Source organism: Indolivaga alginatilytica, from assembly GCF_003201355.1.
GTDB lineage: Bacteria > Bacteroidota > Bacteroidia > Bacteroidales > Dysgonomonadaceae > Dysgonomonas_A > Dysgonomonas_A alginatilytica.
In genome coordinates, this window is record NZ_QICL01000035.1 from 1 (window position 1) to 42,771 (window position 42,771).

Genomic DNA, 42,771 nt, shown 5'->3' on the forward strand with positions numbered 1-42,771 from the left:
CGAAGCAACAAGGTAGCTGTATGTTTAGGATTTCAGGATTTCAGCCAGTTGAACCGTGACTATGGCGATAAGGAAAGCAAGGTCGTAATGAATACAGTCGGCAATATCTTTTCGGGACAGGTGGTAGGAGAGACAGCCAAGACCTTATCCGACCGCTTCGGCAAAGTTTTGCAGAAACGCCAGTCGATGACCATTAATAAGCAGGATAAATCCACTTCGATCAGTACCCAATTAGATAGCCTGATTCCTGCCAGTAAGATCAGTAATCTCACTCAGGGCTTGTTTGTGGGTGCAGTGTCCGATAACTTCGATGAACGGATTGAGCAGAAGATATTCCATGCCGAGATTGTAGTGGACAATGAAAAAGTAGCTGCCGAGGTGAAAGCGTATCAACCGATTCCCATTCTTACCGACTTTATAGATGAAAATGCGATGAACGATCAGATTGAAGAGAACTACAGGCAGATAAAACTCGATACACAACAAATTGTGATAGATGAGATGATACGGATTAAAGGAGATCCGTTATTGAAACATCTGATTAAGGACTGTTAAAGAATAGAAAATAATAGTTTTCTTAGAGTCTGTTTAAATTTATCTCATTCAAATTTTTAGGATTATTTTCAGGCTAATTTATTCATTTGAGAAGCGATAATAGCGAGCTATTAGAGCTGAGCAAAGGGGTAAATTAGACAAAAAGAGACTAAAAATGAATGAAGAAACACAAATAATAGCTCTTAAGAAAATATTCGTGAAAAATTTAAACAGACTCTTAAAATGTCAGATATATTCTGAAGTGTTATTTATCCGGATACTCTCTCCCTACTGACTTTGTAAGTTAGGAGAGAAACGAATTTATTTAAAGAAAGGAATAGCCCCCAAGGCAATCGATATCAGTCCTAATCCGGCTCCAATATAAAAAGCCAGCCATGCTATATTAAAAGAGATTTTTGCATTGTCAAATCCAAACTCATTATGAGCTTTCTCTTCAATATATTTAATGTTTGCCAGTGCATTTTCTATATTAAAAGCAATTTTGGATAATTGGGATTCTTCTTCCGAATCATTTCCTAAACCGGATTTACATAAGGTATTGTACTTTGACTTATTTAAGGAATTATAATAAAGTTCTTCGCCTCTAACTTTACAGCAGAAATCACTAAAAGCTTCATGCGAATCTGTAGCTAGTTTATATCTTTTATTTGATTCTTTTTTTCTGGAAAGTAATCCTGCATAAGCATTCTGTATTTGACTTAAATAAGCTACGAATTTCTTTTCGTAATTTCTTAAATAATGAATTAAGGCTTCATTATTTAAAGCTTTAATGTCTGGTCTTATCTTATTTGTATATGCAGCAAGGTGCGTATCTTCATCTTCTCCATGATGTTCATGGGTATGATAGAATTCCTTGACTATATGATAAATTGCAAAAGGAAAATCGTCCCCAATAAGAGCTCGGTTTTCCTTTTTATCTTCAATATCATATTCATAAAGAAAAAGACCATTATTGCTATAATCTATTCTTTTAAGCAGAATCGAATGGGAATCTGGAGAGTCTGATTTGATAATTATATTTTCGTCTTGATCTAAATCAACAGATATGTTGTGTGGTATATTGTCAATATCTGAAATATTAACATTCTTTATTATTGTAACATCGGGCTTACGCAAAGGTTTTTTATGGAATACTGTTGGTATCCATAAAACGCAGTAGTATTTCATAAATGAATCAGAATCTTAAAACATAATGACAGAAGTAGCCTTTTATTTTTTGGACAAGAGTAGGCTCTCCATAAATTGATTTAAAAAATGAATTCGCAGATGGTACTGCTTTCCATGTTGCTTGTGTATCGGCGGTTATACCTCTTTTGATAAAACCAACCAATTCAAATTCACGAACAACATCAGATCCTAATTCATTGATAAGAGTATCTATTGAGCCACTTTTCCGATTGCAGATATACCCCAATGCTTCCTGTTGATTCTTTTTGTTTTTTTCTGACATGACTTTAGTATTGTTTCCCTCAAATAAAGCGTAGACTTAATAATTAGGAATATTACTATTATTAAAACCGATTGAACTTCATGTACTCAATTTGTCGTACTAATTGATTCTATATCACAAATATAAGAAATAATCTGACAACTTGTATTTTTATAGTTAAATTTAGTTAATATAAACGATAGATTATCCAATGTATTGAAATGCAATAGATAGATAAAGGTAGAATTATTTATTGGTATTAAAATACCTTTTTTTAGTTTAGAATGAATTTAAATTAGTTTGATCATGAATTTATATTTCATACTTCTTTGCACAGTGTAAGGTCTATCTTTGTTGTACATCTGAATAACAACAAAGGGAGTACAACTCCTATACACTCCCTTTGTCGTTTTATATTGACTATAATCTATTATATTACATTCAGCCAAGCATCCTTACCCGTGTTACCGATACCACAACCGCCCAGTCAAGCACTTCCTCATAAGGCATATCATACGGCATAAACCCTTCCTTCTCATTATAGGAAACACAGGTAATATACCCCTCTTGCGACGACGGAATTACTTTTTGGATAATACAGCCTTGCAAGGTTATCAGCACATATATTTCTCCCCAACGCAGGTGTGAGCGGCTTTGCCTAAGTTTACAGGCGATAATATCCCCGTTATAAATACTTAAGTCGGGATGATCAGGGTCGATCATGTTACGTCCGGCTTGTCGGAACGAAAAATCATAATCACGTATAAAAGGCAAAGCTATCTTATCCTTTTTAAAAGCATTGAGAGCCAGAGCAAAACCATTCTTAGTCAGCGGCACAGCCTGCAAAGTATCAAAAAACGGAAGAACTTCCAATGGCTTTATTTGGTAAGAGGGGTTATCTTCAGCGACTACAGATAGCGGGTTACTGATGGGTTTATCATATAATTTATACATCGAACCCTTTCCCGTAACAAACCATTCTGCGTTGATAATCTTTACCGAACTGATAATCTTATCCGCCACCTCAAAAGAAGGGCTGCTCTGCCGTTTGCCCACAATATGGGCAATTACCGAAGGAGACACACCTACGGCAGTCGAGAAAGCCCTGTCATTGCCTTCAAACAATTCCTCTATTATTCTTTTTATACGCTGATTTATAGACATTCTAAAAAAACTTAGGAGTACACGAAAAATAATTGCATATTTATTTGCATTCATTTACAACTGTAACTACATTTGCAAATGTAAATAATTATATAATCTTGTAAAGGTAACTGTTTTTTTTTGAGTCTGTTTAAAATTTACTCATTCAAATTATCAGGGCTAATTTCAGGCTATTTTTTCATTTATGAAACAATAATAGCGGGCTGTTAGAGTCGGGCAAAGGGAAAAATTAGACAAAAAAGATGGAAGAAACGCAGAAAAGAGCTCTGAAGAAAGTATTCGCGAAAATTTTTAACAGACTCAGAGTTGCGGAAAACATTAAAAATATTAAAAAAATGATATATATTTGTCAACATTTTATTAGGAAGAACATTATGTTCACAAAAGTCTCGCAACGAAAACTGTCAATTTTCAAAACCATCGGGACAACAGATTTAAAATTCATTCTATACATAAAAGTATGGCGTGGAGTTACCTGTTTTGATGGTTAGGTATGACAGTGCCTCGTTACGGAACAGTGTGGCTTCCACGCTTTTTTGATTCCGGGGTAACAAATCGTTATGACTGTAGGTTATTATTGCTTCAGTGTAAAATACATACAAATAACCAACAGGAAAGAAACCCTATATTCTAATTGTACAAAAGAGTAATTATTGCCTGCTATTATGGAACATGTTAAACAAATAATCTTATGAAACAGTCTATCAGAGATGAAATAGTACTAATCGAAGCATTACATCGGGGAAGCCAGAGATCCTTCGAACAGCTTTACGCTAACTATACTGATTTTGTTTATAAAAGTATTGACCGGATTATTCGTTCCAAAGATGATGCATACGAACTGACAAACGATATCTTTATGAAAGTCTGGCATAACCGGGATAAGATCGACAGTAGTCAGCCCATGAAAAATTATCTCCTTTTGCTGGCACAACGTGAAGCGTATAATTTTCTGAATAGTAAATCCGCAGGAAAAACCAATGCCAATATTCGTATGGATGATTATCTGACCGAGCTTTCGGAATTTATCGACTTGACGGATAGCGAAAATACCCTGTATGCAAAAGAACTGGCTATGACCATCCGCTTAGTCGTAGACCGTATGCCTGCACAACGAAGAATTATTTTCGAACAAAGCCGGTATGAAGGGCTGTCAAATATGCAAATAGCTCTCAATATGGACTTAAGCATTAAGACAATTGAAACGCATATCAGTGCCGCTCTAAGGGATCTCAAAAGAGTTGTCCTTGCATTTTGCATTCTATACAGCTCGGCTCATTTCTTAAAAGCAGCCAGTGATATAAGGGACTTTAATAATCAACCGTCAATAAATATTATTCAGGCTTTTGAAGGGAAAGAAGAGGAAAAACCATCCTGATTATGTTAAATAAATGTTAAATAAAGATTTTAACTAAGGGTTAAGCCAAAAAATCTTGTGAGTATATGTAGAGGGTAATTCTTCGAACAACGAAAAATAAAAAGAGTTTACAAAAAAGGATTCAATACGACAAATAAATGCAACTAAGAAAAAAGCAAGTACTGACAACTACTTTTTCGGAAATCAGATCGTTTTCCGTAACAAGCTTTATTGCATTTAATAAATTCATTGCTGGTTACTCAACACGCACACTAACACTATAAATAAAGTACCGGGTAAAATGAAAAAAGAACAAACAGACATACTAAGGAACAGCCCGGGTTATAAAATAATCTATAACCTGCTTAAAGAATATATGGATTATCCGCATTCCGTTGAATTGGAAGCTCAGATTCAAAACTGGCTCATTAATGACGAGCACCACGAAGTAAAAAATTTGGCGTTGAATGACCTTCTTCTGGAAATAGAATTTACGAAAAAAAACGTGAGTGAATTAAACGGTAAGCAGAAAGAAAATCTGGAATTACTTAAACGAAACCTAAACTTTGAATCGAATAAGGAAGATTATCTGGAATTACTCATTCAGGAACAAGGCACTAAGAGAACAAAGCGAATCCGTTTACGCAATTATTTGTTCAGGGCGGCTGCTGTTTTATTACCGATCATTGCATTTGCAGGTTGGTACTTAAGCATACAAAATAATCTCGATTCCGTAACCCTTGCTCAGACCGAACAAATCGAGCAGGTAGGATCTCTTGAGATCTCCACTCCTAAGGGGCAGTTCAAGGAGCAGGAACTGTCCGATGGTAGCCATGTCGTACTCAATGCCGGTAGTAAGCTCACTTACAGCAATAACAAACAGGCTGGATCCCGCAAAGTAACACTGGTAGGAGAAGCCTATTTTTCGGTATCAAAAGTAGAAGAAAAGACTTTTGTCGTGCAGACAGAATATCTCAATGTAAAAGTATTGGGAACCAAATTCGACGTAAAAGCATATCCCGAAGAGAATAAAACAGTAGTAACGCTCAACGAAGGTAAAATAGAAGTAGAAACAATAAACAAGGAGATTTTCAATATCGAGCCCGGACAACAACTCGTGTACGACAAAAATACCGGAGAGGTAAAGATAAAATCCGTAGCCGCCGCCGAATCCTCTGCCTGGAAAGACGGACACCTGTATTTCGAAGATGCGACTATCAACGAGATTATCCGCGAACTGGAACGTACAGACGGAGTCAGCTTTGTCTTTGAGACTCCACTGCCCGACAAAGAACACTATTCGCTGAAATTTACAGGTAATGAAAGCCTGAACCAAAAGATGAGTGTCCTCAAAGACTTAATAGGTGGATTCTCGTATACAATAGAAAATAATAAAGTAATAATAGTACAGGATAAATAATCGAATTAAAAAAGAGACATAAAAAAAACCGGAGGACTAGACTTGAGACCCTTTCCACCCGGTTTTATATAGTCAATAATTAAAACATGGATTGTATTCATTAAAGATGATCCAATGTTTTAAAAACAAAATATTAACAATGCAAAGTTATAAAAAAAATCAAAATCCCCAAATTTTATGGAGCTGTAAAAGCGGCAGGATATTCCTGTGCTTGCTACTGCTTTCCTTATCGATAGTCACGGTATCTGCACAGAAACAGACTATTACATTTGAGGATACCAAGCTAACCATCGGTAAAGTCTTTCAAACAATTGAGCAACAGACAGACTTCAATATCGCCTACAACCGCAGTAAACTCAATGTTTCGAAAGAGATACAACTGAGCAAAAAAACAGCACCGCTCAACGAAATACTGCTTGAGTCGCTTGCAGGTACAGACCACACCTACAAGATAAACGGCAAACATATTGTCATCACCGCAAAAAGCGGAAAAGACAAACTCCTAACCCAGACCCTCAGAGGAACAGTGTTGGACGACGAAACAGGCAAGCCCGTTGCCTTGGCCGACGTAGCCGTAGCCGGAAAAACCGACCTGAAGACAAAAACCGATGAGCAAGGGCATTTTTCCATCGAAAATATTCCACTCGGTTCACAAACTGTCGCTATTACGGTCGATGGTTACAAATCCCGTGAACGGGGAGCAGAGCTTACCGCAAGCAAACCTGCCGATATGCAGATTATGCTCAAAGCAACAGAAGCAGCCGAACCCGCAACCCGCATCGAAGAAGCGATGCCGGTTACAACCGACAACGATGCCCAACAGGAAATCCCTGCGGACACCATCCGTCAGGAGATAATCCCTGTCATCCGAACAATAGAACCCGAAATGCTTCCGCTAAAAAAGCATCCCGTTTTTGCACAAAAAACCAATCTCCTATACTGGGCTACAACCACAATCAATTTTGGAGCAGAAGTGTACCTTGCCAAAAAATGGACAGCCGAAGCCTCAATAGGATACAACCCGTGGGAACTGTCGGGCAGAAGCTCCTTGCGTCACTGGCTCGTACAACCTGAGCTTCGTTACTGGACGTGCCAATCTTTCGAAGGACACTTCTTCGGCTTGCATGGGCTATACGGCAAATTCAATGTAGGAGATATACCGCTCATAAACGCACTCAAAGACTATACCTACAGAGGCAATATGTACGGAGCAGGATTATCCTACGGCTATCATTTCCCACTCAAAGGCAAATGGGGACTGGAACTCACATTAGGACTCGGATACGTGCACCTCGACTATGACAAATACTCCTGTAAGGACTGTCTCGAATTAGAAGGTAGCTACAAGCGAAACTATTGGGGGCCCACCAAAGCAGGTATATCACTCATCTACCTACTCGAATAAAAAGAACGACAACCCGTAACCCGTACCCGTAACTTGTAACTTGTAACTTGTAACTAATTTTAACATCCCTCTCGTGGGGTAAGGGGCATCCTAAATTAAAAAAGATATGATTTTGAATAAATTGAACATACATACAGTCGTTTTACTGGTGCTTTTCGCACTGCTTTCGGGCAATGTGCAGGCACAGCAAAAGGCACACATCAGCCTGAACAATCAGACTATTGCCAGACAAGGCGACAGCCTGCGGATTGCCCTGACTATACAGGCGAAAAACGTACAACTCAATAGCGACCAGTCGTTGCGTCTCGAACTCACACTCGAAGATGCCGACAAATGCCTTGTACTGCCCTGTATGATCTATACCGGCAACAGACGCTACAAATACGATCGCCGCAACGAACTGCTGGCAGGTAAACCCATGTTTGCGAAAGGATCGGTATACAAAACCATCCGACCGATTGATAAGAACACCGCCTATGTTGTCGATTATACCCTGACCATCCCTTACCAAACGTGGATGGATCACGCCTCTATCAATGCCGTACAACTCTTTCACGACTGTTGCAACGAATCGGCTATCGCCTCGCAGGTATTAGTGACAGATGTAAACATATCGCCACGCAAACCGATAGAACCGCCAAAAACCGTGTGGACACCCGACCCCAAGGTATATACCCAAATGGTCAGTTTCCTGACACCACCTGTCGAAGAAGTAAAGAACCGTGTAGCCACCGTATCGGCAAGGCTCAACTATCCCGTGAACGTTTACAAGGTATTGCCCGATTTCAAGAATAACCCTGTCGAACTGCAAAAAGTCGATTCGCTTATGCAGACGATCATCGGAACCGACATTATCACACTCGGAGCCATGCGTATCACCGGCTATGCCTCACCCGAAGGAACTTACAAATCGAACGAGCTATTGGCACAAAGACGCTCCAAAGGATTCGCCGATTATATAAAAACAAAATACCGACTGGGCAAGTTGCCTGTCCATACCGACTGGATAGCCGAAGACTGGGACGGACTCGTAGACCTCGTAAACGACCGTGAAATGTCGTACAAACAAGAAGTCCTCGATCTCATAGCCGGAACCGATATATTCGATGCACGAGAAAGGAAACTGATGATGATCGGTGGAGGAAACCCGTACAAAGAAATGAAAGCCGAACTGTTTCCACTACTACGCCGTATCGAACTGCGTGTCGATTACATTGTAGAGAAGCTATCCGACAGCCGTGCCAAAGAACTCTTGTACACACGCCCCGAATTACTTTCGTTGGACGAAATGTACCATGTGGCACTCTATTACGCTATTGGCAGCGAGCAGTACCGCGAAGTCTATGAAATTGCAGCGAAGCAATATCCCAACGACCTCATCGCCAACAACAATGCCGCAGCAGCACTCTTGCTGCAAGGCAACACAAAAGAAGCCGCTGCTTATCTCGACAAAATAAAGAATAACCCTCTGGGATTGATAAACAAAGGAGTAAGTGCCTATATACAGGGCGACTTCGAACAGGCGAAACACCTCTTCGAACAGGCGAAACTAAACGGATACAAAGAAGGAGACGTAAACCTATTTCTGATACAGCCCCACCTAGCCTCCCCCAAGGGGAGGAACTAGCAAGCCACGGTAACAGTCAACAGTTTTTCTACTCGTAACTTGTAACTGCCCACTAGGGCGAAGTAACTTGTAACTAAACAGCGTGTCTGCCCAAAATAAAAAAAGAACGATAAACAGGATAATGATTAAATATATACTAAATAGAAAGCCCCTCCCAACCTCCCCTAAAGGGAGGAGATTGGCAAGCCCTGATAAGCAATCATCGTGGCTTTGCTCAAAGTCCCCCTTGGGGGGATTGAGGGGGCTGGGAGGCTGGGTAGGGCTGCTTTTGCTTCTCCTCTTTACCTCCTGCGACATAGACGGCGACATAGAAGTTTGCGAATACAACACCCGCATTATCTATCGTTACAACAGGGAAAATACAAGCACCGACAATATACTGCCGATGTATGTACAAACCCTCGATGAATACATCTTCGATGAGCAGGGAGTACTGGTAATGATAAACCGCCTGCCCGGCACATCGTGTTTTGGCGAATACGTATCCGAAACCAACCTGCCCGAGGGCAAGTACTCGGTTATCACATGGGGTAACAAGGCGGAACCGAGCAAGGTAAACAAAGAGCAGATAGGCGTAACCACCAAACAGGAAATGATGCTTTACCTCGACAATGCCCATACAGCCCTTAAAAGTGCAGCAGCCGTACAAAGCAACGCCGAACGCCTCTATTACGGATACCGTACATTCACCATCGAAAAATACGGAGTAAGCAAGATAAATGTAGATATGACCCACGCACACTGCGTACTGAATATAACCGTAAAGTGGAAAAATGCAGCCGAAGCACCCGAAAATACAGGCGATTTTCACCTTATGCTCAGGGATATTGCACCGCAGGAAGCATTTGTACCCGAATATACATTCCGTGGCAATACGCTGATGAACTACACACCCGATGTAGACACCTATCAAAAAAGCCCTGCCACCGTGCGGCACAACATACCGTTTGTAGATGCTCCCTGTAGCTATATGCTCGACCACCGCACCGTTGCGACGATGAGTTACGAACAGGTGCTCAACGGCGAGTTTATCACCTACCGTCACCGTGACCTTTCGCAACCCTTGCTCAGCCTCTATGCAGGAAGCAACCGGCTGATGAAAGAGATAGACCTCCAACGCTTCTTTCAGGATATGGGCATACAACTCGATACTAACCTTCGCCAAGAATTCGCAATAGAAATAGTGATTGACGGCGATAAGGTTATGGTAGGATTGGTAAATATTGACGACTGGGAAGAGGGAGGCATCTTGTAGAGGCAGTCAACAGATAACAGATAACAACAGGTAGCAGTAGGGGCAGCGGCTCTGCCCTGCCCAAAACAAAAATGATTTTATTAACTAAATAACTAAACGTGAATCGAATTAAAAAACAAACAACTAAACAAGTATTAAGCAACAATTTTAAAACAAAAAAAATGAAGAAGTATTTTAATTTTACACTACTGACATTCGCAATTCTACTATTCACAGGATGTAGCAGCGAAGAAGAGATCGCCGACAATGGCGGTGTCCCAAGCCTCAAAGGTACACTTACCTTTGTGCTGCCTATGGCTAAAGGAGCAACAACCTATGCTATAGCAACCACCAATGAGAACAAACTGGATATTCCCGGTATGAAAATTTACATGTTCAGCGATGCTGCCGATCCTGTATTGGAGAAAGTATATAGCGGTGCTGATATAGTAAGCGGATCGAATGGAACAAACGCAACTGCATCTATTACAGTTCCCGAAGGAGTAAGCGGTAACAAAACATTTTATTTCGCAGGCAACACCGCCACCGTACAAGGTACGGCAACCAACCAACTTGGTACAACTGCTGAGGGTATGTTATTATCGGTATTCTCTAAATTGATAACTGACAACCAACTTGCACCGGCTCATCTGTCGTCTGCCAACGGACTGTTACTTACAGGTAAAAGTGCAACTATCAACGTAGCAAGTACAGCAAGTGCTAATGTAAGCCTAAAACGCCGTGTAGCACGTTTCGATGTGGATAATACAACTTCTGCCTCGAACGTAACAATCAAAGAAATATTGATCTACAATGCTAACCTTGCAGGCTATGTCTTTGAAAACCCCACTCCTGACATTGCTGCAAATTTAACAAAAGGCGATTTAACTAAAATCACATATACAGGACAAACAAATGCCAATACAGGAATAACCGAGAGCGTATTCTACCTGTATCCTACCGTAGTAGGTTCAACTACAACAATCATACAGTTGGTAACTGATGTAAAAGGAACAGAAAAGATTTTTACAGTAAAAGCGGCAGATATTTTGCCAAACAAACGCTATTTTATTAAAGCAAAAGAGAATAACGGTATTGAGTTCGTATTGGAAGTGGCTGACTGGGAAAGTGCTGGTGATTTAGAAACAGAAGTACAAGGTGCTGTAGGTTTCTCTAACGTTGCGTCATCTGATCTTACGGGATGGAATGCAAATACTTATATGTTTGACGCTACCAACAATGGAACAACAATTACATTAGACGTAGCAACGCCAAGTTCAAAAGGGGCGGAATTTGAAATAGTAAATACGCTGGGAAGCTTTCCGGGCATAACAACAGAAACGACATCGACTCCTGCATTAACATATGCAGCTTCTTACAAACAGGGAGTGAAAATTACTATACCTAAATATGAAGGAACAGATGATTTGACTGTTGAAATTCGTATCAAGGACAAGGCAAATCCTAAATTGTATGCTACAGTAGTGGTGTATTCAGATAAAACGGGGACGTATTATCCGGGAACAACTCTTAAACCAGTTGTAGTGGCTGGTGTAACTTGGGCTCCGGTAAATGTGGGGGCAACAACTGATGATGCTACAGTATTGAATTTGGCTTCAACTGGTTATTATTATCAGTGGGGAAGAAATTCTTTTAAAGGAGCATCTTCAAATTTAACAAATACAATAGCTGGACCTTTAGGTTATGATGAAGCAAATAATTCAACTCAATTTATTTCACGAGCAGATAATATCAATGGTGACTGGTTAAAGAAAGATGATTCAAAATATACTGATAGAGCTAGCTTATGGACTACTGGAGCAACATCTCCATGTCCTGCTGGATGGTCAGTACCAACAGTTTCACAATTAGATTTATTGAATAAATCTGCACTTGTTTCTATTACAGGAAATACAGAAAAGAAACGCAATGAAATAAAAGATAAAACTACTAATGCCATAATTTATCTTCCTTTTGGTGGAGCAATTATGCCTAATGGAGGAGCTACATGGCTAGGTACAGGTGCTATGCTTTGGTCATCAACACCTGCGATAACTGCTTCAAAAACTAATGGTCAGATGTTACTTTCTGGTGGAGCAACACCTAAGATAATAGAAACTCCAGTTTCATACGGAGCTCCTATCCGTTGTGTAAAAAACTAATTTATACTTGTAATACACTATCATATCAAACAGGTGGGTGCTTTCCACTCACCTGTTTTTTTCAACAAATACAATAGGGTATTATTCGCCCTGCCGCAAGGCAAAAGTGATAAAAGGGTAGCCCCCGGGCGACTTTTTGAGCAAGCCACGATAGGCTATTAAAATAGGAAATAAAATGTACTGCAAGGTACTCAATATATAGCAGCCCCCTGAATCCCCCAAGGGGGACTTAAGAGCAAAGACAACAAATTAATTGAAGGAAAAAATGACAACAAAAAATAGAACCACATTAAGAGATACCCTCTTTCGTGGCATTGCCAAGTTCCTCCCTTTTGGGGAGGCTAGGTGGGGCTGGGTGTTATTACTGTTGCTCCTCGTCTCATGCAGCCACGATGACGATAATGCCGTTATTCCCCCTGCCGGGACAGCAAAAACCACGCAGTTGCAACTCTCTTTCGGTGGAGCATCTACATACACCACGCCTGCCACCGAGAACGAAAAGAAACTGGGATCTATCGCCATCTTTGTACAAGTAGGTACTAGTGAGACGTTCAGTTCGCACTTCACAACCAAAGATCAATTGATTAATAACATCTTCACAATCGATATACAAGCGGATAACCTGTCGGCAGCCGCTCAAATTATTGTAATAGCCAACTACAAAGAAAACGGCATATCAGACAGTCAGCTTTCGCTAACGCATACCCTTGACGACCTCCAAAGTTTCCAAACCCCTGCCATTGCCAACAATGGATCGATGCCGGGTTATCCACTAAACGAACGCCCCCTACTGATGTATTACACCCAGAGTTTCGAGAATCTGCAAACCTACATCGAAACCAATGGCAAAATAACCGTCAACCTCAAACGCATGGCTGCACGGGTGGATGTGATAGACAATACAGAAACAAATACCGGACTATTCGGGTTGTATTCGGCACAGGTAATCAATCCCAAATCGGCGACCTATCTTTTGCCCAACAATACAACAACGAATATAGCAGCAATAATGCCCCTCGTAGATTTTCTGCCCGTAACCACAGTTACCCCAACCGCAACCGACAAGAGAATAACGCTCTACACCTACGAATGTGGCGAAAGCCATTTGCCCACGGTACAGGTGGTTTACCAACTGATAAGCACAGGCGAAAAATTCATGAGAGATTTTCCAATCACAACTAAAGAGAGTGTCCCGGTCGCTTCCATCAAGCGTAACAGCTATTACGAAGTGTATTCCACACCACCCTCTGTTCTTATTCTTGATCCTGGAGATTGGGATGAGGAAGACGAAGAGTGGGTAGCAATTCCATAACATCCCTGAGCAGCGGCTCAGAACAACAAAGAAGAACAGATAGCAGATAATTGTTGACTGATAACTGATAACTGATAACTGTTGACTGTTGACTGATAACTGTTGACTGCTAACTGAAATAATATACAATGAGGCACTGTCAGCCTACCCTTTTTCATAAAAGGAGGCTTTGTCCTTCGGCTTCCTCTTTTACATTTTTTGTGGGAGCCGATTAGGAGAAGAATAGCAGCCCCCTGAATCCCCCAGTAGCCCCCTGAATCCCCCAAGGGGGACTTTGAGCAAAGCCACGATAATGAGTGTATAATAGAAAAGAAATATGACAACAAACGATAGTAATAAAAGAAAACAACAGCTACCTATATCGCCCAGTAGCCCCCTCAATCCCCCCAAGGGGGACTTAAGAGCAAAGCCACGAAAACAGGGCATCGCCAATCCCTCCCCCTCGGGGAGGCTAGGAGGGGCTCATTCTTCCCCTTCGGGGAGGTCAGGTGGGGCTGAGAGGCTAGGAGGGGCTGCTTACACCGATATAATAACAACCTATCTCAATAATAACAATATCCCTTTCTGCCGTCAGGGAGTGAATAAACCCCTCTGTATCCTGTTCGAAATAGGCACTGCCACTATCTATTGCCTTTTCGACATCACAGAAAAAATGATTATGAACTGGTCGCTACTCTCGTGGGCAGTACCCGAGTCACGAAAAGCCGCAATCACGAACCTGCTTACAGGCATAAATTCGGGTCTGAAAGACGGGATGTTCTGCGTGGATGAGCAGACAGGATGCGTTGCCTTTAGCCGCACCTATATGCCACCGCAGGACAAAGCCCCTGACCGTCAGTCGATCGAAAACTTTTGTCGCGACGTACTCGAGGCGATGCCCCTCTATCACGATAAGATATGGAATATCGCTTTCGGCAGTAAGAATATGCGCTACAAGGCAAACGTAGCAAGGTAAAGGTACGGATTAATTAAACTTATATAAAGAATGTGCCAGGTCAGTAGACTCGGCAGATGTGTAGTTTTGTAAAGTTTGTGTTAAAGGAGATTGGTGAGCAGTGATGCACGCCAGTCTTTACCCCACCTCCCCAATCGGGGAGGATATAGGGGTCACTAATACAGCCCCCTGAATCCCCCGAAGGAGGACTTAAGAGCAAAGACAACAAATTAATTGAAAGAAGTAAAGACAACAAAAGATAAAATAGTGACAACAATAAATAGATACACATTCATAAAGATCCTCTCTCGTGGCATCGCCAAGTTCCTCCCCTTTGGGGAGGCTAGGAGGGGCTACTCTCAAGGCTTTGCCAGGTTCCTCCCCTTTGGGGAGGTCGGGAGAGGTGCAGCTAAAGTAATAAAAAGGTCTGCGACCTTATATACGCAATTTCAGGTGACAGAATTGTGTAATTCTATATAATTTGTAATAAAAACAGGCGGTATCAAGGTAGTGATTATATGGATGCCTCCGATAGTCTCCCCAACCCTTTCTGTAGTCGTGAAAGGGAAGGGGAAAACTTAAGGTTGCAGACCTTTTTATTGCTTTGGCTGGGCATAATAACTAGAGATAGTTATTGCTGATAAAACATCGCATTAAATAGTTAGCATTAATTGAAGGAAAGTAAAGACAACAAAAGATAAAACAAATGACAACAATAAATAGATCTACATTCATAAAGATCCTCTCTCGTGGCATCGCCAAGTTCCTCCCTTTTGGGGAGGCTAGGTGGGGCTCCCTTTTGCTATTACTCTTACTCTTCTCCTGTACCAACGAAGTAGAGTTAGATCTGCCTGTTTCCCCCCGTAATGTCCTACTTGTCTATATGGGAGGCGATAATAATCTCTCGGACGAAACCGATCAGAAGATCGAAGCCATACGCTCAGGCTGGAAAGCATCGGACGGCGATAAGCTACTGATTTATCAGGATGCCGCAGGAACTGCACCGACCCTAACCGAAATTGTCAACCGCAACGGACAAAATACATTGAATATACTCAAAACCTACCCCGAAGAAAACTCCGCCGATCCCGAAGTTTTCGCCCGTGTGATTAGCGAAGTACACGGTTTATACCCCCTTTCGGGAGGCAGGAAGGCTAGTCTTTTAGTATTCTCCCATGCTTCCGGCTGGCTTCCCAAAGGAGCCTTACTAAGTCCCCGATCGACCACCCGATCCATTATCATAGACGGTAGCGATGAAATGAATCTCACCGATTTTGCCACTGCCATACCCGATAACACTTTCGACTACATCGTTTTCGAAGCCTGTTTTATGGCAGGGATCGAAGTCGCTTATGAACTCAAAGACAAAACCAATTATATACTGGCATCGAGTGCGGAGATTGTTTCGCCGGGGTTTACTGAAAGTTATCCGCAGACTATTAATAACCTGTTTGAAAATACGCCCAATCTGACACAATTTGCTCAATCCTCTTTCGATTACTTTAGTAATAATACAGGCTATGAACAATCGGCAACCTTTTCGATTATTAAGACCTCGGAGTTGGATAATCTGGCAGACTTTGTAAAAAATAACTGCGATTTTAATAAAGAAATTAGCCTAAACGACATACAACATTTCGACCGTTACAGTTACCGCTTGTTCTTCGATTTTGAGGATTATTATTCCAGCCTCTTGGAAAACGACACGCAGAAAACCGAACTATCGGCATTGATAGAAAAGGCGGTAATCTGGAAAGCGGCAACACCCTCTTTTATGATCGGATACAACGGCTTTATCATCAATAAACATTCGGGATTGACAAGCTATATCCCGCAGGAAAGGTTTGCGTATCTGAACAATGAATATCAAAAACTCAAATGGAGCGACTCTATAATCAACTAACATGGCATAACATGAAGAATCTATTCCGATTATTATTTGGTAAGCGAAAGCCCATTGTTTTAGAGTTAGAGCGTTATTTCCCCGAATCACATAAACGTTCGGGACAGCCGACCCACTTCGGCTCGAAGATACTATCGGGAGCCAAGTCGAAGATACATGCCCTGCGTCTGAATCACGACCAATGGAATCAGCTAAATGGCAATTCGGGTAAAGCACCCCTGCGTATTGTATATCGCAGCCTGCGTGATATGAAGATATCGACTACCCTGATTCACGAATGCAAAAAGATGGGGTTGCAACAGGCAGTAATACCGCATTGCGAAGAACATCTCATACTGGTAGACGGTAAAGAAATCCCTATCGAGGATTTTGTACGTCACGAAGGACTTTGTGAAGACGACTTCCGGGAGTGGTACAAAAACGATGGCGGCAAACAGGCGGTAGTGATTCACTTCACCGATTTCAGGTATTAGACTCAACATACTTCATTGATTAATTTCCTAACAGTTACTAAGAAAACAGATAAAAAACACGGCGATAAAAAAATGCCAATACGATGAAACGAATAACCGTATCTATACTCAAAAACACACTGCTATGGCTGGCGTTGCTGCCACCGGGAATTGTCAGTGCCCAGCAGAGCCTGCACCAAGAGGACTGCGGACAGATACATTTCCGTGTAAATCAGGCAACTATCGATAGCAGCTATTTGAGTAACAATGCTCAGATCGTACAGATGCGGCAACTATTCACTAAATTGCTGTCGGAACAAAATGTTACCGTCGACAGCATCTGCATTGCCTCTACGACCTCCCCCGAGGGCAGCCCCTCATTCAATACCTTACTGGCAAAAAGACGCATCGCTTTCTTAAAGCGGTTTATCATGGAGGAGTTCCCTGTTATAGACCCCTCACTGATACGCACCGCTACGGCTGTGGAACAATGGACGAGCCTTCGTGAGCTGGCAGCAGCCGATCCCGGTCTTCCCTTTCGTGAAGAGGTACTCGCCATTGTAAGTTCTACAGACAGCGATACCGAAAAAAGCCGCCGCCTCAAAGCACTCGACAACGGGCGTGTCTACATTTATATTGCCCGCTATATGCTTCCGCCTCTCAGAAGTATGAACCGCTGTAAGGTTTACTACCGCATCAATACCATACCCTCGGACACAGTTGCAGACAACGGTCTTGCACATACGCCACCTATCGAAAATATCGCCCCGAAAGATACACTCCCCGACAGGCATCCGGTCGAAGAATTTATGCCGTCGCCGCTTACCCTAAACACCGATCGTATGTTTCTGGTGAAATCAAACCTCGCCTACCTCTCAGCCGCTGTAGCCAATATAGGCATCGAATACCCGCTGGCAAAACACTGGTCGCTGGACTTACCCGTAATCTATAGCCCTTATACCATCTCCCGCAATTACAAGCTCAGGTTGCTTGCCTTTCAACCGGAAATCCGCTACTGGAAAGACCGGGCATTAAAAGGGCATTATCTGGGAATGCATCTGCATACCGCCTGGTTCAATGTGGCTACCGACAGTAAAAACCGCTATCAGGACAGGGACGGAAATACTCCTTTATGGGGGGCGGGACTTGCCTACGGATACAGCCTGCCGCTAAAAGGCAACTGGGGGATAGACTTTGGCATCGGTGCCGGCTATACCCGTATTGTTTATGATACATTCGTCAATGAACCGAACGGACAAAAATATGCCACCGATACCCGCAATTACTGGGGCATCACCCGTGTAGGCATCACCCTGACTTACCGCATAAACCTTAAAACCGGCGAGCAATGAAAACAACAGATACGCTTATCGCCTTTCTTATGGTATGCTGCCTGCTTGTCTTAGGAGGTTGCGACACGGTACACGAATTTCCCGATACGCTCCCCGCGGCAGAACAAACCGTAGAGATCCGGTTTTGCTTCAAAGACAAGGCTCCTTTGGACGAATACAAGACCATCAGTTACCGTCAATTGAAATCCACCGCTCAGGCGGAAAGCTACCAATCACGCTTTGTGGTTGAAGTCTATGATAACGGGCAGTGTCTGGTGCATAAGCAACTCTTTACCGATGTCGATTATGACGAGGGTATCTCCCTGCAACTGCGACTGGCTACAGGTAAGGATTACCGGATAGTGACATGGGTGGATAAGGTGGCTTCGGGCAGCAGTACCGATATGCACTACCAGACAGCTTCGCTCAATAGCATAGAATTGAATTGGGATTTCCATCAGGCTTGTGCCGATCACAAAGAGGCTTTTGCAGGCACGTTGGATGTAAGCCTTGGTACAGCTTCCGACGGAAAAGCGGTAGTGACACATACGGTCGATCTGTATCGCCCCCATGCTAAGTTCAGGATTGTCACCACCGATCTGGACGCATACAACCTGACGGGGCATAAACCACCCCAAAAAGTGAAGCTTATCTACTTGCAGGACTTACCGTCTTTATATCATTTCACATCTTCGTCTGTGACTACCAGCAGTTCGGAAGTCGAGGTATGGGGTACGGTCTGTGAGTTCACCGAAAATACGTGTACACTGGCTTTCGACTGGATATTTTGCCCCGGCAAGGGGATAACCCTTCCGGTGGTATTCGAGGTGTATGACGCAGACCAAAAACTCATTCTGCGTTCGCCTCAGATAGACATTCCACTGATGTGCAACAAGCTGACAACGGTCAGAGACCGCTTTCTGACGACCAGATTCAGTGACGGCATCGGTATAGACGACAATTTCGAAGGAGAAATTAGTATAGAATTATAAGTATTCATCATTAAATTTTAGGTGTAACTATGAAAAAAAAGAGTTTTCTGATACTGGCGTCCCTGGCGGCACTCTGGTCGTGTAACAATGAAGATGCCCTTGAAAATGCGGCGGGAGGAAATCAGGTAGTCCGGGTATCTGTCGCCGCACAGCTTCCCCCGTCGTCCGCTGTAGGGACGTATGCCCTGAATGCGGGCAGTCAGAACAGCGGCATAGACAATGTAGACCCGAATACATACATGCTGCGTTATCAACTCGAGATTAGAGATGTAACCGATGGGGACAAAGTCATTTATAAAGAAAAGTTGGTACAAGGCATCGCTGCCGGAACCAAACAAACGAGCTTTACAGCCGACCTGATCAAAGGCAAAGAATACAGGTTTGTTCTATGGGCGGATATTACCTTAAAAACAGCTCCCCAAGCCGATCATTTCTATAAGACTAGCGATGCAGTTTTGGGTCTGGGCAATATCGAGCTGGATGCGGACAAATTCACTGTGAACGATGAAGCCAAAGACGCTTTCTTTGTATCGGAGCTGAAAACAGTCAGCGGTACCTCTATCGGTCTGACGCTGCAACGCCCGCTGGGTAAAATACGCTTTATCGCCACAGATTATAAACTAGTTAGTGCCAAAGACAAACCCTCCGTAATCAGTTTGTCGGGTGCCAGGTATTACTCAACCAATACCACTGTTTATACCAGATTCAATGCCGTAACCGGCGATGTGGACAAAACAGCGGCATTAGCCACGGCTGCTAAAACGAAGGCGGTTATAAATACGGCAGTAGCCAACAGTGACGGTACACTGACTATGTTCTGGGATTATGCCTTTGCACCCAAAGCAGAGCAAGTACGTCTGGGCTTTACTGTCGACTATACCCTGTCTGCAAAATGTTCGAAAAGCTATACGCAAGATGCAATTCTTATCGAACGCAATAAACTGACTACCGTCAGAGGAAGTGTATTTTCGGTAAGCCAGAAGATCGATGTAACTATCGACGATGATTTTACAGGAGCACTGACTGCCGATAATCAGAAAATACATATCGGACAAACCCCTTATGCCGATATTGCCACAGCCATGACTGCTGCACAGGCAGGAGAAACTATTGAATTGTTGGAAGGAGTATATGCCGAAGACGTTACGCTAAAAGCCGGTGTATCAATTCAGGGAGCAGGCAAACTGTCGGTAATTACCGGATACATAAAAGCTGCGTCTAACTCGACACTCAAAGATTTTACAAGCAGCTATATGGGTAAAACGCTTTCTACGGGAACATCGACCCGCACAGCCCTTGCTGTTTCAGGTACGGGAGTAACAGTAGATAATGTTATTTTTGAGATACCTGCTACCGGGCATAGTTTTACAGGAGGAACCAAACCGGAAGCCATTGTTACTACAACAGGCGGTTTTATCTTCAAAAACTCGGTTATCAGCGAACCCTACTGGAAAGGCATTTACCTGAATACAGGTCAGAATGTACAGATACTAAACAACCGTTTTAATAATATCAATCCTTTCAGCACGGATGTATTCGACGCTTCGATGACAGTAACAGGCAACACGTTTATACGCAGTGGCTTTTACGATACACGTATGCCGCACATCACTGCTCCGACAGCATTGACCAATGATGTTGCCAATTGGCCTGCCGGATTAAAGGAACTGGTAGGACAAATCAAGGAAAGCAATACCTGGACCGAAAGCGGTTCAAGTACCGGTATCGGTGCATCTGCCGGTCATTACAGCAAAGCGGTTAAGATTAACTCGTTTTATGTAGGCAAACCGGGGCTTGATCCCGCCGGATGGATCTTTAAATAAATGAAATCAAACCTCTTTTAAAAACATCCCCTGCGGTAGTTACCCCTCCCGCAGGATTTGTTCCAACAACAGATAGAATATACATCCGCAAACAAAAAAACCTCTCAATACTCTAAAAATAAACTGAATATGAATACACAACCTTCGGTAAAAAAGAAGTGGCTGGCATATCTGGCGGTGTTTCTGATTATGCTTAGCTTTCATCACCTGATGGGAGAAAACCGTTCGGGCAGACAATATACAGCCGATGCAAACCATAGCGGGCAATTCACACTGTGTATGGATTACCTGACCGATGCCGAATATTACCGGCTGAACTGTCCTGTATGCAGAGCATTGATAGAATCGTTGTCTGCTCATAAAACGCTTAACCTGTAAATCGAATAACGATGAGACATAACATAAACCTCCCCTCCGTACTGGTCTGGATAATCTATCCCCTAGGCTTTACCATCTTCGTCATTTTTTGCTTTATGACCTGCAACAGCAAACCTTTGGGTAGCGAAAATGCGGAACCACCTGTCCAAAAAGATACATCCTCCCTGGTCATGACATTCATGCCGGATAACTTCAAACAGCCTGTCGAAAGAACAGCTTACCGGAGTTATAAGACAATGCCGGATATTAATTGTTCGTCCCGGGTAGATCATATTCCCGCCGAACGCTTTCGGGTAGCCAATTATTTCTCCCCCGGGCAGAAATTAGGGGTTGTGGATACCGAATGTTTAATCAGTCTTTAAAATTTACCCTCCAATGGATATGTACACTCTATTCCGCAGATTGATCAAAAGCTTAGCATTCATGTGTGTATGCCTGCCCGGTTTGCTGTCTGCACAAACAGCATCCATAAAAGGAGCTGCACAAACCCCTGCTTCCGTGATGGGACGGCAAGTGAACAGGGTTGCCGATCCATTGAGTAAAAATACGGTATGGTTTGACAACTACACAATCAAGAATCTGCCTGCCGATCAACAAAAAGAGGGAGACATCGCCCATATCGTGGTATTCCATTTCAGGGTAAACAGTATTTTGTTAGAACCCGATTATATGGATAATGCCCGATCGATGGAACTTCTGGATCGGATCTTTTCCGATTCGACTATCTTCAGCAACAACAAACCGGCGGTTATCATCGGTTCGGCATCGCCCGAAGGTTATACCGATCTGAATGAGAAACTTGCTATAGGACGATCCTTAGCGACCAAAAAATACATCATGGACACGCATCCCCATATCGATCGTGACAGAATAGCCACATACGCCGTGGACGAAGACTGGCAGGGCTTTCGAAAGATCGTAATGGCTGACATCTATATGCCCGCCCGCAACCAAGCCATCGAGATACTGGATCGTGAGATAAGCGGCAAACAAAAACTGGATGCCCTGCAAAAGCTAAATGGAGGCACGACATACCGCTATATACAAACCAATATATTTCCCTATTTAAGAGGAGGTGTAAGTTGTACCTTCTATACACCGGATACGCCAAAAAACGAAGCAGCAACACCGCTATGCCCTCCTGTTGAATACCGGGATCGTGTGGTTGAGATTGTACGGACAGACACCATCTATATAGACCAAAGCACACGATTATTGCCTGTGAAATCACCGGCACAAAACACTACGTTGAACAACAAGAAACCCTACTATCTGGCAATCAAAACCAATGTACTCTACGGTTTGGCATTACTGCCCAATCTGGCAATAGAGCTATCGTTGGGTAAACGCTGGTCTGTTGAAGTCGAAGGCATGGAATCGTGGTGGAATACCAAGAATGACAAACGCTATAATCACCGCATACAAACCGCAGGACTCGAAGTGCGTAAATGGCTCGGAAGCCACGACCGAACACCGCTTAACGGTCATTTTCTGGGCGTTTACGGCATGGGAGGCACTTACGATGTAAAGTACCAAAAAGAGAAGGGGGAGCTGAGCAACTGGAGTTACTCGGCAGGTATCAGCTATGGATATGCGATGCCCATCGCACGCAGGTTTAATCTTGAATTTGCCATCGGTATCGGTTATGTGGCAGGCGAGTACAAGAACTACACATACGATTTCGAACGCAGTTGCTATTCGCGCGTCGATGCCTTTAACCGATCCTATTTGGGACTTACCAAAGCGAAAATATCCTTGGTCTGGCTCATTGGCAGTGGTGTAAACAAACAAAAAGAAAATAAGAGATGAGCAAGATATATTTCGTTTTCGTCATAGCTCTGCTTATGATTTCATGTGAGAACAAAGACCTGTGCCCGACCTGCCGGAATATCGATGATCAGCCCCTGCGATTGGTTATTAACTGGCGTGTCGGTCAGGTGAAGCCGGTGCAGGGGATGCGGGCGAATCTATTTTCACTCAACGATATGCCGTCCTATGGCATCGACCAGGTGAGCTGCGATGGAGACATCCTTTATCTGCCGCTACAATCGAAAGTTAAAACCTTTTGCTACAGCTATCAGGGCAATAATATCTATTTCCGCAACGAAACGGACATCAATCAGCTGGAGGCATACACCTCGCAGACCACCCGTGCAACATACAGCAAATCTTTTCCCGACGAAAAAACATATGCCGAGCCTTTAGGCCCCTTTTATGCAGGCACGAACGAAAGCTTCGAGGTTACCCCAAGTACGGTACCCTTGGTATTGAATGTATGGGTGGAGAACCTGATCAAAACATACACCTTTGAAGTGCGAAACGTAAAAGGAACCCGCTTTATCTCATCTACCCGGGGAGCAATAGCAGGGATGTCCAACTCTATCTTTTTAGAGACAATGGCTTTATCGCCATCGGTATCGACACTGCTGTTCAATGCGACCGCCAATACGAGCGAGAATAAAATAGAAGGGTCTTTTCAGACCTTTGGTCATCAATCGTTCGCTTCAAACATCTTTACCATAGAGATACTTTACCCTTCAGCCACGGGCGGTATTTTGCAGAAGAGCTGGGATGTGAGTAGTCAGGTGAATATACCGGGCAATTACCACATTATTATAGACGATGCCGATATCGACATCCCCGACGGAGGGAGTAGCGGCAGCACCGATTCGGGATTTGAGGTCGATGTGAATGAATGGGAGAACGAAACTGTAATACTCAATTGAGCATACAATAACAAAATCACTTTTGAATACAACAACAAAATTAAACAAAAACAGATTTATGATGAAAAAAATGATGACTCTGGCAGCGATGGCTGCTCTCGTACTAACCGGTTGCTCGAATGATACCGAAGGTATCTCCGAAACAGCCAACCCGGCAAAGCTGATAGCGTTCCGCACGGTAAGTGACAAGACCGAAACCTATGCTACACCGATGGACATTAATAACATGTCGAGTTTTACCATGAACGCATCCTATGAGGATTTAGTCACATCTACTTCGGGATTCAATTTCATGAACTACACCTCCGTTACCAAGACCAAAGAGGGTTCTACTGCATGGGCTTACGCCCCTCAGAAATACTACCCGATGGATGGGTCTTTCGTATACTTCTATGCATACAGTCCTGCGGGTTCGGTCAATGCTGAGAGTATGGTTGCCAGCGGATCGCCGGCTGGAATTAGTGCGACTCTTAAATATATTGTGCCTCTAAGATACTCAACCTCGGGAAAAAATCCGGAAGATTTTTTGGTTGCATCTACAAAGCAAAATGGAGGAGCGGTTGTTTTGAGTTTTCAACATGCCTTATCTATGGCGACATTTAAGGCTAGAAATACAAGTACAGCAGCTACATTTATTGTAAAAAGTATTCAACTGATTCATTTAGAGAATACAGGTACACTTGATTTAGAGCCAACAGGCCCGGCAGCTACAACACAAACATGGACAAATAATACAACTCTTGACAAGACCTACCAAGTATCCCTCCCCGAGGCCGGTGTTCCGTTGATCCCCAATCCGGCACAACCGATACTCAATCTGACATCTGAAAACGAAGGCTTGATGATTATGCCACAAACGCTGGGTACTTATGCCGGAGGTACTGGCATCATTGATAGTGGATCAGGCCAGCCTAATGACATAAACACAAAGACATACATAAAAGTAAGTTACAATGTTGTTGATGCTGATTTTAAATCAACAGTTGCCATTAAATATCTCCCGATGCCAACCGGTTTTACATTTGTACAAGGGAAAAAATATCAATTCGTTCTTTCGTTTGGAAACGAGATAGGTAATCCTGTTAGTTTTTCTGTAAATATGACGACTTGGAGTGCAATTACTGACACAACTATTAATTAATTCCCTAAAATCATACAGGTCGGGCGGGGTTGATCCCCTTCCCGATCACAAGTAATGCGAACCGAATATAGAAACAAAAGTATGGATGATTGTACAAGGCAATATTCGGAAGAATGAATCTTAACCGATAAAAAAAATAGGATGAAACATCATGTACATATTCCCGAAGTACGCTTGTGGTTGATTTTTTCGCTTATTCTGACCATTCTGCTCACTTTTTGCTTTATGACGTGCAGCAGCAATAAGGAAAAAACAGACGACAAAAGTACGCGGGAAATAATAGTACCTAATGCTAATCAGTAGAAGAGCCTGTCTAAATTTTATTGCTTTTTTTAAAAAGGCTATTTTGAGATAGATTTTTTACTAATGACTAGTCGATTCAGCGGGCTGAATCAAGAGGTGTAAGTGAAAAAGATGCTCAAAGGAGCTTTAAAAAGCAGCAAAGAACAATGGTCGTGTCCTATAAAAAATATTTCGGTAAAATTTAAACAGGCTCTTAGTCTGTATAATAATCAAAACCTGCCGGAACCGGCTAAATAGATAATTAACATGGTTTATTTACTTACTTATATGAAAAAAATAAAGTGCTCCGTTTCTACGCTGCGGGTTGTTTATTCGGCGGTATTCCTGACAGGAATGATTCTTTTTTTTACCACCTGTAAGAATGCGGAGAACAAGCAAAACGCAGCACGACAGCAGACAACTCAAACAGGGACACCCGACAAGAAAACCGGCTTTATAATGCCGGCAATACCCGACAGCCTGAAACAGCCAAAAGACCGTGCGGAGTATTTGGTCATGCATTACTGGGATAACTTCAACTTTTCAGATACAAGCTATACACATCTGCCCGAAGTGACCGAACAGGCTTTTGCCAACTATATAGAGATATTACCGCATACCCAAAAACAGATTGCCGAGTCGTCAATAGAAGCATTGCTCAACAGAGCCAAAGAAGAACAAACAGGAACGATGTACCCTTACTTCTGTGGACTGTTCAAAAAATACCTGTATGAACCGAACTCTCCTTTACGCAACGATGAGTTTTATATACCCGTTGTGCGATACATTATCGAAGACAGAACAAGCGATGAAGCGGAAAAGGAGCGTGCTAAATTCCAACTGGCAATGATGCTCAAAAACCGTATCACAGAACAGGCAGCCGATTTCAGTTATATACTCTTATCGGGAAAAACAGGGACATTGCATCAACTCAAGAGTGACTACACTCTGCTCTTATTTTACAATCCCGATTGCCATGCCTGTGAAGAAACAATTGCAGGGATAAAAGCATCGCCCGTACTTAGCCAACTGATACAAGACAAAACCCTTACAATGCTCTCTTTCTATCCTGATGCCGATATCACAATCTGGAAAAAGCACCTGAGCGACATCCCCAAAGATTGGATCAACGGCTATGACAGGGAGTTGGCGGTACAGAACAAACGTTTGTACGACCTTAAAGCCATCCCTTCGCTTTACTTGCTCGACAGGGATAAGAAAGTGATCTTAAAAGATACCGAACTCACACTGATTGAAGAATACCTGAAAACAAGGAAATAATGTGGAAAAAAAATAGACAGCAGCAGAAAAATAATCCGACCAGCGGCAATCACAGTTGTTTTTCAGCGGGTGTGATTATCGAGGGTGATCTGCACGGTAATGACAATATACGCATCGACGGAACAATAACCGGGAATATCAACTGTTCGGGAAAAATAGTGGTCGGGCAAACGGGAATCGTTACCGGAGATATAACCTGTGCGGAGATAGAAGTGGCTGGAAGCCTGACGGGCAATGTACAGGCAGAGGAACTGCTGTCACTGCACGCCGGATCTTCTTACAGGGGCGATGCTCTGGTTAATCGGATACAGATAGAACAGGGAGCCTCTTTTTTCGGCACTTGTACGATGGCTCAATCCCGATCTGCCCGGATCGGTGACGAACCGGGTCACCATCTGATGAATATATTAATCCCCAATAAAAAGATAATTAAAGAGCAAACAGCAACAATATGAACAGGTATAACTTCTTTTCAATCAAAGCAACCGGTTATGAATTTCAACTGTGCCATTAAATACTTTCAGTTACTTAAAAGGCACACAACTAAACAAACAAATAAAAAGCAGACCAAACTAAACAACTAAGATCAAATTGAATAGGAATAAATACTGAGCCCATGAATTAACGTGTCGCCTGATAGCAATGTTCATCCCAAATGACAGCTTTCAGGCGGCATAATTAAAATCTCATAAAAACAGTATTTATGAAACAATTTGTGAAATCACTTCAACAGGAAGTGCAGGCTACACTTTGCCGTATCGAAAAAAAAGAGGGTTGCCAATTGAAGAAAACACAGGAAGGAATCGGGTGTCTGGAAGAATCCTTCGTGCGGTTAAAAACATTTATCCGAGCTTACAGCTTTGAAGACGAATCGCAGGAAATCCTGTTCTTCAAAGAATATAAGCCCGGGCTGACTTGTCATCTGATCTTTTACCGCAAGAAGTACAGCATCGAACTCAGCCGTCCTACCGGAAGTCATGCCGGGCAGATCGCCTATCTGGAGAAGGAGCTATCCCGCATCCGTGACTACTTCGACAAGACGGCAGGTTTCTACCGTTATTACCGTTCGGGCGGAACCCACCTGGATCACCTTTATTTCTTACGCTGTAAACCCTGTATCGGGATGCACTTGGAATCATTTTACGACGAGCGTGACCCGTCGTTTTCGACTATTGCAGACTTTCAGGTAGCCAAGATACAGGCGAATGAACTCTTGGAAGATTACCTCAAGGTAAAGATAAGAAGCATCGAACAGGGAACAACCTCGGACAGCTATCCGCCCTTGCCGGCAGTGAGACTGAGCTGGACCGCATCCAAAAGAGACCTGATGGAAATAATCTACGCAAAACACTTCCTTGAGGCATTCAATCACGGAAAAGCGGGGGTCAAAGAAATTACCCGTTATTTCGAGCTTGTCTTTAATGTTGATCTGTCTTCTACCGCTCAAAGGGCATGGTATGACCTGACCATTCGGGAAAATCCGACCGCTTTTCTGGATAAGATGCGCGAGATTATACGGCAACGCATGGAGGATGAAGACCGGAAGAATAACCGGAATAAACCTAAAGATGATGATGACGATGATGATAACATCTGAATCTTGGGGTAGATAAGACTATATATGGCGTGAATAGCAACTTCCTTTCTGATATCAATCATAACTTATAAGATCGAATAGTTGCTTTCACGCCATTCTAATCCTACATAAGAAACATTTAATACGATATTCCTAACTTATAATTTATGATTTACAACATATAAGCTGTAAATCGTTTATCTGTCAATTCTTCTACTTTCTGTATTTCTCAAGTCGTCTGCTCGTTTACACGTAACTTGTAACTCTACATCAAAGGCTCAGTCAAAGAATTTCTAAAAGCACATCGTCTTTTTCTTTTATTACTCCTAAATTATTGTTTTAGAATTACATACATTTTATTTAAAGAAACACGCACTCAACTGAGTACACACCTAGAGCCAAATCCGGACCTTTGATTTCAGAAAAAGAAACTGAAAATCAGCTGTATGGACATAGAAGATAACAAATTCGAAAAAAGCATTACCATGATACTCGAATTACTCGGTGAGTTGCGTAAACTACTCAAAGCCAGGAACCGTTTGAACGGAGAGAACATATACGACAATCAGGATTTATGCATGATGCTTAAAATAAGCAAGCGGAGTCTCCAGCGGCTTCGTAGCCTCGGGGCATTGCCCTATATGCAAATCGGACAGAAAACCTTCTATCTCGAGTCCGATGTGCTTAACTATATACAAGCTCAGATAGACAATAAGAAAACACGGGGAGAGAGCGATTCCTAAATAAACCCGTGAAGATATAACTCTTTTTAAAACGAGAGATTCTTAACTCCTCTCTTTGCTTTGAACAGATAAATTCCAACCGTTTTTTGAAAATAAATTCAGATGCCTTCTTTTTTATGGTATTTAAAGAATATACATTTATCATATGCCAATGATAGGATAATTATATAGTTATTATCGTCAATCTTATGTGCATTCTGAAGTTCCAATTCGTTTATGTTTTGTATCTGAAAGGTATCCTGATTGCAAACTAGTTCATAATCGTGAATATATTTAAGATCTACTCCGATATTCCCTCTGCCCCTTCCTCCCTCAATACCTATAAAATCTTTGCTTATTTCGTTCAATGAGACTCCATCCGGTATTTTTGTAATGGGATCTGCCTCGGGTGTAATATAGACTGGTATATCAACTAATATTGGCTCTCTGTTTTTTGTAAAACTTTCTATATTTAGTGCAATGCCTATTTTATCGAATATCAGGAAACAATCATCGCATGTACTATTATTATAATAAGATTCTTTAGAAAAGTGACCATGTGTGGTATGAAAGTAGCTGTCTTTTTTGCTGTTTTTAATTAGGTTAGTCAAATAAATCTCGTAAATAGAATCTATTCTATGATCATAATTGATTAATGCTCTCTCAAATTTGAGAATTTCAGCATCTGATTTTCCAAAATCTTTTTCTAAGGGCTTTTTGATGGATTCGATAGCAAATGGTGGCAAATATTTCTTTATAAGTTGTGAAATAAATTCACTATCATTCTTTTTTATCGAAGTCCCATCAAACTCACTATAGGCAGATTGGTAGAAATCTTTTCGGTCAATTCCATAAAATATACCTTTGTTAATTCCATTGTCAAAATCGAACCGGTAAAAATTGACTCTGGAATTATCATTATCGGATTCTTTATCATAATTGTCTAGATTATAATATATGTATTCCCCATGAATATTTTTACCTTTCTTTAATGCATAGCTTATATTATCATAAGTATAATCATCTGCATCCTTAATGTTTTTGAATGCATTTTTCTTTATTACTTCCCCACGATCATTGTAATATATATATTCTTTTTGATCATCTTTATTGTAGATATATGTCTCATAAATCCACTTGCCATCCATTGCAATCGGCGTTAATATAGGTATCTGTCTAGCCGAGTCACCGCCCATATATGCATCCGTATACATGTATCCAAAATCCATGTATTCACCTGACAAATAAGTGTCACTTTCCAGATCTAACAATTCAATCGTAAAATCTAAGCTGTCTTTTTGTTGAGTCGTTTTCCGATCTGCTTCAACTTTAAATTGATTGATACAACTATTGAGTGGGATTCCGAATGAGATGGATAATAGGAAGAAAAGAGTACGAGATATAACTGGCATAAAATAGTTGTGTTTCTTAAAAAATCTAATTGTAAAACTTTTTATAAAAGATAATAGAAAAATAGAGATGGCTTTCCGATAATCCATAGGATAAATTCTTATTTTCTATTTTTTTTTGACTAAATTTTCATTAAGTTGCTGTCTTTAAGTTTTTACAAGATTATTGTCTGAAAACAATCATATAACTTGTAACTACTTATTATACAAATATAGAGCTTTTTTAACAAGAAAGTTAAGAAACTGCTCAAGTTTTAGGGGCTGTTTAAATTTTACACATACTAATTTTCAGGGCTAATTTATTCTTTTAAGAAGCGATAATATTCGTTTATTGGTACTGAACAAAGGAAGAAATTAGACAAAAGAGGCGAAAGATAAATGAAAAAATAAAGAGATAGTTCTTAACAAAAGAGCCGGGAAAAATTTAAACAGGCTCTAAATACTTTGTAAATGACGGGATCTTTCTAATTTGTTGATTAGCCATTGCTAAACCAACACTTTCTTATTATTTTAACAGACTTAAATGAATCAAGCCCACTTTGTATGCTGAATAAATTACTTGGAAGAAAGAATAAACCCGAACGAATGTATTTCCCCGGTCAAAAAAGAGAAACTGTCTTTACAAAACTATTTCGTAAAGTCAAAGCATTAGCTGAGTCATTCAGCAGAAGATATAAATTAACTAAATCTGTACATATTTATATTTCCGGTCAAAAAGAACAATTAATTATTGCTCCTCAATATGTAGACAAGTCCGGTCTTATTATTGAACAGGAAGAATGCTTTGTTTATGAATATCCTGTCAATAGTACTAAATTGGGCGAAGAACTATTCAGATGTATAAATCTGTTCTACTATAAAGATGAAAATATAAGAATAGAAAAGGATTCAGACTGGCCTGCTTTTAAACATAGCAAGTGTAAAACGATGAAAGCATTTATGAATGAATATATCCTTATCTCTGTAAGTTCCACGAATGACGGTAATATTATTTTGAAAATGGAAGGTCATCCTTATAAGGATAGTCTGTTAACAATTAATTCTACTATATCCTGTTATCTGGGCGGAACACTTTCTAAAAAGAGAGCAGATGAATTAGGGAACAGAATTTTCTTAGTTTATGAAGCCTGTCTAAGTAAACAGTTCAGTTAATTCATTGCTAAACAATGATTATTTCAAAACAATCGGGGGCATATAAGAACCATTATGCGAAAGGACGATTTTAGAAATTGCCGTTGTCGCGAGAAATATTTACTACATTTACAGGAATTTATTTTATGTCTGTTTAAGATGAAACCAACAAGTAATAAACGAACAACACTTCTATTGATCGTATTTTCAATAATGCTTTCAAGCCAGATCTATTCACAAGCCGGTGATAAAAGATACACCCATTTTGTTTCAGTTTTCAATGCGGAATTGAAAAAATATAATATCGGGGATATAAAAAAACATTATGATAAAGGTTATTTCAGAACAACCTCTGAAAGTGAATATTTAGATAAAGATGTTGAAGTCGGGCTGACGACATTATTTGAACGATGCGGCAATAAAGACGACAGCTCCATAAAAGAAGAAATTAAAATTTACTTTGAACAGCTGAAGCAATTGAAAAATGAACGCAAATCATTGAATGAGGAAATATTGAATTTTGATTCAACGAAAGAAAAGCTGAAAATAAGGATGTATCCCGACCTCTTAAAGAATACCTATAGTAAGAACGACGCTATTATAAAAACAAAGAATCCCGGAATAATCGAAGTTGTTGTCATCGATTTACCCACAGGAATCGGAAGTTTAGAAGCTAAATATTTAAAGCATTGGGGCATTTCCATAGACTCTGTTTACACTATATCTAAAGAAAATACGTTGAAACAGATCAGAGCCCGTTTTGTAGAAATGCAGCCAACGCAGAATGGTATAATCTTTAACCTGTTTGCCGATGACGATGATTTATTTGTTACCTCCTGTATTTTAGACTTAGGCAGATTTAATATTCCTAAAGGTAAATATGGAAGCTTTGTGTCCATCCCCAACAGTGCAATGGTCATTGTAATTGCATTAGATGATAAAGAAGCTATCGAAAACAGTGCTGCTGATTTGATAGGAGCAGCAGACTCTATGTATGGAATTGAAGAGATGAAACCAATCTCCAATAATCTTTTTTGGTACAACGGAAAAGAACTTAAGGTTATTGAAAAAAACTATAAACAAAGAAAATTAATATATCCGACAGAACTCAAGGATTTAATCAGATAAGCAATCCGACATCAGTTAATTAGTTGTAATCAATTAAATACAAACCAATTGAAATTTTTCAGCAAAAAACCCACATTAAAATCAATTGATATTGACTCTCTTTTAAAGACTGACAACAATACCAATATTATCATGGTAATCGATGAATACCTGAACAAGTATTGTTCATCGAGAATTTGGAGAGGGAAATTAACAATGGCGGATTTAACCAATTCTATTTTAATTCAAGCGGCGATTTCAGCTTAGAAACAGTTGATGCCTTATTAGCTATCGGAGCCTCAAAAACTGCTTTAATTGTCAAGAAAGCTAACTCACAATTTCCTGATACGAATATACTTAAAGACAGAGGACAAAGGCAGGAGATTTTATTGCAAATAGAGGATAATGCTCAACCGGTGTGGGATGAGTGTGACACAGAATTTTATAAGTATCAAGAACATATTAGTGATCTACTGGTAAAATACATAGAAGAAAACAAAGAAAAATTCAGATAGTTAAGATAAAATATAAATATCCACACCTGAATACGATTATTCCAGATTTTTTTCAGGCAAATGATATGCAAGATACCATATTCACTATTTAGGTGCGTGGTGTCTTGGATCTTCTAGCCATTTGATAGTTATTTCGATAGAGGCATAAAGATCCTGCGCCGGTATTTATTTATAGGATAGAAGATCATATACTGGAAGAATCCTATTAAATCATTTTGATTGCTATTCTTGTCTCCACAATAATAATCATCTCATAATAATTCATCTATTTCGTCAGTGTATTCTTGGGGAGCATCTCTATTGTATTTAATGGTTTCATCTGATTTAATTTTCGTATAATCAATAATTCCCATGGATGCCAATTAAAGACGAACAATATTGCTGGAAATAATCTACTTAACTTTATTATTGTGTGCATAAAAGAATTCAACCGGACGCAAAATATGCAAAGTTTATATTATAAAATTAACTATCTTAGTAAGATGTTTTTTATTTTTAAAATTTGATCTATATAGATGAAAGAAAAGATTATTGAAACAACCGCATGGTTAATAAAAAAATTGCACAAACTGCATTTCAGCCTCACATATAAAGATGTTGGTGAAGTTGGTTATTCATCTTTATCTCCAATCGATAATTATTCAATAGAAAACGACGAAACACAGATAGACACAACAGTTGATGATAATCAAATTATAAAAAGTGATGATTATTTAAAAGCTTTATTATGGGCATTAAAGAATAGAAGAACAGAAAATATCAAGAATATTGCACTTACAGGTCCCTACGGATCGGGAAAAAGCAGTATTTTGAGAACATTCCAAAAGCATTATAGAGGTGAGGATTTAAAGTTTTTGGAGATCTCATTAGCTACTTTTAAAGAAGAAAATCCAAAGATTGATGTAAATGGCGATAAAATTGAACCTGATAAAGGCCAATTATTACGATTAATAGAAACAAGCATATTGGAACAAATATTTTATCATGAAGATGATAATAAAGTTCCTGATTCTCGTTTTAAAAAGATTAGAAGTTATAGTAAAAAACAATTGTTTGGTAATGCAACTTGTCTATTACTATTTATCATAGCAGTTTTAAATTATTTTTTTCCTTATTTGACTCAAAGCATATTTAAAGATAATCCTTTTAGTGGAAATGTTTGTAATTGGCTGCATTATGGTGGAATAGTCATTATAATAATAGGTATTTTCTTTATTATTTATAAATCTATTCGATTGATTAACTCTGTAACACTTAATAAATTAAATATTCAAAATGCAGAGATTGGTTTTGGGGATAATAATTCAAATAAATCCATTCTTAATCACCACATTGATGAAATTTTATACTTTTTCAGTGTCAGACCTTATAATGTGGTAATTATCGAAGACCTTGACCGTTTTAGAGAAACAGAAATATTTACAAAACTAAGAGAGGTAAATCTATTATTAAATAGTTCAGAAAGAACCAAAAGAAAAGATATTGTATTTATTTATGCTGTAAGAGATGAAATGTTTACAGATAAAGAAAGAGCTAAATTTTTCGATTTCATTATCCCTATAATACCAATTATAAACTCGTCCAATTCAGGTGAAATATTACGTAGTAAAAAAATAAAATATAGCTATGATATATCAGATCGTTTCATAGAAGATATATCTTTCTATATTGATGATATGCGTTTATTGAATAATATATGTAATGAATTTTATCTTTATAAACAGAAACTAAATGAAAGTTTAAACCAAGATAAGTTATTTGCAATTATCACATATAAGAATATGTATCCAAACGATTTTGTTCAATTAAGCTGCAATGAAGGAGACTTATATGGCACATTGCACTCCAAAAGAACTTACATAAAGCAAGAAGCCGATAAGATTGATAAACAAATAAAGGAATATAAAGCTGAAATATCAAGTTTGGAAAATTTATTTATAAAAAATGTTTCTGATCTTAGAAAATTATACATTTTACTTCTCATACAGAAATTAGATCGATATAAAATTTTTATTGTAAATGAAGAAGAAATTACTGTTGATAAATTATCTCAAGATGAAAACTTTGCCTATTTCATTAAAAATGAATTAAAGTATCAATCATGGAATTATAGTAGTTATTATGGTTGGCAATCTGTAAACTCTGAAATATCTATATCTTTTTCTGAAATTGAACGTGAATTTGATGCAAATAAGACATACTCACAAAGAGAAATAGAAATAAAAGAATACAATCAAGGAAAAACAAATTTATTAAAGAACAAGATAAAAGAATCAGAGAAGGAAAAGTTAAAAACACGAAGCCTTAAAATAGAGGAACTACTAAAATTGAATTTAAGTATTGAATTAAATATTAGTGGGGATTTAAATAAGAATTTCATATACACATTATTAAAAAATGGTTACATAACCGAAGATTATATAGATTACATATCTCTATTTCATGAAGGAAGTATAACACGCACAGACCATCAGTATATTATTAGTCTTAGGAATGGTATAAAGTTAGAAGCTGACTATGCATTAAATAAACTTGATAAATTGGTGGAAAAACTCAATCCATTGGATTTTGAGACCGAATATATATTAAATTATAATCTCGTTGATTTCCTTTTATATAGTTCTTCTTCATATACAAATCAACTTCAAGCAGTATTTAATAAACTGAAAGATGAATCAAGTGCTTCTATTGAATTTATAAATGGTTTTATTGAAACTTCTGAAAATCTTGAAGTCTTTGTTAAGATCCTATGTAACTGTTGGGTTAATATATGGGCATATATTAACAATGAATTATCTTATTCTGATCAAGATAACCTGAAATATCTTAAATTGATTCTTGAGTATGCTGAACTATCTTCTATAAAAGAGATCGCAAAACAATCTAATCTTGAACAAACAATTTTAGGGAAGAAAGATTTTCTTTCTATTATACAGAATGAAGATAAGCTAATACAAATCATTCAAGAATTAGATATACTTTTTACAGATATTGATTTTCAGAATTCACCTGATTCATTATTAGAGTTTATATATGAAAATGACTATTATCAAATAGATACCTCAATAATTGTGCCTATAATCAAAAAGTTTGGAAAGTTTGATCAAGTAGCTTTTGATACTAGTAATTATACCGCCATATTAAAATCAGAATGTCCTTACCTTATTGAGTTTATTGAAAGTAATATTGAGTTATACATTGATGATATATATTTAGAGATTGAGACAAATGTAAAAGAGGAAGAAAATTCATATTTGAAGTTACTTAATAATAAAGAAATAAGTCTTGATGATAAAATCATATTAATACACAAGATTAACACCAAAATTACAACTTTAAGTAATGTAAAAGATAAAACTTTCTATCCTACACTTTTTTCTGAAAACAAAGTCATTCCAAAATGGCAAAATCTTTTGTTATATTATAATATTGATGAAAAAATAACTGATCAAATGATTGTTTTCTTGAATAATCACGACAATGCAAATGAGTTGTCAACTGTTAAAATGGAAACCAAAGTTAATGATAAAGATATCTATGGAAAGATGTGTCGAAATATCATCTTATGTGATGATATAAATAATGAAAATTTCGATTTAATATTAATATCTGTCCCTTGGTGGTATGATAATATAGATATAAGTAATCTTTCTATCCACAAAGTAACTTCATTAATTAAGAGAGTTAAAATTAGACCTACTTTAGATGGCTATAAGTTGATTAAAGAATATTCAAATGAATTAGTTATCCTTTTGATTGAAGAACGAAAAAATTTAATTCTTGAAATTGTTGGTCAAATAGAATGGGATAGTAATGATCTTAATTTAATATTGAAATCAAATAGAATAACCAATTCTGAGAAGAAGACATTTTTAAACAACTGTGCTGATGGAACAATTGCAGATAACAAAGAGAATCTGAATTTAATCAATCAAATAATGTTGGATGATCTGAACTTTGTTGTTAATAATAACCTTATCAAGATGATGATTTTAGAAAAACGAAATTCAATAGTTAATAGAATCCGATTATTTAATCAATATTCTTCATTGATCACATCTCTTGATGATCTTATCGATAGTTTATCAGGTAATTATTTAGAAATACCGAATAAAAGCAAGAGGGCAATATTGGATGATACACAATACAATAGACGTTTCTTAGATATATTGAAGAATCGGAATTATATAGCGAGTTATTCTGATAAAAAAGGAGATTTAAGGGTGTATCATAGTAAAAAGAATGATTAAGGAATGAATTGCTTCTTAGAAAATATAATAGTTGATTTGAATATTTCTTTATTTCAAATACTAACTTTAGTAATTGCTTCCATCACAGCAATTGTAGGGTTATTCACTTATAGGAAAAATACAAAATGGAAAAAGGCTGAGTATGTAGCAAGTTTAGTCAATAAAATGAAGGATAACAGAAACTTTGTTAGAGCTACATTAATGCTTGATTGGTCAAAAACAACCATACCTGTTTATCCAAATGAATTTGAAGATACTAATATAAAATCATTTGATTTTGAAAGTTATATGCTAATAAATGCACTAAACAAACCAATTTTAGAATTTGACGAAAAAGAAGCTTTGATTCGTTTAATTTTTGATGAATTATTTGAATGCTTTGAAACAATAAATACACATATTGATAAGAAATTATACACAACAAAAGATATTGATACATATATAATCTATTGGATAAATAAATTAGCAAATAAAAAAGAATGGGAACATAATCCTGAAGTGAAAATTGCAATTGATACTTTCTTAAACCAATACAATTATAAAGGGGTTATAAAATTATGTAATAAACTTTTAAATAAAAAGTGAATTCCTCAAATAGTATAGTGAATAGATTAAGATATCATCATTAGGTAATTATCAACTAATAAATAAAAAACAAGGTCATGTATAGAGAACAATATTTAAGGGAGGGAAATTGGATTGAAGTCCAAATGGTAGATTCAAATATTAAAAAGCACTATGGAATTGTGAAAGAGGTGGGGGGAAATAATAGCTATTTAAAAGTAAAGTTGATAGAAAGCGATGAAATAATTAGGATATTACCTGACATTGTGAATGCTCCAACAAAACTTATTCCTTTTACAAAAGAAATATTGCTTAAAAATCCATCAATTTTTATTCCATTTATTAATAGCGATATAGTATTTTATTCAGACAATGATATACGTAACAGTAATTCATTGGATATTAATATTTCGAATAATAGAGATATCAAAATATTATATAAAAATGAAGGATGCATTGATAAATGGATGTTTTTAAGAATTGAAAGTCAGCAATTAAGACCTTTTACTTTTGTACATGAACTCCAAAACTTATATTTTGAGTTAACGAATAATGAGTTAAAAATACTTTTATGAATGATGCAATGATAACAGCAATTTTCACACTCTTAGGTGTAATAATTGGGGGAATAATTTCTACTGTTGTATCTTTTTATACAACAAAAAAAATAATTAAAGCTGAATTGAAGAAGCAGAGGATTATCTTACTTTCTCAAAAAAAGGAAAAGCTCGAAAATGAATTGATTAAAATTTATGTTAATGATTCAGAGTATACCAACGAAAATAATATTCGAAAATCTTTTAATATATTATCTATGAACTCTCATTATTTTGACCAATATTCATTTAGTTTAATTAAAAATGAATATTGGGATTTATTATATATAATGTCCAATGACAACATAGAAAAAGCTATGAATGGTGACTATTCTGCGGTCCTTCCCAATGACGAATCTTTTATTATCCAATGTGCTGAATTCATAAATAAAAATAGAAATATATTTTCTGTTGAAATAATAAATACTACAAAAGAAATAAATAAAAGTTTGACAGTGTGAATCAAAATAAAGCGTACCACATATCCCATATTACTACATTCTAGTTCAAATCTGGCAATTAGTAATTGCACGTTAATTAATCTGTTAATTATTACGTTTTATACTATTCTTGATCTACCAAAAACTGTCCCTCTTCGTTTAATTTTTCTTCCACCTCTTTTCCTCCGGCAAAATTCTCTCTTTCATAATTCCTTATCCTAATCTAGATCAAACAGCACAGCCAAGCGTAATACGTAAACAAGAAAATGTTAACTGTTGACTACTCACTGTTTACTTAATTATACTTACCAAAGGAACGTTTAAAGCAGAGAGAGTCAGGTTTACTGAACTATGGCGAATCGCGATAAACGACTAATACAATTGAATAAAAAGAGCGACCTTAATTGTTGATAAATCCCTTCACTAAATTGATAGTGTAGGGATTTTTTTATGATAACTAGCGAAAAACACCCGATTAACAATGTTGCCAACTGCCAACCGCTAACTGTTAACTGTTAACTGATTTTCACCCTACCAAACCGACGCCAAACACTGCCACCGGATAGTAAATCAAACCACAAATAATCAATTAGTTATACATTAGCCCCCGAGCGTTTTTTTGTGCATAATACGCTCTCCTTTATGGACGGCTATATAAATAACGGAGGCTGCTATTTATAGTCTCTGTAATAACAAAACGGTCTTCCGAATGGATGACTTTGTAAATAAAAGAGGCTGTGCCTCCACTAATTATCTCCAAAATTATTTTCTTATGAATGACAAACAAAAAGACCTTAAAAACCAAGATGTTCTGCTGGTCACAGAAAAAGGCAGCAACAAACTAAAAGTTGTCAGCGGTATCAACGAAGACGGAACGCCCAAAACCGTTGATCCAAAAACAAAGAATGAACCCGAGTTTCTCAAAATCGACAAACACGCCGATGTGCTGGAGAATTTCATGTCGAATTTCCTGCGTCAATGCAAAGATCCCACCCACTTTCAGTTCTTCAAAATCCCATTTGAACAATTGGAAAAGATTGTTCCGGTCTTGCAGGAAATGCTCAAAAACCCCGAAGAACCCTCCAACAAAGAAATCTTGGATAACCACCGGGTGCTCCCCGAAGCATTCTCCAAAAAAGAATATCAGGCGGTAGACGAATCCCGTATCGACTGGAAACAGTTTGAACAACTGGGAGTAACCAAAGAAATGCTCGAACAAACCAAGAGCATGGACAAACTGCTCAACTGGCAAAAGACCCCGGTCTTATTACCAATCAAAGCCGAGATAGGCGAAACAGTTATCCGCACCGATGCCCGGTTATCGTTTCGGGAAACACCCGAAGGCAAACTCTCTCTTGTTGTCCATGCCCTGCGAAAAGAACCCCAACTCGAGGGACTTGTATACGGAGCCCGGCTATCTGAAGACGACAAGCAAAATCTGCGTCAGACAGGCAATGCAGGACGATTAGTCGAAGTCGAACCCGTCAAAGACCACAAGATGATGGCATTTGTCTCAGTAGACAAACTGACCAATGAGTTGATAGCCGTTCGGGCCGATAAAATTAAAATACCCAATGAGATAAAAGGTGTAACGCTGAACGAAGCTCAGAAAACAGACCTGTCGCAGGGAAAAGCAACCTATATAGAAGGTATGACCTCTAAGAACGGCAAGGAGTTCAACGCCACCGTACAGATCAATGCCGACAAACGGGGCTTGGAATTCAAATTCGACAATGGCAATAAATTAGAAAAATCGCAAAACCAAAACCAACAACAGGATCAATCCGAAGGAACAAAATTCCGTATCCCGACTAAACTGTTAGGAGCAGAACTCTCTCCACAGCAACAAACTCAATTGAAAGCCGGACAAACCATCTATGTAACAGGGATGACCGACAAAGCCGGAGAGAAATTCAATGCCTATATCAAAGTCAATACCGAAAAAGGCAAACTCGATTTCTTCAAATGGAATCCCGACAAAGCACAGAAGCAGGGAGCAGAAGTCACGCCCGATAATACCGCCAAGACACAGGTAGCGGTCAATTCCGAAGGCAAAACAGACGAAGCCACCAAGAATCTGACAGAGCCTATCAAGCAAGGACAGACCGCACCGAACGAAAAACAAGAACAAAAGAAAGAGGAGCAAAAGAAAGAGGTCAAAAAATCCAAAGGAATGAAAATGTAAGGGCTCTCTATCGCTTCAAAAACGGTCTCCCTAAGGGATGACTATGTAAATAAAAGAGGCTGTGCCTCCACTAATTATCCACAATTACAAGTAAACAAAAATGAAGAATATAAATAACAACAGAGGCATTTCAGCTCCTTCTCCTTTGGAGAAGGTTGGGATGAGGTGCATCATCGCAGAAAAACCTTCGGTAGCCCGCGAAATCGCCGCCATTGTCGGAGCCACAAACAAACAGTCCGGATACATGCAAGGCAACGGTTACCTTGTGACATGGGCATTCGGACACCTGATTCAACTGGGTATGCCCGAACACTACGGGCTGACAGGGTTCAATAAAGAACGATTACCCATTATCCCCGATACCTTTATCTTAAAACCCCGGCAAGTCAGATCCGCAGATGGCTATAAAGACGATCCGGGAGCACTCCGGCAACTGGAAATCATCCGGTCGGTCTTTGATAAGTGTGACAGGATCATTGTCGCTACCGATGCAGGGCGTGAGGGCGAACTTATATTCCGCTACATCTATCAGTATCTCGGATGTACCAAACCATTCGACAGGCTATGGATAAGTTCTCTAACCGAAAAAGCCATTGCAGACGGCTTACAGAACCTCAAAAACGGCAAAGACTACGATACCCTGTATCAGGCAGCCAAAGCACGCAGCCAAGCCGACTGGCTCGTCGGTATCAATGCCAGTCAGGCAATCAGCATTGCCGCCGGACAAGGCGTATTCTCACTCGGACGGGTGCAGACTCCGACCCTGGCAATGGTTTGCAGCCGTTATCTGGAACATAAGGGCTTTGTACCTGTTCCATTCTGGGATATTCGGCTGGATACATCCTTCGGCAAAACAACATTTTCGGCTGTCACCAAAGAACGTATCTCGTCACGCCAGCAAGCAAAAGACTTGTTTGATAAACAGAAGCAACAACGCATCGTTTGTGTCGAATCAGTCGAACAAAAAGAAGCCGTACAGGAAGCACCTTTGCTCTACGACCTGACTACACTTCAAAAAGAAGCGAATAACAAATACGGATTCTCAGCCGACAAGACCCTGTCTACCGCTCAAAAGCTCTATGAGTCCAAACACATCACCTATCCCCGGACAGGCAGCCGCTATATTTCGGATGATGTCTTTGAGCAGATACCCGCATTGATTCAAAAACTCGGAGACTATCCGTTTTTTGCCCTCTATGCAAAAAAAATGGCAGAAGAACACCTGAACACCCGTTCGGTAGATACCTTAAAAGTAACCGACCACCACGCCCTGTTAATCACCGATTGCCTGCCCCAAACCTTGAACTACGATGAACGCAAGATATACGACCTGATAGCCGGACGGATGCTCGAAGCCTTTTCAGGGGC

General features: G+C 39.4%; 38 protein-coding genes. 34 read left to right on the top strand and 4 right to left on the bottom strand.

Annotation, left to right across the window (positions count from 1 at the left end):
- Window positions 1-555 (top strand): TraM recognition domain-containing protein (locus tag CLV62_RS18560; protein ID WP_170120096.1); only part of this gene is annotated, 555 nt, incomplete at its 5' end.
- A gap of 300 nt (window positions 556-855) precedes the next feature.
- On the opposite strand, the gene CLV62_RS18565 is transcribed toward CLV62_RS18560, so the two are convergent.
- From CLV62_RS18565 to CLV62_RS18575, 3 genes are all read right to left on the bottom strand, one after another.
- On the bottom strand, window positions 856-1,722 hold the full coding sequence (locus CLV62_RS18565; RefSeq protein WP_110312278.1) for a hypothetical protein: 867 nt from the start codon (window positions 1,720-1,722) through the stop codon (window positions 856-858).
- Window positions 1,723-1,729: 7 nt separating this feature from the next.
- Window positions 1,730-2,005 (bottom strand): hypothetical protein, encoded by a 276-nt coding sequence (locus tag CLV62_RS18570; RefSeq protein WP_110312279.1) that lies wholly within the window; start codon window positions 2,003-2,005, stop codon window positions 1,730-1,732.
- Window positions 2,006-2,425: 420 nt separating this feature from the next.
- The gene (locus tag CLV62_RS18575) at window positions 2,426-3,148 is read right to left on the bottom strand and encodes a hypothetical protein (RefSeq protein WP_146212787.1); all 723 of its coding nucleotides are present in this window, start codon (window positions 3,146-3,148) and stop codon (window positions 2,426-2,428) included.
- Window positions 3,149-3,839: 691 nt separating this feature from the next.
- Here CLV62_RS18575 and CLV62_RS18585 point away from each other — a divergent pair.
- The 24 genes from CLV62_RS18585 to CLV62_RS18690 all read left to right on the top strand — a co-directional run bounded on the left by CLV62_RS18585 (window position 3,840) and on the right by CLV62_RS18690 (window position 29,227).
- Window positions 3,840-4,526 (top strand): RNA polymerase sigma-70 factor, encoded by a 687-nt coding sequence (locus CLV62_RS18585; protein WP_110312282.1) that lies wholly within the window; start codon window positions 3,840-3,842, stop codon window positions 4,524-4,526.
- A gap of 280 nt (window positions 4,527-4,806) precedes the next feature.
- Complete coding sequence (locus CLV62_RS18590; RefSeq protein WP_110312283.1) at window positions 4,807-5,925, top strand: FecR family protein; 1,119 nt, start codon at window positions 4,807-4,809, stop codon at window positions 5,923-5,925.
- Between the two features lie 139 nt (window positions 5,926-6,064).
- A complete protein-coding gene (locus CLV62_RS18595) occupies window positions 6,065-7,330 on the top strand; it encodes a DUF3575 domain-containing protein (protein WP_170120097.1) in 1,266 nt (421 codons plus the stop codon).
- A gap of 106 nt (window positions 7,331-7,436) precedes the next feature.
- A complete protein-coding gene (locus CLV62_RS18600) occupies window positions 7,437-8,957 on the top strand; it encodes a DUF3868 domain-containing protein (protein ID WP_110312285.1) in 1,521 nt (506 codons plus the stop codon).
- Between the two features lie 121 nt (window positions 8,958-9,078).
- Entirely contained in the window at window positions 9,079-10,212 is a 1,134-nt protein-coding gene (locus tag CLV62_RS18605; protein WP_110312286.1) for a FimB/Mfa2 family fimbrial subunit, read from the top strand.
- Between the two features lie 161 nt (window positions 10,213-10,373).
- Entirely contained in the window at window positions 10,374-12,353 is a 1,980-nt protein-coding gene (locus tag CLV62_RS18610) for a hypothetical protein (protein ID WP_110312287.1), read from the top strand.
- Window positions 12,354-12,720: 367 nt separating this feature from the next.
- Entirely contained in the window at window positions 12,721-13,665 is a 945-nt protein-coding gene (locus CLV62_RS18615) for a hypothetical protein (protein ID WP_170120098.1), read from the top strand.
- 316 nt (window positions 13,666-13,981) lie between these two features.
- Entirely contained in the window at window positions 13,982-14,620 is a 639-nt protein-coding gene (locus CLV62_RS18620) for a type III secretion system chaperone family protein (RefSeq protein ID WP_110312289.1), read from the top strand.
- Between the two features lie 213 nt (window positions 14,621-14,833).
- Window positions 14,834-15,079, top strand: a complete 246-nt coding sequence (locus tag CLV62_RS21585) for a hypothetical protein (RefSeq protein ID WP_146212789.1) — start codon at window positions 14,834-14,836, stop codon at window positions 15,077-15,079.
- Window positions 15,080-15,305: 226 nt separating this feature from the next.
- Complete coding sequence (locus CLV62_RS18625) at window positions 15,306-16,502, top strand: clostripain-related cysteine peptidase (RefSeq protein ID WP_110312290.1); 1,197 nt, start codon at window positions 15,306-15,308, stop codon at window positions 16,500-16,502.
- Between the two features lie 11 nt (window positions 16,503-16,513).
- Complete coding sequence (locus CLV62_RS18630; RefSeq protein WP_110312291.1) at window positions 16,514-16,975, top strand: hypothetical protein; 462 nt, start codon at window positions 16,514-16,516, stop codon at window positions 16,973-16,975.
- A gap of 83 nt (window positions 16,976-17,058) precedes the next feature.
- On the top strand, window positions 17,059-18,306 hold the full coding sequence (locus tag CLV62_RS18635; protein WP_110312292.1) for a DUF3575 domain-containing protein: 1,248 nt from the start codon (window positions 17,059-17,061) through the stop codon (window positions 18,304-18,306).
- A 29-nt stretch (window positions 18,307-18,335) separates the two neighbouring features.
- Window positions 18,336-19,277 carry a DUF6562 domain-containing protein gene (locus tag CLV62_RS18640; RefSeq protein WP_146212790.1) on the top strand — a complete coding sequence of 314 codons (942 nt, stop codon included), beginning with the start codon at window positions 18,336-18,338 and terminating at the stop codon, window positions 19,275-19,277.
- Between the two features lie 29 nt (window positions 19,278-19,306).
- The gene (locus tag CLV62_RS18645) at window positions 19,307-21,100 is read left to right on the top strand and encodes a DUF6562 domain-containing protein (RefSeq protein WP_110312294.1); all 1,794 of its coding nucleotides are present in this window, start codon (window positions 19,307-19,309) and stop codon (window positions 21,098-21,100) included.
- Window positions 21,101-21,229: 129 nt separating this feature from the next.
- Complete coding sequence (locus CLV62_RS18650) at window positions 21,230-21,478, top strand: hypothetical protein (protein ID WP_110312295.1); 249 nt, start codon at window positions 21,230-21,232, stop codon at window positions 21,476-21,478.
- Window positions 21,479-21,573: 95 nt separating this feature from the next.
- Complete coding sequence (locus CLV62_RS18655) at window positions 21,574-21,840, top strand: hypothetical protein (RefSeq protein ID WP_146212791.1); 267 nt, start codon at window positions 21,574-21,576, stop codon at window positions 21,838-21,840.
- Window positions 21,841-21,853: 13 nt separating this feature from the next.
- Entirely contained in the window at window positions 21,854-23,287 is a 1,434-nt protein-coding gene (locus tag CLV62_RS18660; protein WP_110312297.1) for a DUF3575 domain-containing protein, read from the top strand.
- A 35-nt stretch (window positions 23,288-23,322) separates the two neighbouring features.
- Window positions 23,323-24,204 (top strand): DUF5119 domain-containing protein, encoded by an 882-nt coding sequence (locus CLV62_RS18665; RefSeq protein ID WP_245904129.1) that lies wholly within the window; start codon window positions 23,323-23,325, stop codon window positions 24,202-24,204.
- Between the two features lie 58 nt (window positions 24,205-24,262).
- Window positions 24,263-25,345: a fimbrillin family protein gene (locus tag CLV62_RS18670; RefSeq protein ID WP_110312299.1), complete on the top strand. Its 1,083-nt coding sequence runs from the start codon at window positions 24,263-24,265 to the stop codon at window positions 25,343-25,345.
- 141 nt (window positions 25,346-25,486) lie between these two features.
- On the top strand, window positions 25,487-25,648 hold the full coding sequence (locus CLV62_RS21800; protein ID WP_170120099.1) for a hypothetical protein: 162 nt from the start codon (window positions 25,487-25,489) through the stop codon (window positions 25,646-25,648).
- A gap of 267 nt (window positions 25,649-25,915) precedes the next feature.
- Window positions 25,916-26,908, top strand: coding sequence for a DUF5106 domain-containing protein (locus CLV62_RS18675; protein WP_170120100.1), 993 nt, complete (start codon window positions 25,916-25,918; stop codon window positions 26,906-26,908).
- On the top strand, window positions 26,908-27,363 hold the full coding sequence (locus tag CLV62_RS18680) for a bactofilin family protein (protein WP_110312301.1): 456 nt from the start codon (window positions 26,908-26,910) through the stop codon (window positions 27,361-27,363). The genes CLV62_RS18675 and CLV62_RS18680 overlap by 1 nt, the downstream gene beginning before the upstream one ends.
- Before the next feature lie 248 nt (window positions 27,364-27,611).
- Window positions 27,612-28,505, top strand: a complete 894-nt coding sequence (locus CLV62_RS18685; RefSeq protein WP_110312302.1) for an RteC domain-containing protein — start codon at window positions 27,612-27,614, stop codon at window positions 28,503-28,505.
- Between the two features lie 425 nt (window positions 28,506-28,930).
- Window positions 28,931-29,227, top strand: a complete 297-nt coding sequence (locus tag CLV62_RS18690; protein ID WP_110312303.1) for a helix-turn-helix domain-containing protein — start codon at window positions 28,931-28,933, stop codon at window positions 29,225-29,227.
- Window positions 29,228-29,325: 98 nt separating this feature from the next.
- On the opposite strand, the gene CLV62_RS18695 is transcribed toward CLV62_RS18690, so the two are convergent.
- Window positions 29,326-30,618, bottom strand: a complete 1,293-nt coding sequence (locus CLV62_RS18695) for a hypothetical protein (protein WP_110312304.1) — start codon at window positions 30,616-30,618, stop codon at window positions 29,326-29,328.
- 540 nt (window positions 30,619-31,158) lie between these two features.
- Here CLV62_RS18695 and CLV62_RS18700 point away from each other — a divergent pair.
- From CLV62_RS18700 to CLV62_RS18740, 9 genes are all read left to right on the top strand, one after another.
- A complete protein-coding gene (locus CLV62_RS18700) occupies window positions 31,159-31,767 on the top strand; it encodes a hypothetical protein (protein ID WP_110312305.1) in 609 nt (202 codons plus the stop codon).
- 138 nt (window positions 31,768-31,905) lie between these two features.
- Complete coding sequence (locus CLV62_RS18705; RefSeq protein ID WP_146212792.1) at window positions 31,906-32,874, top strand: hypothetical protein; 969 nt, start codon at window positions 31,906-31,908, stop codon at window positions 32,872-32,874.
- Between the two features lie 161 nt (window positions 32,875-33,035).
- Window positions 33,036-33,368, top strand: a complete 333-nt coding sequence (locus tag CLV62_RS18710; RefSeq protein WP_262509964.1) for a DMP19 family protein — start codon at window positions 33,036-33,038, stop codon at window positions 33,366-33,368.
- A gap of 515 nt (window positions 33,369-33,883) precedes the next feature.
- A complete protein-coding gene (locus CLV62_RS18715; RefSeq protein WP_110312308.1) occupies window positions 33,884-37,618 on the top strand; it encodes an ATP-binding protein in 3,735 nt (1,244 codons plus the stop codon).
- Between the two features lie 3 nt (window positions 37,619-37,621).
- The gene (locus tag CLV62_RS18720) at window positions 37,622-38,203 is read left to right on the top strand and encodes a hypothetical protein (protein ID WP_110312309.1); all 582 of its coding nucleotides are present in this window, start codon (window positions 37,622-37,624) and stop codon (window positions 38,201-38,203) included.
- A 77-nt stretch (window positions 38,204-38,280) separates the two neighbouring features.
- Complete coding sequence (locus CLV62_RS18725; RefSeq protein ID WP_110312310.1) at window positions 38,281-38,757, top strand: hypothetical protein; 477 nt, start codon at window positions 38,281-38,283, stop codon at window positions 38,755-38,757.
- The gene (locus CLV62_RS18730; protein WP_110312311.1) at window positions 38,754-39,239 is read left to right on the top strand and encodes a hypothetical protein; all 486 of its coding nucleotides are present in this window, start codon (window positions 38,754-38,756) and stop codon (window positions 39,237-39,239) included. Before CLV62_RS18725 ends, CLV62_RS18730 begins: the two co-directional genes overlap by 4 nt.
- Before the next feature lie 751 nt (window positions 39,240-39,990).
- Complete coding sequence (locus tag CLV62_RS18735) at window positions 39,991-41,403, top strand: DUF3945 domain-containing protein (RefSeq protein WP_110312312.1); 1,413 nt, start codon at window positions 39,991-39,993, stop codon at window positions 41,401-41,403.
- A 160-nt stretch (window positions 41,404-41,563) separates the two neighbouring features.
- Window positions 41,564-42,771 (top strand): DNA topoisomerase (locus CLV62_RS18740; protein WP_245904130.1); only part of this gene is annotated, 1,208 nt, incomplete at its 3' end.

What these genes read in the sequence shown, in the direction of transcription:
- CLV62_RS18565 (WP_110312278.1), bottom strand. Translation starts at nt 1,722, where the DNA reads ATGAAATACTACTGCGTTTTATGGATACCAACAGTATTCCATAAAAAA.
- CLV62_RS18570 (WP_110312279.1), bottom strand. Translation starts at nt 2,005, where the DNA reads ATGTCAGAAAAAAACAAAAAGAATCAACAGGAAGCATTGGGGTATATC.
- CLV62_RS18575 (WP_146212787.1), bottom strand. Translation starts at nt 3,148, where the DNA reads ATGTCTATAAATCAGCGTATAAAAAGAATAATAGAGGAATTGTTTGAA.
- CLV62_RS18585 (WP_110312282.1), top strand. Translation starts at nt 3,840, where the DNA reads ATGAAACAGTCTATCAGAGATGAAATAGTACTAATCGAAGCATTACAT.
- CLV62_RS18590 (WP_110312283.1), top strand. Translation starts at nt 4,807, where the DNA reads ATGAAAAAAGAACAAACAGACATACTAAGGAACAGCCCGGGTTATAAA.
- CLV62_RS18595 (WP_170120097.1), top strand. Translation starts at nt 6,065, where the DNA reads ATGCAAAGTTATAAAAAAAATCAAAATCCCCAAATTTTATGGAGCTGT.
- CLV62_RS18600 (WP_110312285.1), top strand. Translation starts at nt 7,437, where the DNA reads ATGATTTTGAATAAATTGAACATACATACAGTCGTTTTACTGGTGCTT.
- CLV62_RS18605 (WP_110312286.1), top strand. Translation starts at nt 9,079, where the DNA reads ATGATTAAATATATACTAAATAGAAAGCCCCTCCCAACCTCCCCTAAA.
- CLV62_RS18610 (WP_110312287.1), top strand. Translation starts at nt 10,374, where the DNA reads ATGAAGAAGTATTTTAATTTTACACTACTGACATTCGCAATTCTACTA.
- CLV62_RS18620 (WP_110312289.1), top strand. Translation starts at nt 13,982, where the DNA reads ATGACAACAAACGATAGTAATAAAAGAAAACAACAGCTACCTATATCG.
- CLV62_RS18625 (WP_110312290.1), top strand. Translation starts at nt 15,306, where the DNA reads ATGACAACAATAAATAGATCTACATTCATAAAGATCCTCTCTCGTGGC.
- CLV62_RS18630 (WP_110312291.1), top strand. Translation starts at nt 16,514, where the DNA reads ATGAAGAATCTATTCCGATTATTATTTGGTAAGCGAAAGCCCATTGTT.
- CLV62_RS18635 (WP_110312292.1), top strand. Translation starts at nt 17,059, where the DNA reads ATGAAACGAATAACCGTATCTATACTCAAAAACACACTGCTATGGCTG.
- CLV62_RS18640 (WP_146212790.1), top strand. Translation starts at nt 18,336, where the DNA reads ATGGTATGCTGCCTGCTTGTCTTAGGAGGTTGCGACACGGTACACGAA.
- CLV62_RS18645 (WP_110312294.1), top strand. Translation starts at nt 19,307, where the DNA reads ATGAAAAAAAAGAGTTTTCTGATACTGGCGTCCCTGGCGGCACTCTGG.
- CLV62_RS18650 (WP_110312295.1), top strand. Translation starts at nt 21,230, where the DNA reads ATGAATACACAACCTTCGGTAAAAAAGAAGTGGCTGGCATATCTGGCG.
- CLV62_RS18655 (WP_146212791.1), top strand. Translation starts at nt 21,574, where the DNA reads ATGACCTGCAACAGCAAACCTTTGGGTAGCGAAAATGCGGAACCACCT.
- CLV62_RS18660 (WP_110312297.1), top strand. Translation starts at nt 21,854, where the DNA reads ATGGATATGTACACTCTATTCCGCAGATTGATCAAAAGCTTAGCATTC.
- CLV62_RS18665 (WP_245904129.1), top strand. Translation starts at nt 23,323, where the DNA reads ATGATTTCATGTGAGAACAAAGACCTGTGCCCGACCTGCCGGAATATC.
- CLV62_RS18670 (WP_110312299.1), top strand. Translation starts at nt 24,263, where the DNA reads ATGATGAAAAAAATGATGACTCTGGCAGCGATGGCTGCTCTCGTACTA.
- CLV62_RS21800 (WP_170120099.1), top strand. Translation starts at nt 25,487, where the DNA reads ATGAAACATCATGTACATATTCCCGAAGTACGCTTGTGGTTGATTTTT.
- CLV62_RS18675 (WP_170120100.1), top strand. Translation starts at nt 25,916, where the DNA reads ATGAAAAAAATAAAGTGCTCCGTTTCTACGCTGCGGGTTGTTTATTCG.
- CLV62_RS18680 (WP_110312301.1), top strand. Translation starts at nt 26,908, where the DNA reads ATGTGGAAAAAAAATAGACAGCAGCAGAAAAATAATCCGACCAGCGGC.
- CLV62_RS18685 (WP_110312302.1), top strand. Translation starts at nt 27,612, where the DNA reads ATGAAACAATTTGTGAAATCACTTCAACAGGAAGTGCAGGCTACACTT.
- CLV62_RS18690 (WP_110312303.1), top strand. Translation starts at nt 28,931, where the DNA reads ATGGACATAGAAGATAACAAATTCGAAAAAAGCATTACCATGATACTC.
- CLV62_RS18695 (WP_110312304.1), bottom strand. Translation starts at nt 30,618, where the DNA reads ATGCCAGTTATATCTCGTACTCTTTTCTTCCTATTATCCATCTCATTC.
- CLV62_RS18700 (WP_110312305.1), top strand. Translation starts at nt 31,159, where the DNA reads ATGCTGAATAAATTACTTGGAAGAAAGAATAAACCCGAACGAATGTAT.
- CLV62_RS18705 (WP_146212792.1), top strand. Translation starts at nt 31,906, where the DNA reads ATGAAACCAACAAGTAATAAACGAACAACACTTCTATTGATCGTATTT.
- CLV62_RS18715 (WP_110312308.1), top strand. Translation starts at nt 33,884, where the DNA reads ATGAAAGAAAAGATTATTGAAACAACCGCATGGTTAATAAAAAAATTG.
- CLV62_RS18720 (WP_110312309.1), top strand. Translation starts at nt 37,622, where the DNA reads ATGAATTGCTTCTTAGAAAATATAATAGTTGATTTGAATATTTCTTTA.
- CLV62_RS18725 (WP_110312310.1), top strand. Translation starts at nt 38,281, where the DNA reads ATGTATAGAGAACAATATTTAAGGGAGGGAAATTGGATTGAAGTCCAA.
- CLV62_RS18730 (WP_110312311.1), top strand. Translation starts at nt 38,754, where the DNA reads ATGAATGATGCAATGATAACAGCAATTTTCACACTCTTAGGTGTAATA.
- CLV62_RS18735 (WP_110312312.1), top strand. Translation starts at nt 39,991, where the DNA reads ATGAATGACAAACAAAAAGACCTTAAAAACCAAGATGTTCTGCTGGTC.